The organism is Arcobacter sp. L (genome assembly GCF_000284235.1).
In the GTDB taxonomy this organism is placed as follows: Bacteria; Campylobacterota; Campylobacteria; order Campylobacterales; family Arcobacteraceae; genus Aliarcobacter; species Aliarcobacter defluvii.
This window is the reverse complement of sequence record NC_017192.1, coordinates 2,768,229-2,825,899: the sequence shown is the minus strand read 5'-3', so window position 1 is coordinate 2,825,899 and position 57,671 is coordinate 2,768,229. Positions and strand designations below refer to the sequence as shown.

58 protein-coding genes (2 of these 58 cut by a window edge) are annotated in these 57,671 nt (G+C 27.4%); 38 read left to right on the top strand and 20 right to left on the bottom strand.

What is annotated here, in order from left to right; genetic code table 11:
- The 6 genes in view from ABLL_RS13965 to ABLL_RS13940 are tightly spaced (at most 51 nt apart) and all read right to left on the bottom strand, a layout consistent with a single transcriptional unit that may run on beyond the window.
- On the bottom strand, positions 1-605 hold the 5' portion of the coding sequence (locus tag ABLL_RS13965) for a rod shape-determining protein (RefSeq protein WP_014475434.1). It extends 427 nt beyond the left edge of the window; the window shows 605 of its 1,032 coding nt (coding positions 1-605); it begins with the start codon at positions 603-605; the stop codon falls past the left edge of the window.
- 13 nt (positions 606-618) lie between these two features.
- The gene (clpX, locus tag ABLL_RS13960; protein WP_014475433.1) at positions 619-1,836 is read right to left on the bottom strand and encodes an ATP-dependent Clp protease ATP-binding subunit ClpX; all 1,218 of its coding nucleotides are present in this window, start codon (positions 1,834-1,836) and stop codon (positions 619-621) included.
- Between the two features lie 11 nt (positions 1,837-1,847).
- Entirely contained in the window at positions 1,848-2,630 is a 783-nt protein-coding gene (gene lpxA / locus ABLL_RS13955) for an acyl-ACP--UDP-N-acetylglucosamine O-acyltransferase (RefSeq protein ID WP_014475432.1), read from the bottom strand.
- Between the two features lie 15 nt (positions 2,631-2,645).
- Complete coding sequence (gene fabZ, locus ABLL_RS13950; protein ID WP_014475431.1) at positions 2,646-3,089, bottom strand: 3-hydroxyacyl-ACP dehydratase FabZ; 444 nt, start codon at positions 3,087-3,089, stop codon at positions 2,646-2,648.
- 51 nt (positions 3,090-3,140) lie between these two features.
- Complete coding sequence (gene lpxB / locus ABLL_RS13945; protein ID WP_014475430.1) at positions 3,141-4,184, bottom strand: lipid-A-disaccharide synthase; 1,044 nt, start codon at positions 4,182-4,184, stop codon at positions 3,141-3,143.
- Positions 4,181-5,254, bottom strand: a complete 1,074-nt coding sequence (locus tag ABLL_RS13940; protein WP_014475429.1) for an epoxyqueuosine reductase QueH — start codon at positions 5,252-5,254, stop codon at positions 4,181-4,183. Before ABLL_RS13940 ends, lpxB begins: the two co-directional genes overlap by 4 nt.
- A gap of 83 nt (positions 5,255-5,337) precedes the next feature.
- Between ABLL_RS13940 and ABLL_RS13935 the strand changes: the two genes are divergently transcribed.
- The gene (locus ABLL_RS13935) at positions 5,338-5,706 is read left to right on the top strand and encodes a hypothetical protein (RefSeq protein WP_014475428.1); all 369 of its coding nucleotides are present in this window, start codon (positions 5,338-5,340) and stop codon (positions 5,704-5,706) included.
- A gap of 18 nt (positions 5,707-5,724) precedes the next feature.
- On the opposite strand, the gene ABLL_RS13930 is transcribed toward ABLL_RS13935, so the two are convergent.
- Together ABLL_RS13930 and ABLL_RS13925 are read right to left on the bottom strand one after the other, a co-directional pair.
- Positions 5,725-7,071, bottom strand: a complete 1,347-nt coding sequence (locus ABLL_RS13930) for a sodium-dependent transporter (RefSeq protein WP_014475427.1) — start codon at positions 7,069-7,071, stop codon at positions 5,725-5,727.
- Positions 7,072-7,260: 189 nt separating this feature from the next.
- Positions 7,261-8,463 carry an NAD(P)/FAD-dependent oxidoreductase gene (locus tag ABLL_RS13925; RefSeq protein ID WP_014475426.1) on the bottom strand — a complete coding sequence of 401 codons (1,203 nt, stop codon included), beginning with the start codon at positions 8,461-8,463 and terminating at the stop codon, positions 7,261-7,263.
- 312 nt (positions 8,464-8,775) lie between these two features.
- Here ABLL_RS13925 and nfo point away from each other — a divergent pair, with 312 nt between their 5' ends.
- Both nfo and ABLL_RS13915 read left to right on the top strand, forming a co-directional pair.
- Positions 8,776-9,621: a deoxyribonuclease IV gene (nfo, locus tag ABLL_RS13920; RefSeq protein ID WP_014475425.1), complete on the top strand. Its 846-nt coding sequence runs from the start codon at positions 8,776-8,778 to the stop codon at positions 9,619-9,621.
- Between the two features lie 48 nt (positions 9,622-9,669).
- Positions 9,670-9,891, top strand: a complete 222-nt coding sequence (locus ABLL_RS13915; RefSeq protein WP_014475424.1) for a hypothetical protein — start codon at positions 9,670-9,672, stop codon at positions 9,889-9,891.
- A 15-nt stretch (positions 9,892-9,906) separates the two neighbouring features.
- Here the strand turns inward: ABLL_RS13915 and dauA are convergent, their stop codons facing one another.
- Entirely contained in the window at positions 9,907-11,538 is a 1,632-nt protein-coding gene (dauA, locus tag ABLL_RS13910) for a C4-dicarboxylic acid transporter DauA (RefSeq protein ID WP_014475423.1), read from the bottom strand.
- Positions 11,535-12,152 (bottom strand): hypothetical protein, encoded by a 618-nt coding sequence (locus ABLL_RS13905; RefSeq protein ID WP_014475422.1) that lies wholly within the window; start codon positions 12,150-12,152, stop codon positions 11,535-11,537. Before ABLL_RS13905 ends, dauA begins: the two co-directional genes overlap by 4 nt.
- A gap of 140 nt (positions 12,153-12,292) precedes the next feature.
- On the opposite strand from ABLL_RS13905, the gene ABLL_RS13900 reads away from it, so the two are divergent.
- Entirely contained in the window at positions 12,293-12,871 is a 579-nt protein-coding gene (locus ABLL_RS13900; protein ID WP_014475421.1) for a TetR/AcrR family transcriptional regulator, read from the top strand.
- A gap of 7 nt (positions 12,872-12,878) precedes the next feature.
- Here the strand turns inward: ABLL_RS13900 and ABLL_RS13895 are convergent, their stop codons facing one another.
- Both ABLL_RS13895 and ABLL_RS13890 read right to left on the bottom strand, forming a co-directional pair.
- The gene (locus ABLL_RS13895) at positions 12,879-13,526 is read right to left on the bottom strand and encodes a tetratricopeptide repeat protein (protein ID WP_014475420.1); all 648 of its coding nucleotides are present in this window, start codon (positions 13,524-13,526) and stop codon (positions 12,879-12,881) included.
- Positions 13,527-14,141, bottom strand: a complete 615-nt coding sequence (locus ABLL_RS13890; protein WP_014475419.1) for a tetratricopeptide repeat protein — start codon at positions 14,139-14,141, stop codon at positions 13,527-13,529.
- 110 nt (positions 14,142-14,251) lie between these two features.
- Here ABLL_RS13890 and ABLL_RS13885 point away from each other — a divergent pair, with 110 nt between their 5' ends.
- The 23 genes from ABLL_RS13885 (at position 14,252) to ABLL_RS13775 (ending at position 37,756) form a co-directional block, all read left to right on the top strand.
- The gene (locus ABLL_RS13885) at positions 14,252-14,602 is read left to right on the top strand and encodes a hypothetical protein (RefSeq protein ID WP_014475418.1); all 351 of its coding nucleotides are present in this window, start codon (positions 14,252-14,254) and stop codon (positions 14,600-14,602) included.
- A gap of 15 nt (positions 14,603-14,617) precedes the next feature.
- Positions 14,618-16,351 (top strand): ATP-binding protein, encoded by a 1,734-nt coding sequence (locus ABLL_RS13880; protein WP_014475417.1) that lies wholly within the window; start codon positions 14,618-14,620, stop codon positions 16,349-16,351.
- A gap of 329 nt (positions 16,352-16,680) precedes the next feature.
- Positions 16,681-17,070 (top strand): NAD(P)H-quinone oxidoreductase subunit 3, encoded by a 390-nt coding sequence (locus ABLL_RS13875; RefSeq protein ID WP_014475416.1) that lies wholly within the window; start codon positions 16,681-16,683, stop codon positions 17,068-17,070.
- Positions 17,052-17,561: an NADH-quinone oxidoreductase subunit B family protein gene (locus ABLL_RS13870; RefSeq protein ID WP_014475415.1), complete on the top strand. Its 510-nt coding sequence runs from the start codon at positions 17,052-17,054 to the stop codon at positions 17,559-17,561. The genes ABLL_RS13875 and ABLL_RS13870 overlap by 19 nt, the downstream gene beginning before the upstream one ends.
- Positions 17,561-18,361 carry an NADH-quinone oxidoreductase subunit C gene (locus ABLL_RS13865; protein WP_014475414.1) on the top strand — a complete coding sequence of 267 codons (801 nt, stop codon included), beginning with the start codon at positions 17,561-17,563 and terminating at the stop codon, positions 18,359-18,361. The genes ABLL_RS13870 and ABLL_RS13865 overlap by 1 nt, the downstream gene beginning before the upstream one ends.
- Positions 18,362-18,367: 6 nt before the next feature.
- Positions 18,368-19,594, top strand: a complete 1,227-nt coding sequence (nuoD, locus tag ABLL_RS13860; protein ID WP_014475413.1) for an NADH dehydrogenase (quinone) subunit D — start codon at positions 18,368-18,370, stop codon at positions 19,592-19,594.
- A complete protein-coding gene (locus tag ABLL_RS13855) occupies positions 19,591-19,869 on the top strand; it encodes an NADH-ubiquinone oxidoreductase subunit E family protein (RefSeq protein ID WP_014475412.1) in 279 nt (92 codons plus the stop codon). Before nuoD ends, ABLL_RS13855 begins: the two co-directional genes overlap by 4 nt.
- Positions 19,862-20,662, top strand: coding sequence for a hypothetical protein (locus ABLL_RS13850; protein ID WP_014475411.1), 801 nt, complete (start codon positions 19,862-19,864; stop codon positions 20,660-20,662). The genes ABLL_RS13855 and ABLL_RS13850 overlap by 8 nt, the downstream gene beginning before the upstream one ends.
- A complete protein-coding gene (locus ABLL_RS13845; RefSeq protein WP_014475410.1) occupies positions 20,662-23,136 on the top strand; it encodes an NADH-quinone oxidoreductase subunit G in 2,475 nt (824 codons plus the stop codon). The genes ABLL_RS13850 and ABLL_RS13845 overlap by 1 nt, the downstream gene beginning before the upstream one ends.
- Position 23,137: 1 nt before the next feature.
- A complete protein-coding gene (gene nuoH, locus ABLL_RS13840) occupies positions 23,138-24,130 on the top strand; it encodes an NADH-quinone oxidoreductase subunit NuoH (RefSeq protein WP_014475409.1) in 993 nt (330 codons plus the stop codon).
- 9 nt (positions 24,131-24,139) lie between these two features.
- Entirely contained in the window at positions 24,140-24,760 is a 621-nt protein-coding gene (gene nuoI, locus ABLL_RS13835) for an NADH-quinone oxidoreductase subunit NuoI (RefSeq protein WP_014475408.1), read from the top strand.
- Between the two features lie 9 nt (positions 24,761-24,769).
- On the top strand, positions 24,770-25,351 hold the full coding sequence (locus tag ABLL_RS13830; RefSeq protein ID WP_014475407.1) for an NADH-quinone oxidoreductase subunit J: 582 nt from the start codon (positions 24,770-24,772) through the stop codon (positions 25,349-25,351).
- Complete coding sequence (gene nuoK, locus ABLL_RS13825; protein WP_014475406.1) at positions 25,348-25,647, top strand: NADH-quinone oxidoreductase subunit NuoK; 300 nt, start codon at positions 25,348-25,350, stop codon at positions 25,645-25,647. Before ABLL_RS13830 ends, nuoK begins: the two co-directional genes overlap by 4 nt.
- Before the next feature lie 2 nt (positions 25,648-25,649).
- Positions 25,650-27,506, top strand: coding sequence for an NADH-quinone oxidoreductase subunit L (gene nuoL, locus ABLL_RS13820; RefSeq protein WP_014475405.1), 1,857 nt, complete (start codon positions 25,650-25,652; stop codon positions 27,504-27,506).
- A gap of 14 nt (positions 27,507-27,520) precedes the next feature.
- Positions 27,521-29,047, top strand: a complete 1,527-nt coding sequence (locus ABLL_RS13815) for an NADH-quinone oxidoreductase subunit M (RefSeq protein ID WP_014475404.1) — start codon at positions 27,521-27,523, stop codon at positions 29,045-29,047.
- The gene (gene nuoN / locus ABLL_RS13810; RefSeq protein WP_014475403.1) at positions 29,047-30,549 is read left to right on the top strand and encodes an NADH-quinone oxidoreductase subunit NuoN; all 1,503 of its coding nucleotides are present in this window, start codon (positions 29,047-29,049) and stop codon (positions 30,547-30,549) included. The genes ABLL_RS13815 and nuoN overlap by 1 nt, the downstream gene beginning before the upstream one ends.
- Positions 30,550-30,605: 56 nt before the next feature.
- Positions 30,606-31,094, top strand: coding sequence for a transglycosylase SLT domain-containing protein (locus ABLL_RS13805; RefSeq protein ID WP_014475402.1), 489 nt, complete (start codon positions 30,606-30,608; stop codon positions 31,092-31,094).
- Positions 31,095-31,144: 50 nt separating this feature from the next.
- Positions 31,145-32,008 carry a menaquinone biosynthesis family protein gene (locus ABLL_RS13800; RefSeq protein WP_014475401.1) on the top strand — a complete coding sequence of 288 codons (864 nt, stop codon included), beginning with the start codon at positions 31,145-31,147 and terminating at the stop codon, positions 32,006-32,008.
- Between the two features lie 3 nt (positions 32,009-32,011).
- Positions 32,012-32,797, top strand: coding sequence for a UDP-N-acetylmuramate dehydrogenase (locus ABLL_RS13795; protein ID WP_014475400.1), 786 nt, complete (start codon positions 32,012-32,014; stop codon positions 32,795-32,797).
- 54 nt (positions 32,798-32,851) lie between these two features.
- Positions 32,852-35,227, top strand: coding sequence for a type I DNA topoisomerase (gene topA, locus ABLL_RS13790; protein ID WP_041654938.1), 2,376 nt, complete (start codon positions 32,852-32,854; stop codon positions 35,225-35,227).
- A 2-nt stretch (positions 35,228-35,229) separates the two neighbouring features.
- Entirely contained in the window at positions 35,230-35,742 is a 513-nt protein-coding gene (locus ABLL_RS13785) for a YfcE family phosphodiesterase (protein ID WP_014475398.1), read from the top strand.
- Positions 35,732-36,583, top strand: a complete 852-nt coding sequence (locus ABLL_RS13780) for a biotin synthase (protein ID WP_014475397.1) — start codon at positions 35,732-35,734, stop codon at positions 36,581-36,583. Before ABLL_RS13785 ends, ABLL_RS13780 begins: the two co-directional genes overlap by 11 nt.
- A 12-nt stretch (positions 36,584-36,595) precedes the next feature.
- Positions 36,596-37,756 carry a cation:proton antiporter gene (locus tag ABLL_RS13775; protein ID WP_014475396.1) on the top strand — a complete coding sequence of 387 codons (1,161 nt, stop codon included), beginning with the start codon at positions 36,596-36,598 and terminating at the stop codon, positions 37,754-37,756.
- On the opposite strand, the gene ABLL_RS13770 is transcribed toward ABLL_RS13775, so the two are convergent.
- The 5 genes from ABLL_RS13770 to ABLL_RS13750 all read right to left on the bottom strand — a co-directional run bounded on the left by ABLL_RS13770 (position 37,730) and on the right by ABLL_RS13750 (position 41,486).
- Positions 37,730-38,476 carry an AMIN domain-containing protein gene (locus tag ABLL_RS13770; RefSeq protein WP_014475395.1) on the bottom strand — a complete coding sequence of 249 codons (747 nt, stop codon included), beginning with the start codon at positions 38,474-38,476 and terminating at the stop codon, positions 37,730-37,732. The two genes, ABLL_RS13775 and ABLL_RS13770, sit on opposite strands and share 27 nt — an antisense overlap.
- Positions 38,473-38,712 carry a septum formation initiator family protein gene (locus ABLL_RS13765; protein ID WP_041654936.1) on the bottom strand — a complete coding sequence of 80 codons (240 nt, stop codon included), beginning with the start codon at positions 38,710-38,712 and terminating at the stop codon, positions 38,473-38,475. The genes ABLL_RS13770 and ABLL_RS13765 overlap by 4 nt, the downstream gene beginning before the upstream one ends.
- A gap of 6 nt (positions 38,713-38,718) precedes the next feature.
- Entirely contained in the window at positions 38,719-39,999 is a 1,281-nt protein-coding gene (gene eno, locus ABLL_RS13760; RefSeq protein ID WP_014475393.1) for a phosphopyruvate hydratase, read from the bottom strand.
- A gap of 127 nt (positions 40,000-40,126) precedes the next feature.
- Positions 40,127-41,176: a recombinase RecA gene (gene recA / locus ABLL_RS13755; protein ID WP_014475392.1), complete on the bottom strand. Its 1,050-nt coding sequence runs from the start codon at positions 41,174-41,176 to the stop codon at positions 40,127-40,129.
- A 97-nt stretch (positions 41,177-41,273) separates the two neighbouring features.
- Positions 41,274-41,486: a hypothetical protein gene (locus tag ABLL_RS13750; protein WP_014475391.1), complete on the bottom strand. Its 213-nt coding sequence runs from the start codon at positions 41,484-41,486 to the stop codon at positions 41,274-41,276.
- 128 nt (positions 41,487-41,614) lie between these two features.
- On the opposite strand from ABLL_RS13750, the gene ABLL_RS14960 reads away from it, so the two are divergent.
- The 6 genes from ABLL_RS14960 (at position 41,615) to ABLL_RS13720 (ending at position 48,037) form a co-directional block, all read left to right on the top strand.
- Positions 41,615-42,364 (top strand): CBS domain-containing protein, encoded by a 750-nt coding sequence (locus ABLL_RS14960; RefSeq protein WP_014475390.1) that lies wholly within the window; start codon positions 41,615-41,617, stop codon positions 42,362-42,364.
- 3 nt (positions 42,365-42,367) lie between these two features.
- The gene (locus ABLL_RS13740) at positions 42,368-43,249 is read left to right on the top strand and encodes an N-acetylneuraminate synthase family protein (RefSeq protein ID WP_014475389.1); all 882 of its coding nucleotides are present in this window, start codon (positions 42,368-42,370) and stop codon (positions 43,247-43,249) included.
- 4 nt (positions 43,250-43,253) lie between these two features.
- Positions 43,254-43,916 carry a TylF/MycF/NovP-related O-methyltransferase gene (locus ABLL_RS13735; protein WP_014475388.1) on the top strand — a complete coding sequence of 221 codons (663 nt, stop codon included), beginning with the start codon at positions 43,254-43,256 and terminating at the stop codon, positions 43,914-43,916.
- A 2-nt stretch (positions 43,917-43,918) separates the two neighbouring features.
- The gene (locus tag ABLL_RS13730; protein ID WP_014475387.1) at positions 43,919-44,770 is read left to right on the top strand and encodes a class I SAM-dependent methyltransferase; all 852 of its coding nucleotides are present in this window, start codon (positions 43,919-43,921) and stop codon (positions 44,768-44,770) included.
- Complete coding sequence (locus ABLL_RS13725) at positions 44,767-45,930, top strand: acylneuraminate cytidylyltransferase (RefSeq protein WP_014475386.1); 1,164 nt, start codon at positions 44,767-44,769, stop codon at positions 45,928-45,930. Before ABLL_RS13730 ends, ABLL_RS13725 begins: the two co-directional genes overlap by 4 nt.
- A gap of 67 nt (positions 45,931-45,997) precedes the next feature.
- Positions 45,998-48,037: a 6-hydroxymethylpterin diphosphokinase MptE-like protein gene (locus ABLL_RS13720; RefSeq protein ID WP_014475385.1), complete on the top strand. Its 2,040-nt coding sequence runs from the start codon at positions 45,998-46,000 to the stop codon at positions 48,035-48,037.
- A gap of 53 nt (positions 48,038-48,090) precedes the next feature.
- Here the strand turns inward: ABLL_RS13720 and ABLL_RS13715 are convergent, their stop codons facing one another.
- From ABLL_RS13715 to trmA, 3 genes are all read right to left on the bottom strand, one after another.
- Positions 48,091-48,939: a flagellin gene (locus ABLL_RS13715; RefSeq protein WP_014475384.1), complete on the bottom strand. Its 849-nt coding sequence runs from the start codon at positions 48,937-48,939 to the stop codon at positions 48,091-48,093.
- Between the two features lie 177 nt (positions 48,940-49,116).
- Positions 49,117-49,965 carry a flagellin gene (locus ABLL_RS13710; protein WP_014475383.1) on the bottom strand — a complete coding sequence of 283 codons (849 nt, stop codon included), beginning with the start codon at positions 49,963-49,965 and terminating at the stop codon, positions 49,117-49,119.
- Between the two features lie 172 nt (positions 49,966-50,137).
- Positions 50,138-51,262 carry a tRNA (uridine(54)-C5)-methyltransferase TrmA gene (gene trmA, locus ABLL_RS13705; RefSeq protein ID WP_014475382.1) on the bottom strand — a complete coding sequence of 375 codons (1,125 nt, stop codon included), beginning with the start codon at positions 51,260-51,262 and terminating at the stop codon, positions 50,138-50,140.
- Between the two features lie 172 nt (positions 51,263-51,434).
- On the opposite strand from trmA, the gene ABLL_RS13700 reads away from it, so the two are divergent.
- From ABLL_RS13700 to ABLL_RS13680, 5 genes are all read left to right on the top strand, one after another.
- Entirely contained in the window at positions 51,435-53,006 is a 1,572-nt protein-coding gene (locus ABLL_RS13700; protein WP_014475381.1) for a helicase-related protein, read from the top strand.
- Positions 53,007-53,067: 61 nt separating this feature from the next.
- Entirely contained in the window at positions 53,068-55,002 is a 1,935-nt protein-coding gene (locus tag ABLL_RS13695; RefSeq protein ID WP_014475380.1) for an ankyrin repeat domain-containing protein, read from the top strand.
- Positions 55,003-55,013: 11 nt separating this feature from the next.
- The gene (gene glmU, locus ABLL_RS13690) at positions 55,014-56,312 is read left to right on the top strand and encodes a bifunctional UDP-N-acetylglucosamine diphosphorylase/glucosamine-1-phosphate N-acetyltransferase GlmU (RefSeq protein ID WP_014475379.1); all 1,299 of its coding nucleotides are present in this window, start codon (positions 55,014-55,016) and stop codon (positions 56,310-56,312) included.
- 3 nt (positions 56,313-56,315) lie between these two features.
- A complete protein-coding gene (coaBC, locus tag ABLL_RS13685; protein WP_014475378.1) occupies positions 56,316-57,587 on the top strand; it encodes a bifunctional phosphopantothenoylcysteine decarboxylase/phosphopantothenate--cysteine ligase CoaBC in 1,272 nt (423 codons plus the stop codon).
- Positions 57,580-57,671: the beginning of a di-trans,poly-cis-decaprenylcistransferase gene (locus ABLL_RS13680; protein WP_014475377.1), read on the top strand. Its footprint extends 595 nt past the window's final position; only the first 92 of its 687 coding nucleotides appear in the window; the start codon lies at positions 57,580-57,582; its stop codon lies beyond the right edge, outside the window. The genes coaBC and ABLL_RS13680 overlap by 8 nt, the downstream gene beginning before the upstream one ends.

The window sequence follows — 57,671 nt, the reverse complement described above, 5'->3', positions numbered from 1 at the left end:
CTTACATGTTCCATAATTGATTTATCAAATTTATCACCTGCAACTTTAATTGATTTACATAAAACTAAACCACCTAAAGATGTTACTCCAATTTCTGTAGTTCCTCCACCTATATCAACCACAACATAACCAGATGGATCTGATACAGGAATTCCAGCACCAATTGCAGCTGCCATTGGTTCTTCAACTAAAAATACTTCTCTTGCTCCTGCACTCATAGCTGACTCTTCAACAGCTTTTTTTTCAACTTGAGTAATACCATATGGGATACAAATAATAATTCTAGGACGAATAAAAGATTTTCTAGAATGAGCCTTTTCAATAAAGTATCTAATCATCCTTTCAGTCATTTCAAAATCTGCAATAACACCATCTTGCATTGGTCGAACAGCTTGAATATTTAAAGGAGTTTTTCCAATCATTTGTTTAGCTTCTTGTCCAACAGCTAAAATTCTATCTTTACCTTGTCTATCACTTTGAACTGCAACAACTGATGGTTCATTGATTATAATTCCTTTACCTCGAACAGAAACGATTGTATTTGCAGTTCCCAAATCAATCGCCATATCATTTGAAAAGAGACCTATTAATTTATCTAAAAACACTTTTATATCCTTTTTATGCTACTTTTGGTTCTTCAGTTTTTTGAACAACTTCTTTTGTTATGGTTACTGTTTTATTTCTATATTTTGGAAGATCAAACATAATATCAAGCATAATATCTTCTAAAATTGATCTTAATCCTCTTGCTCCTGTTTTTCTAGCAATTGCAAGTTTAGCTAACTCTTTTAATGCATCTTTTTCAAATTCTAATTTAACTTCATCCATTTCAAAGAGTTTTATATATTGTTTAATAAGAGCATTTTTAGGTTCTGTTAAAATATGAACCATATCATCTTCAGTTATTTCATTTAAAGTTGCAATCATATGTAATCTTCCAATTAATTCTGGAATTAATCCATATTTTACTAAATCATCAGTTTCAACTTTTGAAATAATTTTATCTTGCTCATTTTTTGTTTTTTTATCTTGATTAAATCCAAGAATATTTGCACCTTCTTTTTTCTTGATAATATCTTCAAGTCCATCAAAGGCACCACCACAAATAAATAAAATATTTGTCGTATCAACTTGAAGTGCATCTTGACCAGGATGTTTTCTTCCACCTTTTGGCGGAACATTTACAACACTTCCTTCAACAATTTTTAATAAAGCTTGTTGAACTCCTTCTCCTGAAACATCTCTAGTGATACTTCTATTTTCACTCATACGTGCAACTTTATCAACTTCATCAATAAAAATAATTCCACGTTCAGCTTTTTTGATATCACCATCTGCTGCTTGAACAAGTCTAGTAACAACATTTTCAACATCATCACCTACATATCCAGCTTCAGTTAAACTTGTTGCATCAGCAATTGCTAAAGGAACATCTAAATATTTAGAAATAGTTTGAGCTAAAAGAGTTTTTCCAGAACCTGTTGGTCCAATTAATAAAACATTTGATTTATTTAATTCTGTATCATCATCTATTTCATGATGTCTAAATATTCTTTTATAGTGGTTATAAACTGCAACTGATAAAACTTTTTTTGCTCTTTCTTGACCAATTACATATTCATCAAGTATTTTTTTTAATTCAGCTGGAGTTTTTATTTTTATTTCTTTTAGTTCACTTGCTTCGATTTTATTATTTTCTTCAATTGGAAGATTACCATTCATTATCTCATGTGCAGCATTTACACAAGCTCTACAAATACAAGCATTGTCACCAGCAATTACTGGATTATCTTTTGTATCTGTTGCACCACAAAAATCACATATTATTTTACTCATATTTTACTCGTTTATTTTCTATTGAAAGGAATACCTCTTTTTGTATTTAATACAAAACTAGCTAATTCTTTTACATATTTATTTTCATTTGTTTCAAATAACTCATGTGCTACTTCTTGCAAAGGTTTTCCTGATTCGAAAAGTTCTTTATACGCAAATTTTATAGCATCAATATCTTCTCTATTATCAAATCTTCTTCTAAGACCTGTTAAGTTTAATCCTCTAAGAACAGCTTTATTACCTTCTGCTAAACAAAATGGAGGGATGTCTTGTGCAACAGCTGATGCTCCACCAACCATAACTTGTGTTCCAATTTTACAAAATTGATGCACTGGAGTTAATCCACCAATTACAACAAAATCTGCACATTCAACATGACCAGCAAGTGTCGCACCATTTGCAAAAATACAATTATCCCCAATAATACAATCATGTGCAACGTGAGTATATCCCATAAATAGGTTGTTACTTCCTATTTTAGTAATTGAACCACCACCAATTGTTCCTGGATTAAATAAAGTGTATTCTCTAATTTTATTGTTATCTCCAATAATTAATTCAACATCTTCACCATTAAATTTTAAATCTTGAGGAATTGTTCCAATTGTTGCATGTGAGAAAATATGATTGTTTTTACCAATTGTAGTTTTTCCTTCAATAACTGTATGTGAATCAATAATTGTTCCATCACCAATTTTTACATCTTTACCAATAATTGTGTATGCTCCAATTGTGATATTGTCTCCTAAAGTAGCTCCATCTTCAATTATTGCTGTTTTGTGAATGTTATTCATTTATTTGCCTATTTGTTATTTATCAACTATCATAGCTTTAAGTTCAGCTTCTGCTGTTAATTTTCCATCAACATAAGCTTTTCCAATAAGAGTCATTAATGAACTTTTCATTCTTACAACTTCTAATTCATAATCTAATCTATCTCCTGGTCTTACAGGATTTCTAAATTTTGCTTTATCAATACTCATAAAATAGATTACTTTATTTTTCATCTCTTCATCTGACATATCAGAACTTTTTAGTGCTAAAACACCACCGCATTGAGCCATTCCTTCTAAAATAAGTACACCTGGATAAATTGGATGACCTGGGAAATGTCCTTGAAACGCAGGTTCTGAAATAGAGATGTTTTTAAAACCTTTAATAGATTTTTTTAATTCCATATCTGTAATTCTGTCCACAAGTAATAATGGGTATCTATGAGGAAGAATTTCTTGAATTTGCATAATGTCTAACATATAATATCCTGATTTTTTTATTAAGTGGCAATTATTATATCTAAAAAAAAATTAGTTTTGAATTATCCGAGCTAGATTTTGTGAACTTCCATTTTTTAGATACTCTCTTAAAATTTTTGAATTTTCAAAAAATAATTTTTTATCAAGATTTTCATAATCATTTAAAAGATTTTCTACGTTTACATCTTCTTGTAAAAATTCACTATGAAGTGGTTTTTTACCCATTTTTTCAAAGAAAATATTTGCAAGTCCAACAAAATTTAGTTTTACAAACATTTTTCCAATAAAAAAATCGAATTTTTTTGCAATATATGAAAGTGTAAATGGTGTTCCAATTAGTGCTGCTTCAAGAGTTGCAGTTCCAGAACAAATAAATGCATATTCACACTCTTTTAAAGTTTGATGAGTATTTCTTGAAATTGTAAAATTTGAAATATCTCCATAAATTTTTTTTATATATGCATCATCAAATTTTGCTGGAATTATCAGAATATACTCTTTATTTGGGATTTTTTTTACTAATTCTTTAAAAATCGGCATTAGATTTGTAATTTCTGTTTTTCTACTTCCTGGCATAAAAGCAATTTTATTTGTTTCTTGAAATTGTGTTTTAAACTCTTTTATTTCATCTAAAAGAGGATGTCCTACGTAAGTGATTTTATTTTTATCATTATAAATTTCACTCTCAAAAGGAATAATTGAACAAAGTTTTGAGCAATAAGCTTCAAGTTTTTTAACTCTTCCTTTTTTCCAGGCCCAAGCTTGCGGTAAAATATAATAAATAATCTCTTTATTTGGATATGTTTCTCTTAATTTTTTAGCAAGAGGAAGATTAAATCCTGAACTATCCATTAGTAAAACTTTGTCACAAGATGACGCAAGCTCTACTAATTCATCTCGAAGGCGGAAAAAAAATCTTAATTTCTTTAAAGCATCAACAAATCCCATGATAGCTAATGAAGTTAAATCATAAAGTGGATTTCCCAACTCTTTATCAAAAACTCCAACAAGTTCAACATCAGAATTTAGGTATTTTTTTAATTCCTTTAAATGAACATTTGATGAAGCTTCCATGGCACAAACTAATAGTTTCATATTATCTCTTCTTTTATATCTTCATAAGTTGTAGCATTTATTTCTATTTCATATTTATCATCAATTATTTCATCAAGAACAATTAATGCACTTAAATCATAAGGATTTTTTATAATAAGATTTCTGATTTCTAATTCTTTATAAAAATCAAGTGGTTTGTACATAAGCTCTTTTACATCTTTATATGAAGTTCCTGCAAATAGATTAAACGTTTGTATATCTATAATTTTTACTTCATCACGATTAAGATAATTTATGCCATCTTTAGTGTATTCTATCCTTCCATTTGTATTATTTCTATTTATAGTTGAATAACACATAATATATGAAGGAACGATTTTTTTTGCAATACTAACTTTCCCACCTAAAAGTCTATAATTTAAAAATCTTTGTTTTATAAGTTTGTATTTTTCTCCTGCATCTTCTAAATCATTTCTTCTTTGATAAAGTTCTAGTCTTTCTTCAATTGATTCAGGCATTATTTGATTTGAAATAGGATTAAACATTTCATCCATAATCTTTTTTTGAATCTCTCTTTGAGCACTTAATCCAAACAAACATCCACAATAATTTTGTCTATATAAAGAGTTTTCTTTTACTCTCTCACCTTGAACTTGTCCACCATTTCCACTTCTATAATCTCTAAATATAAAATTTACACCTGTTTCTTGTGTTAATTTATCTCCAATTTTTTCTAATTTTTCTTGAGATTTTTTTGGTGAAATTAAAAGTGAAGTTGTAAATTTATCATGACCTAGCTCTAAAGCTTTTTGAACTGACACATCAAGTCTATCATCATAACAAACAGTACATCTATCTCCTTTTTCAGGAAGATGTTCCATCCCTTTTACTTTTTTTAGCCATTCTTCAAGGTTATAAGAACCTTCAAGTAATGGAATTCCTAATTTCTTACACGAGTATTCTACATCTAAATATCTAAGTCTATATTCACTATATGGATGAATATTAGGGTCATAAAAGTAACCAACTAATTTTTCATCGGGAAATTCTTCTTGTATTTTTTCTAAAAAATAGTGACTATCAACTGCACAACAAATATGAACTAACAAAAAATTCCTTTAATTATATAATTTGATATAATTATAGTAAAAGTTTTCAAAACAAAGGATTAGCTATTAGAAATTTATTTTTTGTGATTTTTTCACTAATATTATTTACAGGTTGTTTTAGTTCAAATCAACCACAATTAACTTCAAGTGCAACAATTTTAATAAAAACTCCTCAAATGAAATTTTATGATAAAGGTTTTATTTTTAAATATAAAGAGTATACACAAGTTCAAATATTTAATGCAGGAACTGCAATCTTAGATATGAAAATTTATGATGATAAAATTTGTAGAAGCACTTTTAAATGTCAAGATTTAAAGACATTTAATAAAGAGAACTTAGCTTCATCTTATCCTGATAATTTTTTAAAAGAGTTATTTGAAAGAAATCAAAAGGAAGTCTCTTTTAAAGATAAAGAGAATGGAGTTTTCATAAAAATAATAAGAGATTAGAAAAATCTAATCTTTTATTTAAAATTTAACAATTCCTATTTCATTTAACATTAAAATAAAAATAGAAATAGGTGCTACAAATCTCATAATAAATAACCAAATTTTATAATAAGTCTCTCCCATAAAAGGAACAAGTGCATTTTTAGAAAGTTTTTTATCCATTATATATCCAATAAATATTGCTAATAGTATTCCTCCAATTGGCATTAAAATAGCAGAACTTATAAAATCAAACCAATCAAATAAATTTTTTGAACCTAAAGTCAAATTTGTTGAAAAAGAGTCAGTATTTGATAATAAAGCAAGAAGACCTAAGGCATAAGCTATAAAAGCAACACTATATGTAGCATTTTTTCTTGGCATATTTTTTCTTTCTACCAAATACATAACTGTTGGTTCAAGAATTGAAATAGCAGAAGTAATTGCAGCAAATGCTAAGGCAATAAAAAACAAAATAGCTAAATAAATACCAATTGTTCCCATTTGATAAAAGATTGCTGGAAGAGTTATAAATACTAAACCTGCACCTTTACTAGGTTCTTGAGAAGCTGTAAAAATTATAGAAAATATTATAATCCCTGCCACAATAGCAATAAGCGTATCCATAATAACAACAGTTATTGAAGCTTTTACTATATTTACATTTTTATCTAATGAAGCCGAATAAGTTATAATTGTTGCCATCCCAATAGATAGAGTAAAAAAAGCATGTCCTACTGCAACTATAATTGAACTTGAATTAAATTTTTCAAAATTTGGATAAAACATAAATTCTATTGCTTTAGAAAAACCATCAAGTTGAACAGTGTAAATAAGTAGAATTGCTAGAATAATTATCAAAGATGGCATTAATACATTATTTAATTTTTCAATACCTTTTTTTACTCCTTTTGAAATTGTATAAGCAATAACAATAAAAGCTAAAGTATAATAAAAGATTTGGGTAAAAATATCATTTTTTAGAAAAGTCATAAAAAGCGTTTCAGATTCTTTAAAATTTGAAGGTAAAGAGTTAATTGATAAAACAATATAATTAAAAATCCAACCAATTACAACAGGATAAAAAGTTAATATAAAAATACCAGTTAAAAAAGTAAATCCTGTATATTTCCAATACTTTTTATTTGTAGGGGCAAGATTCTCAATTGTACTAACAGCATCTTTATTTTGAAGACTACCTATTAAAACTTCCCCAATAAATATTGACATTCCTATGAAAAAAACAGTTGCTAAATAAACAAGAACAAAAATTCCTCCTCCATTTTCACCTGTAATATAAGGAAATTTCCAAATATTCCCAAGTCCAACCGCACTTCCCGCAGCTGCAAGAATAAATCCAATTCTTGTAAATCTATTTTTATGCATAATTACCTTTCTTTAAAAACTATATAATATAGATTTTATCACTAATTTTTTTAATCTTTGGAATGAAATGTATAATTTTTGTATAATTTATTGAATTTTAGAATGCTTAAGAGAAGTTAGAAGTTTAAAAAAGTGCAAGTATTATCAACTTTATATTGATAATGAACTTTGCCTTTTAAATAAAAAGTTTTACAGTTTTTTTAGTTTTGCATAACCTTTTTTAATTAATTTAATTAAAGGTTTTCTATATGAACTAAATACATATTTTTTGATTTCGTAAGCAAGTCTACCTTTTACAGTTAATAATCCATAAATATCACCTGCTGCATATTGTCCACCAAGAGCAATTAAAATACCATCAAGTTTTGGATCACATTTTTGTAAAGATTTACCATTTATCATATTTAAAACATTTTTACCTGCATTTGCACCACTGATTCTAGCAATTGTAACGTTTGGTGGCATAATTTCACCTTGTTGGTTTTTAACTTCTGCAATGTCTCCAACGGCAAAAATATTTTCATATTTATCTGATTGCATAAATTCATTTACAATAATTTGACCTCTACCATTTTTAGCTACATCTTCAAGCTCTGATGTAATAGTTGAAGCTTCAACTCCTCCTGTAAATACAACAAATGAGTGATTGATTTTTGTTCCATTTGATAAGATGCAGTATCCATCTTCAACTTTTTGAAGTTTTGTATTTGTAATGATATTTATTCCTAAAGCTCTTAATCTTTGTTGAGAAATATTTATAAGATCAGGTTTTAAACCAGGAAGAATTGATGCTGAACTACTAATTAAAGAGATTTTTAAATTGTCACAAGAGAAATTTCCCCTTTGGAAAAATTTATTTGAATAGTAAGCCATTTCAGCTGCAATTTCAACTCCTGAAAGTCCAGCTCCAACTACAACAATATGTGTATCTGCACATTGTTTTGCTTCATCTCTAATTTTTTCAAAAAGTTGTCTTTCAAAACTTTGTTTAAATGTGATTGCTCTATGAAGTTTTTTTATGTCATCTGCATTGTTAAGACCAGGAATACTTGAAGGGAAGAATGTTCTAGTTCCTGCTGCCATGATTAAATAATCAAATTCTACTATTTCTTGTTCTTCTGTATATATTTTTCTTGTATGTTGGTCAATTTTTCTAACTTTTAAATTTTTAAATTCTAAGTGATTATGATTAAAACCTCTACATAAAGTAGTTAAATCAATTGTAACATCTGCAAAAGTAGATTTATTCGCAATTAAATCATAAACTTCGGGTTGCAAATTATGATAAGTGTGTTTATCAATTAATGTAATTTTAATATTTTTATTTTTAACCAACTCTCTTAATGCATATATTCCTGCATATCCACCACCGATAATAACGACTTTCTTCATAAAAACTCACCTTTTAACAATTTTAATTTAGCGCAAAATAGTAACTTTTGCATATTTTATTCCATTATAATAGTATTTTAAACATATTTAGTACGAAATTCTACAAAATATTTATAGCCTTGATATAGCATACAGTAAATTATTGATAATTCTATACTTAGGCTTTTTAGGATAATATAAAAACGCAGTAAAGTTGGATAAATTTATTCATAGATGTTTATAAATGTTACTTTTAAATAAAATCATAAAAACTTATGGATAAATATTCGTAAAAAAATATTACAAAATTATTAAAAAGAAATAGGAAAAATTATGAAATATGTAGGAGCTCATGTAAGTGCAAGTGGTGGAGTTTATAATGCACCAATTAATGCAGTTGAAATTGGGGCAAAAGCTTTTGCTCTTTTTACAAAAAATCAAAGACAATGGACAGCAAAAGAGTTAGATAGTAAAACCATAGACAAATGGTTTAAAGAGCTAGAAAAATCAAAAATCCAACCAAAACATATCTTACCTCATGATAGTTATCTAATAAATTTAGGTCATCCAGAAACTGATGCAAGAGCAAAATCTCTTGATAGTTTTATTCTGGAATTAGAAAGATGTGAAATTTTAGGTTTAGATAGATTAAATTTTCATCCAGGTTCACACTTACGAAAAATATCTGAAGAAGAGTGTTTAAATAATATTGCAGAATCTATGAATAGAGCAATTGACGCTACAAAAGATGTAAAACTTGTGATTGAAAATACAGCAGGGCAAGGAAGTAATCTTGGATATAAGTTTGAACATTTAGCTTACATAATAGATAAAATTGAAGATAAAAGTAGAGTTGGTGTTTGTATTGATACCTGTCATATGTTTACTGCTGGTTATGATATAAGAACAAGAGAAACTTATGATAAAACTTGGGCTCTTTTTGACGAAATTGTAGGTAGAAACTATTTAATGGGAATGCATATAAATGATTCAAAACCAGAACTTGGAAGTAGAGTAGATAGACATGATAGTTTAGGTTGTGGACAAATTGGTTGGGATGCTTTTAAATTTATTATGAATGATGATAGAATGGATGATATACCACTAGTTCTTGAAACAATAAATGAAGAGATTTGGGCACAAGAGATTAAATCTTTATATGATTTAGTGGAAAATTGATTTAGGGAATAGGAAATGTATAGGTTTTTTAAAATTTAAGGTAAATTAATGAAAAAGCCATTTAATCCAAATGATTATTTAGATAGTGTAATTACAGTAAAAGAATTAAGTCAAAAATTCCCAAAGTTATTAACTCAAGATTATAAAAAGATTAGTCTTTTGAATGAGTTGCTAGCTTTAAATTACGAAATAATCTCAAAAGATTATGTCGATTTCTTTTCAAGTAACATTGAAGATTACTTCCATTTTGAAGTTGATGCTGTAATATAAAAGTAAAAAATACTTTTATATTACAGTTTTTGAATAAGTAATAGCTTCATCTATATCAATAAAATTTTTTAAATTATTCTCATCAAATTTAAAATTTGCTTTTGTTAATTTTTTTAATATTCTTGTATTTAAACCTGAAAAAATTAGTTTTTTATCATGATTTTTAAAATTATCAATTATTGATTTTAATGCAACCATAGCTGTGATATCTATCATTGTTACATTTTTCATATTTAAAATTACAATATTTGTATCTTCATTTGTATTTAAAAGAGTTTTTAAAGCATTTTGAGCTGCTCCAAAGAACATTGGTCCATTTATATCATAAATAGAGATATTTTCGGGAATATCAGGATGAACAGTAAGATTTTGAGTATTAACCAATTCAATAGAGTATAAATCAATAGTTCTTTTTATAAATAAAACAGAAGCAAGTCCAATTCCAACAGCAACAGCAACTTGCATATCTATTAAAACTGTTAAAATAAAACAAGTTAATAAAACATAAACATCATTTTTAGGAGCAACTTTTATAATATTTACAAAGTGTTTTACTTCTGACATATTCCAAGCAACCATCAATAATAAAGCTGAAAGAGAAGCCATTGGTAAATATGAAAGATAAGTTGATATGAAAGTTATAGCTACCAAAATAAATAAAGCGTGAATTATCGAAGATATTTTAGAGTTTGCGCCTGATTTAATATTTACAACTGTTCTTGCAATTGCCGCAGTTGCAGGAATCCCACCAAAAAATGGAACAATAATATTAGTAATTCCTTGACCTATTAACTCTTTATTTGGATCAGTTTTATTTCCTGTCATCCCATCAGAAATAACTGCACATAAAAGCGATTCTAATGCCCCTAAAATTGCAATTGCAATTGCATGAGGAAAGAGTTTATATAATAAATCAAGATTTATATCTTGTATATTTAAATTTCCCCAAGGAAGTGAAAATTGTAATGGAATAGGAGGAATACCATTCCCTTCTAAATCTCCGATTTTATAGTGAAAAGTTGATGAGATAGTTGAAATGTCAAGGGTTGGAATATAAATATTTAAAAAAGCTACAATAATTGTTGTAAAAGTAAGTGCAATTAAAGCAGCTGGTATTTTACTTTTTGTTTTTTGCCATAAAATTAGTAGAAGAAGAGTCATTAATCCTATTGTAAATTCAGCAAAATCAATAGTATGAAATGAAGTAGATAACAAATATATTTTATCTAAATAACTTCCTTCAAAATTTGAAATAGTTAATCCAAAAAAATCTTTTATTTGAAAAGTAGCAATAACAACAGCAATTCCTGATGTAAATCCAACAGTTACAGGATATGGAATAAGTTCAATTAATGTACCCAACTTTAAAATACCTATAAAAATTAAGATAATTCCAGAGAGTAATCCACAAAGTAATAATCCAGTTATACCAAACTCTTGTACAATTGGTATGAGAATAACTACAAAAGCTGCAGTTGGTCCAGAAATATTTATTTTACTACTTCCAAAAATAGCAGCAAAAATTCCTGCGATAATTGCAGTATAAAGTCCAAGTTGAGGTGGAACGCCTGTGGCAATTGCTAATGCCATTGATAAAGGAAGAGCTATAATTCCAACAGTTAATCCTGATAAAATATTATTTTTCATTTCATTCTTGCCTTAGATTTCCTAGTATTGTTGATTTTATATTTTGAAGTTTTTAATTTTTTAATCATCGAAGATGAGATTTTGTACATTTTATTTATATTTTCTTTTAATAATTTATTATTTTCATTGTTTCGAGCAATTTCATAATAACTTAATAGTTTTAAATAGTTAAACTCTTTTAAAAAAGGATAAAATTCAGTTGATTTTTCTTCTTCCAAAATCCATTCACTTAAAAGAGATAAAATAATTTGTTCTGGAATCCATAACTCACCTGATAATAATTGAGTTTCTATTTGTTTAACTAAAGAATTATAATAAAAAATTAAAGCTTCATCATTTGGCAAAAGTTTTTGATTTTTATTTTTTACTTGTTGATAAGAAATAAAAGCTTTTAGTTCATAGGCATTTATTATTGTAAGGCTTAATTCTTCGTTTAATTTTCTTATATTTTCTTCTATTTCATTATTAAATTCTTGATATCCTAAGTCAATTTTATAAGTTTCATTTTTTATATTTTCTAAAAGTTCTTCAATGACAGTTTTTATGTAGATTAAAAGGGCATCTGTTTTTATATCCCTTAAAAGTTTGATTTTTATGTGTGGATTTAAATTCATTAGAATCCTAGGTTTTTAAAGTGAAGTGGATTTTAAATCAAATAAACTTAATAATGAATTAAGTTCAAAATATTTGTAATTGTTCATTTCGTGCTTTTAATAATAATTAAATTATAATCATAAGAAAAATCTGGAAAAGAATGAAAAATAGAATAAATGATGAATTAAACAAAGTAAAAAAAGATTTATATTTAAAAGCCGCTGCTAACTATTTTGATAAAAGTGGTTATAAAAATTTTAAAATCTCACATCTCGCAAAAGAGTTGGAAACTTCTGTTGGAACAATTTATAATCTTTTTAATTCTAAAGATGATTTATACTTAGAATATTTGATTTTTAAACTTCAAAAGTTTATGGAAACTTTAAAAGAAAATGAAACTTCAGACCCTAAAAAAAATTTAGAACTTTATTTATCATGTAAATATGAAATATTTATACAAATTGATAATAATCCAGATGAAACTTTGACAAATGATCCTTATTTTTTTCATAAATTAGATATTTCAAATCATCAAATTGTTGATGAAATTTATGATTACTTAATAAGGCAATTTAAAAAGCTTTATCCAAATTCAGATATAAATTATAAACATATATCAACACTATTTAAAAAATTATCAGATGGATTTATAGAGAGTTATTTGATTGAAAAATATGATACAAGAAATATTGTAAAAGATACAATAGAACTTTTTTTCCATGGTTTGGAAAAAAAGTAATACTACTTTAAAGTCTGTAAATCTTGTGATTTACATCTTCAACTTCTTCTTTCAGTTTATTTTGCCAAAATTCTACTTTCTTTTGATCTCTTGGTTGTTCAAATAAACCATTTTTATAAGTATTAACAAGTATTTCTTGAGCTGCAGATACGCCTTTTGATGCTGCAAAATTTAACAATTCTATACCTTTTTCATTATCAATCTTAGTATTTATACCTTGAAGATAAAATCTAGAAAGTTGATAAGCTGCTGTTGGGTCAATATCACTTGATTCTTTTAAAAGCTCAAAAGATTTATTTAAATCTTTTTGAACACCTTCTCCTTTATAGTATAAAAAAGCTAAAGGAAGATTTGCATAAATATTATCATTTTGTTTTGCTTGATTTAAATATTTTAAGGCAGATTTATAATCTTTTTTATTTGCATAATAAGTTCCTAATCTTATTTGTGCAAATGAATTTGTATTTTCTATATTTCTATAACAACTAAGTTTAGAATCTTCATTTTCAACTTTTTGACAATTATCTGCTTCTTGTAAAATATCTGCATATTTATCAGAATCAGAAAAAGAGAACCAATCAAAACTTGGCATTTTAAAAGAACAAGCTGTAAATAAAAAAACAGCACTAATTGAAAGGATAATTGGTTTTAACATCTATATTCCATATATTTTATTTATAAAGTTTTCAGTTCCTTCTTCATATTGAATATGCCAAAAAGAACTTTTTTCAAAGTCTGGTTCAATATATTGACCATTTGAGTAAAGAATACTTAACTGATTTTGTGCATCTTTTACTCCATTTTCAGCTGCATAAGTGAGTAATTTTATAACTTCTGCAAAATCATCTTTTGAAAGATAATAAAAAGATAGTTTATATGCTGCAATAGGATCAACTTCTTTTACATCTTTTAATAAATCAAGCATTTTATTTTCATCTTGTGCAACACCATAACCATTGTTATATAAATCAGCAATTAATGCATTTGCGTAAAAATTACCTTTTTCTTTTGCAAGCACAAATCGATGAAATGCTTCTTGGAAATTTCCTCTATATTGAGCATTTATTCCTAGTCTTAATTGGGCGAAAGTATTTTTATATGAAATTAAATCATAACAATCCATTTCAAATTGTTTATTGTTATTTCTACAATCATCAGCAATAGATAATTCATTGGGCAAAACTTTCATTGCTTCATTATAGTTTGTACAACCATTTAGTAGAAAAAGAAGTAATGACAATTTTGTAAAAGATGCAATTTGCTTAAACATTGTATTCCTTTTTTTGTTTGCTTTTATAATTTCCAAATATTTTAGCATTTTTTTATTCATATGTAGTTAAGAGATATTGCTGTATCATATTAATTTTAAAGGAAGTTTAAATGATTTTTATAGGATTGTTTTTATTAATTGCAATTGTAGTTATATCTTTGAATATTCATAATCACTCTAATTTGCACAAAATTGAAGAATATTTAAAAAATAGTGATTGCAATAATTATGTTTATTCAAGAGGTTCATATAAAGCTTTATGTCAGGATTATTTGATAGATGTAAGTAATAGTTTTATTGTTGATATTGAAAAAAATTCAGAAATAATCAAATATGAAAATATTGAGAAATTAGAAGTTAAAGAGTTAAAAATATTTATTAATAACCATATTTTGGAATTTGCAGATAAAAATGATTTAAATTTATTTTATGAAAAATTAAAAGAAAAATTGAATAAGTAAGATTTTAGGAGAAGAATGAAAGAAGTAATTGATTTTATAAAAGCGCACAATGTTGAAAGTACAAGTTTTTTTGCACAATTAAAATGCACAGTAGAAGAGGCAAAGATTTTACAATTTATGTCAAAAGAGTATGTAAATGGAAGAGATACTTTAGGTGTAATTGATATTTTAGCTGAATTTTATGATATAAAAAATTATAAACATTTAGAAAAATTGGATTTAATAAAATCACTTTTAGAATATGGTTGGTTGATTCAAGTATCTTTTGATCAAGTAAAACTAAGTGAGGTTTCAAAGCTTGAACTTATAAATTCAAGTGTTTCTCTTTCAAGTGCGTATTTAAAAATGTTAGAAAATGGTGCTAATGATTTTGTTCTTCCTGAAATTAAAAATTATAGTGACCATTTAGAATATTTACAAGACCAATTTTTTAGAATTGATTTAGCTCAACAATTAAACGTGGTTAGAAAAAATTTTGATGTAAATAGTCCAAGTTCAAATAGATTAAAATCAAAATTGATTTTACTGGAGAATAGAATAAAAGAGAGAATAAAAGTTACAAATAATTCAATTATGCTTGAAGATTTTTTTAAAGAAAACAATTTGACTGAACAAGAGCAAACACTATTTTTAGCTTTATTAAAAGAAGAATATTCAGGTGGAGATGGAAGTTTAAGAGATATGAACTCTTTGATTGAATTAATCTCAAGTGATGATTATGAAAAAATAAAATATAGAAGTTTACTAGAAGAAAGTTCAACTTTAGTTTCAAAAGCATTGATTGATTATGATGAAGTTTTAACTCCATTTGGTGGGATTAATAGAAATTTTTATATCCCTGATGAAGTTTTATATAAAATATCTCACCCAACTAAAAAAAGTGCAAATGTTGGAAAAATAAAACTTGATACAGTAATCAAAGAACAAGATATGTTTGAACTTATTTCTACAACAAAAACTTTAGATGATGTTATTTTAAATGAAAAAACAAAAGAAACTTTAGATGCACTTTTAAAACAAGTTGATAAAAATGTAATAAATAGATTAAAACAATGGGGAATAAAAGATAAGAAAAAAGGAATTGAAGCTAAAATAATTTTTTATGGAGTTGCAGGAACTGGAAAAACTTTAACAGCACTTGCACTTGCAAAATCTCTTAAAAAAGATGTGTTAAGTTTTGACTGTTCTAAAATTTTATCAATGTATATTGGTGAAAGTGAAAAAAATGTAAGAAATATTTTTGATAAATATTATGAACTAAGAACACAAACAAAATCTGAACCAGTTTTACTTTTAAATGAAGCAGATCAATTTTTAAGCGCAAGGTCTTCAGGTAGTGCAAGTAGTAGTGATAAAATGCATAATCAAATGCAAAATATTTTTTTAGAACAAATTGAAAGATTTGATGGAATATTAATTGCAACTACAAATTTACTTGAAAATTTGGATAAGGCGTTTTCTAGAAGATTTAATTATAAAATAGAATTTATAAAACCAAACAAAGCTCAAAGAATTGAACTTTGGAAAAAATTAATTCCAGCAAATCTTCCTTTAGAAAAAGATTTTGATATAGAAGAACTAGCAAAATATGAGTTAACAGGTGGTCAAATAGAGTTGGTCATTAAAAATACAGCTTACAAAATTGCCGTTAGTGACGAGCCATTATTTAAATTAGAAGACTTTAAAGAGCAAATTACAAAAGAACAAAAAGGTCAATTTGATGGTGAAACTAAAGTAGGATTTTTCTAATAAAATAATTGACTAAATTAAAAAGAGCTTAGAAAAACTAGGTACTCTTTTTATCTTTATTTTATATTTAAAAGATATAATTAGATTTTTATTTTAAACAATATTTAAGCAAGTAAAATTCAAGATAATTATAATTGTGATACTAGTTTAGATTTGGTGTTTCTTTTTGTACCAATTTCCATTTTATCCTTAGATAGACATTAAATTTAAAGCTTATTTTTTATTAGGTTTGAATATTATTTTTAACATTTAGAACAACTATTTTTATTTCAAATATCTGCATAATTTGTGATAAAATAGTACTTTTTAGCTTTTAAAGGAAAAATTAAATGACACATATGGAATTTGCACATCCCTATTTTGGTGCATTTGTAATGTTTCTTGTTACGTTTGGTGCTTTTGGTGCAACAGTATGGCTTGCAAGATATATAAGTAGAAAAATTGCAAGATTAGATACTGAAAAACTAAAAACAACACTTTATGAGTGTGGACCAGAAGTTACTAAACAACCAAATAGAATCTCAGCACAGTTTTATTTAACAGCTTTATTATTCATCTTATTTGATGTTGAAATTATTTTTATGTTTCCATGGGCTATTAATTTTAAATTACTTGGTTGGTTTGGCTTTATAGAAATGATTTTATTTATTACTTTATTAGCAATAGGATTTGTATATGCTTGGAAAAAAGGAGCGCTTGAATGGCACAGCATAAAATAAATTATTTACAAGATAATGGGGCTGCTGTTAAATTAACAACTATAGATAAATTGGTTAATTTTGGTCGTTCAAATTCTCTATGGCCTATGACTTATGGTTTAGCCTGTTGTGCCATTGAGATGATGGCAACCGGCGCATCTCGATACGATTTTGATAGGTTTGGAACAATTTTTAGAGCAAGTCCTAGACAATCAGATGTCTTAATAATTGCAGGTACATTAACGAAAAAACATGCAGAATTTATGCGAAGATTATATGATCAAATGCCTGATCCTAAATGGGTGATCTCAATGGGAAGTTGTGCAAATACAGGTGGAATGTTTAATACTTATGCAACAGTTCAAGGTGCAGATAGAATAATTCCTGTGGATATTTATCTTCCAGGATGTGCTCCAAGACCTGAAACTCTTCAATATGCTCTTATGACATTACAACAAAAAATCAGAAAAGAATCGATTTTTAGAGCTCACAAGAAAAAGAGGTTAGTGTAATGAGAAAATATACACCAAAAGATAATGTTCAAAGACAAGCTTATTTTTCAGATAGATTTTTTGTAAGTCCAAATGTTCCAAGATATGAAATAAATGAAGATGAAATTTTTGCAAAAGATTTTGAAAAAATTTCTAGTGAGTTCACAATTATAGACTCTTATATTGAGCATACTCATTTAGTTTTACATATAAATAAAAATGATATTGTAAAAATAATGACATATTTAAAAAATGAATTGAAATATGAAATGTTGATGGAATTATCAGCAGTTGATTATTTAGCTTCAAAAGATGGTTATGAAATTTTTTATGAAATGTTATCTTTAAGCAAACATAAAAGATTAAGAATTAAATGTTTTGTACAAAAAGATGAAACTATTGAGTCTGTTACTTCACTTTATAAATCAGCAAATTGGTCAGAAAGAGAAATGTATGATATGTTAGGTGTAAAGGTTGTAAATCATCCAAATATGAAAAGAATTATTATGCCTGATGATTGGTATGACCATCCATTGAAAAAAACTTATCCATTACAAGGTGATGAAGTTGCAGCTTGGTATGAAGTTGACAAAATTTTTGGAAAAGAAGCAAGAGATATTATAGGACCTGAGCAAAGAGATCCTGCTGCAATTGATAGATATGATACTACAAGATTTGCAAGACTTGGTCATGAAGTTCCAAATGGAGTTGATATTTCAGAATTTGAACCAGAAACACCAATCTCTTATCAAGAAGAAAATGCTCCATTATTGAAAAAATTAAAACCTGAAGAATCAGTTGTTTTAAAAAGAAGAAGGTAAGAAAATATGCAACAACCAAATAGATTAAAACCTTTTTTTGAAAATATTCATTTTGAACGTGAAGATAATACTATGATGGTGAATTTTGGACCACAACATCCATCAGCTCATGGTCAGTTAAGACTTGTACTTGAACTTCAAGGAGAAGAAGTTGTAAAATCTAGACCAATGATTGGATACCTTCATAGAGGTATGGAAAAAATGGCGGAAAATATGATTTATAACGAATTTTTGCCAACAACAGATAGAATGGATTATATAGCTGCAACTTCAAATAACTATGGATATGCTTTAGCAATTGAGCAACTTTTAGGTATCGAAGCTCCAAGGCGTGCAGAAATTATTAGAACTATGTTACTTGAATTAAATAGAATTACTTCACATCTTTTTTGGCTCGCAACTCATGCTCTTGATGTAGGTGCAATGTCTATGTTTCTTTACTGTTTTAGAGAAAGAGAATATGCAATGGACTTAATAGAAGATTATTGTGGAGCTAGACTTACTCATAGTGCAGTAAGAATTGGAGGTGTTCCTTTAGATTTACCAGCAAATTGGATTGATGATTGTAAATCGTTTTTAGAAGTTTTAGCTAAAGAATTAAAAACTTATGAAGGTCTTCTAACTGAAAATAGAATTTGGAAAATGAGGCTTGAAAATGTGGGAGTTATTACTCCAAAAATGGCAAAAGAGTGGGCTTGTTCTGGTGTCGCTTTAAGAGGTAGTGGAATCAAATGGGATTTAAGAAAAGAGATGCCTTATGGATTATACCCAGAATTAAAATTTGATATTCCTGTATCAAATACTTGTGATGCATATGGAAGATACAAAATTTGTATTGCTGAAATAAAAGAATCAGCAAAAATTTTAGAACAATTATTTTTAATGTATCCAGAATCGGATTCTCAACTTATGGCACATGCTCCAAATTATATTTCAGCTCCAAAAGAGCAAATAATGACACAAAATTACTCTTTAATGCAACACTTTGTACTTGTAACTCAAGGTATGAGACCACCAGTTGGTGAAGTATATGTTGCTACTGAATCACCAAAAGGTGAATTAGGATATTTTGTTGTAAGTGATGGAAGTCCCTATGCTTATAGATTAAAATTAAGAACTCCTAGTTTCCAACATACTGCAATTTTAGAAGAGTTGTTAGTTGGATGTCAATTAGCTGACGTTGTTACAATAATTGGTAATTTAAATATAGTTTTTGGTGAGATTGACAGATGAAAAGATTTGATTTAAGATTTTTAAAAAATGACTTTTATGACAGAATGTTAGAACTACTTGATAAACAAATAGCTGCTGAAGAAACAGCAATTATTATGTTTGAAATTGGAGATTTTTCAAATATTCAAAAATCTGCAGATGTAATTTATGAAGCTGGTTATACTTTGATGAATTCAATCAAATTCAATGAAGTAGATTGGACTTTAGTGGTTAAAAAAGTAAAACCAGAGCCTAAAGTTATAGTTGAATCAGTAGAAAGTGAATCAAATGAATAATACAGAAATGATTTTAAAAAGTGATTTTATATTATCTTTTGGAACTTTCTTTGAAGATAATCAAGAAATAAAAAAATCAGTGTTAACTTCAATTGAAAATAATAGAAGTAAATTTGTTTATATGTTTCCTATTGATAATGTAAGTTTAAAACCTTTTTATACTCAATTTATCAAATATGAAGTAGGTAGTGAAGAAGGAATCTGCGCTTTATTATTAGATACTTTTGTGAAAAACTGTGATGAGAAAACAAAAGAATATATTAATAATTTAGATTTAGGATACATTTCTGCTGAAAGTAGTGCAGGAGAAGAAGAGTTTGCAGAAGCATTTGAAACTTCTAATGATGCTAAATCAAAAATTTTAATAATTGGTAATGATATAAAAAATCACCAAAGAGTTGAAAATATTATAAAATTATTGGCATTAATAAAAAAATATACAGATTTCAATTTAGTTGTATTAGATGACGAGTTATCAAAAAGAATTGATTCATGTTCGGATTTTAATTTAGATGAAATTGAAGAATTAAAATCATTTAATGGAACTTTAGTTTATAAATTAATAGGCGAGAATAGTGATGAATTATTAGCTAGTAAAACATTTTCAAATATAGCAAAAGTCTTAGATGGAGATAAAATATATATAAATTTTAAAGATGAAAAAATTATGAAAATTTTAAAAGTTGATGATTCTTTAACAGGAACAATTGCAATTTTAAAAGTTGAAAATAGTGATGATATTTTAAATGGTTATAGATATAAGCAAGTAAAGATTGAAAAGGTAGAAATATAATGAGTGATATGATTACACTAACAATTGACGGAAAATCTATTGCTGCAAAAGAGGGTGAATCTATATTAAATGTAGCAAGAGCAAATAATGTTTTTGTTCCAGCTGTTTGTTATTTGACTAGATGTTCTCCAACTTTAGCCTGTAGATTATGTCTGGTTGAAGCTGATGGGAAACAAGTTTATGGCTGTAATACTAAAGTAAAAGATGGAATGGATATTTCAACTATTACAGAGAATATTAGTAAAGAAAGAAGAGCTATTATGGAGGTTTATGATGTAAACCATCCATTACAATGTGGTGTTTGTGACCAAAGTGGAGAGTGTGAATTACAAAATTACTCTTTATATATGAAAGTAGATTCTCAAAGTTACAGTATAAAAGATATTCATAGACCAACTCAACATTGGGGAGTTATGAATTATGATCCAGCTTTATGTATTGTTTGTGAAAGATGTGTAACTGTATGTAAAGATATGGTTGGATCAAGTGCTCTTAGTACAGTAAAAAGAGATTCAGATAATATTGATAAAGTATTTAAAGATGAAATGCCAAAAGATGCATATGCTATGTGGAATAAACTTAATAAATCACTTATTGGTTATGATGCTGATGCCTGTACAAACTGTGGTGAGTGTATCTCTGCCTGTCCTGTTGGAGCTTTAGTATCACATGATTTCCAATATACTTCAAATGCTTGGGAACTTAAAAAAATACCTGCTGCTAATCCTCACTCAAGTGATTGTGCTTTTATGTATTATGATATAAAACATGATTCAATTGATAATCATAGAACAAAAAGAATATATAGAGTTAATAGTGAACCTCATTATTCAACTGTAAATGGAGCAGGAAGATTTGCTTATGATTTTGAAAATAAAGTTGAAGAAAAAAATAAATCTGCATTTGATAAAGCTGTAGAAGCATTTAAAGGTGCTAGAAATATTAAATTTAATTCATATATTACAAATGAAGAAGCTTTGATTTTACAAAAAATTTCAGAATTTACAGGGGCAAAACTTGTAAATGAAGATGCAAGAAGATATCAAGAGTTTTTAAATAATTATTCTAAAACATCTGGACAAACTTTATATTCTTCAAAATTATCAGATGTTCACAATTCAAACTTTGTAATTTCTGTTGGAGCTTATTTAAAATCAGATTTACCAAATGCAAGATATGCCTTTAATAATTCAGTTGTTATGAATAAAGGTGCGGGATTATATTTTCATCCAGTAGCTGATCCAGTTATGGAAAAAATTGGAAAAATTGGGAAAACAACAGATTTTATCTATCATGCTCCAATGGCTGAAGAGTCAATTTTATATTTCATCTTATATAAATTTGGAAAAAATTTACCAGCTGAAGTTCAAGCTTATATATATTCTAAAAAAGAGACTAAAACAAAAACTGTAACTGAAGTTGTAAAAGAAAACGTTGTTGAGATGGTTGTTGATGAAGCAACGGGTGAAGAAAAAGAGGTTAAAAAAGTAGTTTCTAAAAATGTATCAACAGAAGTTTCATATGAAATGGTTTCATTTGTTGAAGATTTTGGAAGAGATGAAAAATTCCTTGATTTAGTTGATGAAATGTTAGCTAAAAAAGATGCCTTCTCTTTAATGGTTGGAGAAGATTTAATAACTCATCCAAATAGTGAAAATTTAGCAAAATTATGTGGATTAATTGATGCTTATACAAATTTTAATGTAGTAATTATTCCATCACAAACAAATACTTTAGGTGTTGCACAAATTTGTACACTTTCAAGTGAAGTTGATGGTTTAAGTGTTGGTTATAACATGAAAGCTGATTTTGAACTTTCTGCATTAGGTGATGGTGATTTAGATGTACCAGCTCTTAATCAACAAGAAGGAACTTTTACAAATATAGATAAAAAAGTAATTCCTACAAATGCTGCTTTAGAGTTTAAAGGTTATACTTTAAATGAAGTTGCAAATGAAGTTTTAGGTTGCGATGTAGAATATACTATTGATTATACAGTTAAACTTCCAATAAACAAAGGTTATAAAACTGTTAAGTTTGATGATTTACAAAATCATTTTGGAAATGACCAAGTTGAATACAGAGGATATGAAATTAACTCTTTTGAAGTATTAAAAGAAGAGAGTGTAAAAGAAGCTAATACTGAAAGATTAGTTTTAGAAGAAAATGAAATTGTAATTTATAAAGCGAATCCAATTAATCAATTTAATGAATTTACAGCAATTGCCCATGAATTTAAAGAAAAACTTCAAGATGGAATATTCTTTTCAAAAGAATCTTTTGAGAATTTAGGTTTAGTTGAAGGTGATAAAGTAAAAGTAAATGCAAATAATCAAGAATTGACTTTAAACGCATATGTTGATATTCAAATAAAAGGAAACATTTCTTATGTTTCTACATTTATGAAAAATAGTTCTTCAAATGCTCTATTTAATAGTTATAGATTTAATAAAGCAAAAGTGGCAAAGGTATAATATGGAAACAAGTATTATTATAGAAACTATTGTAAAAGTAGTAGTTGTACTTGCAGTTTTTTCAGCACTTGCTGGATTTACAACTTATATAGAAAGAAAAATTCTAGCTTTTATGCAAAGAAGATTAGGGCCTACAAACGTTGGACCTTATGGATTATTACAAATCGTTGCAGATGGAATTAAATTATTTTGTAAAGAGGATATTATACCTGCAAATGTAAATAAAAAAATATTTATGGTTGCACCATTAATTACAGCATCTACAGCTTTTATAGCTATGAGTGCAGTTCCATTTTTTCCAGAATTTGAGATGTTTGGATATACAGTAAGACCAATTATTAGTGATATTAATGTTGGAGTTTTATTTGTATTGTCTGTTGGAGCAGTTGGACTTTATGGACCACTTTTAGGTGGTATGAGTAGTGCTAATAAATGGGCATTACTTGGAGGTGCAAGAACAGCAATACAACTTTTATCATATGAAGTTGTATCTGGACTTTCTTTATTAGCACCTTTAATGATGGTTGGAAGTTTATCTTTAATTGATATTAATAATTACCAAGCAGGTGGAGTTTCAAATTGGATTATTTGGTCTCAACCTTTAGCTTTTTTATTATTTGTTATGGCAGGTTTTGCTGAAACAAATAGAACTCCTTTTGACTTACTTGAACATGAAGCAGAGTTAGTTGCTGGATATGCAACTGAGTATTCGGGAATGAGATGGGGAATGTTTTTTATTGGAGAGTATGCAAATTTATTTACAATTTCTTTTTTAATTGCATTGATTTTTTTAGGTGGATTTGAGCCATTATGGTTTATACCTGGTGGACTTGCAATAGTTTTAAAAGTTATGTTTTTAATTTTTGTTTTCTTATGGACAAGAGCTTCTTGGCCTCATATTAGACCTGACCAGTTAATGTGGTTATGTTGGAAGATTTTAATGCCACTTGCCATACTAAATGTTTTAGTAACTGGTTTTGTGATGATGTTTTAGGAGTTAGTTATGGAACTAAAAAAGTTTAAAAATAGAAATATTAGTGAAGATTATATTGTAGTTCAAGAGGATAATTACCCAAAAACTAACTGGGATATGTTCAAACAAGTTTTAGCACGTTCAATCAAAGGTGAATTATTTGTTGGAATGAGAATTACTTTTGGAATAATGTATAGAGCATTATTTAAAGGTGAAATGGCAACTGTTCAATATCCAAAAGAAAAACTTCCAATTGGTCCAAGATATAGAGCTGTACATAAACTTCTTAGATTATTAGAATCAGGAGAAGAGAGATGTATTGGTTGTGGACTTTGTGAAAAAATTTGTATTTCAAATTGTATTAGAATGGAAACAAGAATTGATGAAAATTCTAGAAAAGAAGTTATGCAATATACAATTAATATGGGAAGATGTATTTTCTGTGGATACTGTGCTGAGGTTTGCCCAGAACTAGCAATTGTTCATGGTGGAAGATATGAAAATTCAAGTGAGCAAAGAGCACATTTTTCACTTAAAGAAGATATTTTAACTTCTGCAAATGGTTTAGGAACGCAACTTGAATTTGATGGTTATGGCTCAGTATCTCCTGATGCAGATAAAAAAATCAAAAAAACACCATTATCATACTAAGGAGATTGAATGTTTGAAATTATAGCTTTTATAATATTTTCTATTTTAACTATTGGTATGTTTAGTATAGTAGTTTTAACTAATAATTCACTTTATGCTTTAAGTGCATTAGCCTCTGGGATGATTTTTATTTCAGGATTTTTCTTTTTGTTAAATGCTGATTTTTTAGGTGCAGTTCAAATTGTAGTTTATACAGGTGCTGTTATGTCTTTATATGCTTTTGGAATGATGTTTTTTGATTCTTTATCTGAAGTTAAAGAAAAAATTAATAATCCAAGGTTAGTATTTTTACTTTCTGGAGTGATAGCTTTAATAGTTGTAGTTGTTTTAATTGCTCCAATTATTGGAAAAAATATTAAAGCAGAATTTCCTGTTCATCCTGAATATGGGAATACAGTAGATGTAGGTCTTGTATTATTTACAAAATATTTACTTCCTTTTGAACTTGCTGCACTTATGCTTCTAGTTGCAATGGTAGGTGGAATTGTATTGGCAGGAAAAAAAATGAATGAATCATATTCAGAAATGAAAGAAGAAGAGATAGATGAAAAAATCAGACTTGAAGAATCATCTACAAAGGATGTTAAATGACACTTAATGCTTATTTGATACTTTCAACAGTTTTATTTTCAATTGGTTTAATTGGAGTTATTCGAAGAAAGAATGTATTAATGCTTTTTTTCTCAACAGAAATTATGCTAAACGCTGTAAATGTTGGACTTGTAGCAATTTCTAAATTTCATGGAGATTTAACAGGGCAAATGTTTGCATTTTTTATTATTGCTGTTGCTGCAAGTGAAGTTGCAATTGGTTTGGGACTTTTAATTCTTTGGTACAAAAGAACAGGTTCTATCAATTTAGATGATATTGCAGGAATGAAGGGATAAGAATGGAAAAATTTATATATATTGCACTTTTTGCCCCTTTAGTTGGTTCTTTAATAGCTGCGTTGTTTTCAACTCAGTCTAAAATGGTATTCACAGGTTGGTTTACTTCATTTATGTTAGCTGTTTCGATGTATGCTTCTTTAAATCTGTTATATTATGTTTATACAGAAGATATATCTTTACATATAGTTTTATTTGATTGGATAGTAATAGGAAATTTAGATATTCCTTTTGGGTTTGTGGTTGATCATGTAAGTGTAGTAATGATGAGTGTTGTTACTGTTGTTTCAACAATGGTACACATTCATTCAATTGGATATATGGAACACGATAAAGGTTTTAATAGATATTTTTCATATTTATCAGCTTTTGTTTTTTCAATGTTAGTTTTAGTAATGAGTGATAATTTTGCTGTTTTATTTATTGGTTGGGAAGGAGTTGGAGTTTGTTCTTGGTTACTAATTGGATTTTGGTACCACAAAGAATCTGCAACTTGGGCAGCAAATGAAGCTTTTATTATGAATAGAATAGGAGACTTAGGATTATTACTTGGAATGTTTTTAATTTATTGGAATATTGGAAGTTTACAATATGATATTGTATTTGCACAATTTTCAACACTTGAAACTTCAACACTTATTTGGATTGGCGCTTTATTATTCTTAGGAGCTATGGGGAAATCTGCACAGTTTCCTTTACATACTTGGCTTGCAGATGCAATGGAAGGACCAACACCAGTTTCAGCACTTATTCATGCTGCAACAATGGTAACTGCCGGAGTTTATTTAGTAGTTCGTTCAAATGAATTGTATTCTTTAATTCCTGAGGTTGGTTATGCAATTGCTTGTTTAGGAGCATTTGTTGCAATATTTGCAGCTTCAATGGCTTTAGTAAATAATGATATGAAAAGAATTATTGCATATTCAACACTATCTCAATTAGGATATATGTTTGTTGCAGCTGGTCTTGGAGCTTATTGGATAGCATTATTTCACTTAGCAACTCACGCTTTCTTTAAATCAGTATTATTTCTTGGAGCTGGAAATGTTATGCATGCAATGCATGATGAATTAGATATTAGAAAAATGGGTGGACTTCATAAAGAGATGAAGGCTACTTCATATATTATGATTATTGCTTCTTTAGCACTTGCAGGTATTTTCCCCCTTGCAGGATTCTTTTCAAAAGATAAAATTTTAGAAGCTGCATTTTATTCTGATGCGACAGTTTTATGGGCAATATTATGGATAACAGCTGGACTTACGGCGTTTTATTCATTTAGACTTGTAATGAAAATCTTTTTTGGAAAAGCAAATTATAGTGAAGAGTTACATCCTCATGAAGCAAAAAGTTTTGTAATTGCTGCAATGATACCTCTTGCAATTTTAGCTGTTATAGCTGGTTGGTTTGAACATTCATTTGTAGAATTTGTTACAAAAATATTACCAACTTGGGAAACAACGAACTTAGAACACTCAACAGCTTGGAAATTGATTTTAGTTACAAGTGCAATTGCAATTTTTGGTATAGCTATTGCAGTATTTAAATATAAAAGAGATGGATTTAGTAAATCTTGGGAAGATACGTTTATTTATAAATTATTAAGTAATCAATACTATATCCCAAAAATATATGAAGTTTGTATTACAAAACCATATTATGCAATATCAGTTTGGGTATGGAAAGTAATTGAAATTAAATTTATTGATGCATCAATTGATGGTTTAGCACATTTCGTTAATAAAATGGGAGTTAGATTTAGACCAATTCAATCGGGAAATCTATCATCATCATTAAGACTAATGACTTTTGGACTAATCTTAGGATTAGTATTTGCTTTAGTCTTATCGGTACTTTAAGGAAGGTAATGTAAATGGAAAATATTTTATCTATGTTGATATTTTTTCCTGCAGCTGCAGCAGTTGTTGGATTTTTAATTCACAAAGATTCAATGAGACAATTTGGGGTTGTGGTTACAGTAGTTGAGTTTGTATTGTCACTACTTCTATGGTATTACTTTGATTCAAATGTTGCAGGTATGCAATTTGTTCAGAGTTTGCCTTTAATAAGTTCTTATGGTATCAATTATACAGTGGGTGTTGATGGAGTTTCATTGTTTTTAATCGTTATGATTACGTTTATGACAATGGTAGCTTTAATTGGTTTAACAGAAAAAAAAGATGTGAAAAATCTAATCATAACTATGTTATTTTTAGAAATGACAATGGTTGGAGTTTTTGTATCTTTAGATGTAATTATGTTTTATATTTTCTGGGAATTAACACTTATTCCAATGTTTTATGTTATTGGTTTTTGGGGAGCAGAAAAAAGATTTTATGCGGCAATTAAATTCTTTTTATATACATTCATAGGTTCACTTGTGATGTTAGTTGGTATGCTTTATTTTGGGTATGTATATCATGAAACAACAGGAGTTTGGAGCTTTAGTTTAATGGATTGGAATAGTGTAGTATTGCCATTTGATTTACAACTTTGGTTATTTATAGCTTTCTTCTTTGGATTTGCAGTAAAAGTTCCAATGTTTCCTTTTCATACTTGGTTACCATTAGCTCATGGACAAGCACCCACAATTGGTTCAATAATGCTTGCAGCTGTATTATTAAAAATGGAAACTTATGGATTTATTAGATTCTCTTTACCATTATTCCCTGATGCAAGTGTATATTTTGTTGGATTTATGGCAACTTTAGGATTAATTGCAATTATTTATACAGCGATGTTAGCTTATGCTCAAGAAGATATGAAGCAGATGATAGCATATTCATCAATTTCACATATGGGAGTTATTACTCTTGGAGTATTTGCTTTAAATGTTGAAGGTATTTCAGGTGCTGTTTATTTAATGATTGGTCATGGTATTGTTTCAGGAGCTCTATTTATGAGTGTTGGAGTTTTATATGATAGAAGACATACTAAAATGATAAAAGAGTTTGGTGGATTAGCCCATAATATGCCAGTTTTTGCAACTGTTTATGCAATTGTATTAATGGCATCTATTGGATTACCTTTAACTATTGGATTTATTGGTGAATTTTTATCTTTACTAGGATTCTTTAAATTCTCTCCTATTTTAACATTTATAGGTGCATTGACAATTATTTTAAGTGCAGTATATATGTTAGCTATGTATAAAAGAACATTTTTTGGGAAATTAGTAAAACCTGAAAATAAAGTATTAAAAGATATTTTTGGTAGAGAATTAGTAGCACTTGGTTTATTGGTAGTTTTAATTATATCATTAGGAATCTATCCAAAATTAATTTTAGACCCATTAAATACATCTGTTTCACAACTTACAAAAGTAATGGAAATAAAAGCAGTTAATGAAGATACAAAAGAAAAATTAAGAGCTTTAAACTCTATTGGGGAGGTTAAATAATGCTTGAACCTATTAAAATAAGTTTAGAATCTCTAAACCTAGGGACAATAGCACCAATGTCAATAGCAATTATTGGTGCGTTAGGTATTTTATTAACTGATGTATTTAATAAAAATAAACACAAATCTTTATATGTAATTTTAGTTGTGTTATTTTTAATTTTTGATTTATTTACTCTTTTAGCTTTTAATGGTGATGAAAGAGGAATGTTTGATGTTATGTTATTAGATGGAATATCAGTTCTATCTCAATGTATAATAATTTGTGGTTCAATATTATTTGTTTTATTAGGATTATCAAAATTAAGATTCCAAGAATTTAGATATGCTGAATATTTTGCTTTATATTTATTAGTTGTTGCTGGATTCCAATTTATGGTAAGTTCCGATTCATTAATATTGATTTTTGTAGGTCTTGAAACTTCTTCTTTAGCTTTATATACAATGATAGCAATGCATAATAGAATGGTTTCTATTGAAGCTGCTGTAAAATACTTTACAATGGGAGCTTTAGCAGCTGCATTTTTCGTATTTGGGTCAATGATTTTTTATGCAACAACAGGAACTTTAGAATTAGCACAAATGGCACAAGTATTATCTCAAGAAGGATATTTAAGTACATTAAATTATTCTAACTATGTATTGATTTTAGTTGGATTTGTATTTATGTTTGCTGCACTTGGATTTAAGTTGTCTTTATTCCCTTATCATATTTGGGTTCCAGATGTTTATCAAGGATCAACATCTGCAATGGCAGGATTTTTATCTGTAATTCCTAAAATGGCAGGATTTGTCGTAGCACTAAGATTTTTTGAAATGTTCATTCATTTACAAGATCCAATTATTCAAACTTTACTTTATGTGACTGTAGTTTTAACAATGACAATTCCAAATTTAATTGCTTTACAACAAAAAGATATAAAAAGAATGCTAGCTTATTCATCAATATCAAATGCAGGTATGGCAATGGCTGCAATAGTTATAGGTACACATCAAGCAACAGTTGCATTATTTTTGTATTGGATTCTATTCACAATAACAAATTTTGGTGCTTTTGGAATGTTATGGTTAAATAGAGGGAAAGAGTATGCAGATTATAACTCTCCTTATACATTTAAAAAATTCTCAGGATTAGTTCAGATTTCACCATTTACAGCATCAATTTTAGGAATGTTCTTTTTCGCACTAACTGGTCTTCCTCCTTTTGCCTTGTTCTGGGGGAAAATGTATCTTATTGGAAGTGCTGTAAATGCAGGACATATTGCTTTAGCTATTATTATTGTTTTAAACTCAGTTATAGCAGCATACTATTATTTAAGACCTGTTTCTTATATGTTCTTAAGAAATCCAGAAGAGGGAATGAATACTAAATTTATGCAAAATGCTTCAACTCCTATGAAATCAGTTGTTGGTTTTGTTGTATTTTTGACAATTATTTCAATTTTATTAATAGAACCTCTATTAAATATAATAGAATTATACGTATCTAATTCAGGATTTTAATCTCAAATAATTCTAGTCGTTTTGAAAAATGATTAGAATTATTGTAAACTTCATTTATGAAAAAAATCTTATTTCTATTTTTACTCATTCATACATTTTGTTTTTCTAACTCTTTAGGATTAACAAATGTAGATTTAATTATTCTGAAAAAAATTAAATCTCTAACTGATAATACAATGATGAAATATACTTTAATGGCTATTGCAATTAAAGAATCTTCAATTGGAAAAAAACAAATCAATGATTTTAGTAATGATTATGGGCTTTTTCAGTCCAATATAAAAAGTGTAATGAAAAGACAAAGAGTAGAAGATAATTATTATAATAGAAAATATTTTGCTAATAAACTTTTAAAAGATGTGGCTTTTTCAACTGCAAATGCAATAGTTGAAATTGATTATTGGAGAAAAGTACATAAAGAAAATTGGGTTAGAGTTTGGGCAAGTTATAACGCAGGTTGGAGATATTCAAGTACAACGGGAGTTCTTTATGCTGATTCAATATTTGATATTATAAAAAAACTAAGGTTTGAATATAACTTATAACTTTAAACCATAACTTGTTAAAATCCTCTAGCAAAAATAAAGGAATGAATTTGAAAAATATTAGTGTAGGACATTCACCTGATGCAGATGATATATTTATGTATTATGCAATTAAATTTGGTTGGGTGACTCCAGATGATGCAAAATTTGAAAATATAGCTTTAGATATTGAAACATTAAATCAAGCTTGTTTAAAAGGGGTATATGATATTTGTGCAATCTCTTTTGCTTTATATCCTTTTGTTAAAGATGACTATGCACTTTTAAAAACAGCAGTATCTTTTGGTGAAGGTTATGGACCAAAACTTATAAAGAAAAAAGAAACGGTTTTAAAGAAAAATTTTAAAGTAGCTCTTAGTGGAGAATTTACAACAAATGCACTTTTATTTAGAATTGCTTATCCTAATGCAAGAATTATATATATGAATTTTTTAGATATTGAAAAAGCAGTTCTTGAGGGAACAGTAGATGCAGGTGTATTAATTCATGAATCAATATTAACTTATGATGAAAAATTAGAAGTTGAACGTGAAATGTGGGATGTTTGGTTGGAATTAAGTGGTGGAGGATTACCTTTACCACTTGGAGGAATGTGCTTACGTCGTTCAATTCCTCTTCATAGTGCGATTAATTATGAGAATACACTTATAAAAGCTGTTGAAGTTGCTAATAAAAATAGAAAAGTTTTAGCACCAATGCTTTTAGAAAAGGGATTAATTAGAGTTGATGCACCAACATTAGATAAATATTTAGATTTATATGCAAACGATAACTCGGTTAAAATGAGTGAAATTCAATATAAAGCATTAGATAAATTATTTGAACTTGGATATAAACATGGCTTTTATCAAAATTTGATAAAAGCAGAAGATTTTTTAATTCCAAGTGAATATGAAGAATTAAGAGCAAAATAATTTATGCAAAATAGTATTAGAACAATTGATTTTAAAAGATATTCTTCAATTAATATAGGTCCAACACTGGATGTATTAGTAATAAATGAAATAGGTGATTATAGTGATTATCAAATAATTGGACGAGCTAATAATTTACTTATTTCACCTAATACGAATAAAAAATTTGCTATTTTAGGTGAAGAGTTTGATTATATAAGACAAGAAGGGAATTTATTATATGTAGGATGTGCTACAACCTCAGGAAAACTTTTAACTTACACAAAAAAACATGATATAGGAAATTTAGAATTTTTAGCAAAATTACCAGGAAATTTAGGTGGTTTAGTAAAAATGAATGCAGGATTAAAATCTTGGGAAGTTTTTAATTATATTAATAGTATAAAAACAAAAGATGGCTATATAAAAAAAGAGAATGTATCTTTTTCATATAGACATACAAAAATAGATACTGTTGTTTATGAAGTTGTATTTAATATAGAGTATGGATTCTCAAAAGAGCGATTGAAAGAGTTTACAAAAATGAGAGATAATCAACCTCATATTGCAAGTGCAGGAAGTTGTTTTAAAAATCCAAAAGGTGAGTTTGCTGGAAGATTAATAGAAGCTGTTGGTTTAAAAGGAATGAAAAAAGGTGATATGAGCTTTTCTGAACAACATGCAAATTTTTTAGTAAATTATGATAAAGGAACATTTGAAGATGCAGTTTATTTAATAAAACTTGCAAAAGAAAAAATAAAAAAAGAGTTTGATATAGATATAGAAGAAGAGATAATTATTTATAAGTAATATTAATTAATTTATGTTAGAATGCAAACTCCAAAAAAATGTAAGGTACTTTTAGTGAAGAATTTAGTAATAGTGGAGTCCCCAGCAAAAGCAAAAACAATATCGAAATTTCTAGGTAGTGACTATACCGTAATGGCTTCAATGGGGCATGTAAGAGATTTACCAAAGTCTAGTTTAGGGTTTGACCCAAGTGATAATTTTAAACCAAAATATATGGTTACTGCAGATAAGAAAAAAGTTATAAGTGATTTGAAAAAACACATTTCTAAAGATACCACAATTTACCTAGCAGCCGATGAAGATAGAGAGGGAGAGGCCATTGCATGGCATTTGATTCCTGCACTTAAAATAGAAAAAAATCCTATAAAAAGAATTGTTTTTCATGAAATTACAAAAGATGCAATTTTAAAAGCATTGGAAAATCCAAGAGATGTTGATCAACATTTAGTTGATGCTCAACAAGCAAGACGTATTTTAGATAGAGCAGTTGGTTATGAACTTTCTCCTTTATTATGGAAAAAAGTTAGATATGGATTAAGTGCTGGACGTGTTCAAAGTGTTGCTGTTAGAATTATAGTTGATAGAGAAAATGAAATAAGAGCATTTGTTCCTGAAGAATATTGGAAAGTAAAAGCTGATTTTATAAATCCCGAATTAAAAGCTGAACTTGCAAAAATTTCTGCAAAAACAGCAAAAGTTGATAATGAAGAACAAGCCTTAAATATAGAATCTTCACTTAATCAAGGAATTTATAAATTAGCAAGTATTGAAGAAAAAGAGAGTATAAGAAATCCAGCAGCTCCTTTTACAACATCTACCCTCCAACAAGAAGCAAGTAGAAAACTTGGTCTTTCAGTAAAACAAACAATGGTTATTGCACAACAACTTTATGAAGGAAATGTAGGAAATATTCCAAATCATACAGGTGGTTTAATCACATATATGAGAACAGACTCTTTAAATCTTTCAACAGTTGCAACAAGTGCAGCTAAAGCTGTAATTGAAGAAGAGTATGGAAAAGAGTATTCATTAAGTAAACCAAGAGTTTATAAATCAACTGCTAAAGGTGCACAAGAAGCGCATGAAGCGATTCGTCCAGTTAATCTTGCATTAAAACCAAGTATGATTAAAGAGTTTGTTGAACCAGCACAATATAAATTATATAGTTTGATTTGGAAAAGAACCCTTGCTACTCAAATGGCACAAGCAAAAATTGCAAATACAACGTATAAAATCGAAGCTGGACGTGATAAAGAGTTTGAATTTCAATCTAAAGGGCAAAGAATCATTTTTGCTGGATTTATGAAAGCTTATACAGAAGGTAGTGATAATCCAGAAGCTGCACTTGATAGTACTGAAAAAATTCTGCCAAATATCAAAGTTGGAACAGTTTTAGAATTAGAAAAATTAGAAAGTGAACAAAATTTTACAAAACCACCTGCTCGTTATACAGAAGCTTCTTTAGTTAAAAAACTAGAGAGTGAAGGAATAGGAAGACCATCAACTTATGCACCAACAATTTCAACTATTCAAGCAAGAGAGTATGTAACAAAAACTGAAGATAAAAAGTTAATTCCTACTCAAACAGGTGAAATTGTAAATAGCTTTTTAGTTGATCACTTTTCAGATATTGTAGATTTAGGTTTTACAGCTAAAATTGAAGAAGAGTTTGATGAAATAGCTCTTGGAAAGATTGCTTGGGAACAAGTAATGAAAGATTTTTATGGAAATTTTAAAAAAACAATTGATGAAAAAGAAGAGAGTGTTCACAAAGAAGATTATTTACAATCTAGAGAAATAGGAATTGATCCAAAATCGGGAAAACCAGTAAGTGCTAGAGTTGGGAGATTTGGACCATTTATTCAAATTGGAACAAAAGATGATGAAGAAAAACCAAAATTTGTTGCAATTCCTGATAATTTGAATATGGATACAATTACATTAGATGAAGCACTGTTTTTATTTACACTTCCAAGAGTTGTAGGACTTGATAATAGTGGAGATGAAATAAAAGCTAATATTGGAAGATTTGGTCCATATTTACAAGTTAAAACAAAATTTTATTCATTGAAAACTGATGATCCTTATACAGTTGATTTAAATAGAGCTTTAGAAATTATCAAAGAAACAGATGAAGCAAAAGAAAAATCTACTATTAAAACTTTTGATAAAGAAAAAATTCAAATCCTAATTGGTCAATATGGTCCATATATAAAACAAGGAAGAAAAAATTTCAAAATACCAAAAAGTGTTGAAGCAAAAGATTTAACTTTAGAGCAATGTCTTGAAATAATTGCAAAAGATTCTAAAACAAAAACAAGTTCGACAAAAAAAGCAAGTACAGAAAAAAAAGCAAGTACAGAAAAAAAAGAGACAAAAAAGAAAACAACTACAGCAAAAAAAACTACTAAAAAGAGTGCTGACAAATAGTTATGAAAATAGGCATTTTGTCCGATAGTCACTTAAAAAGTGACTATACAAAAGAGGTGATAGATTTTTTCAAAAATGAAAATTGTGAATATTTAATTCATGCAGGTGATTTATGTATTGAAAAAAATCTTGAACTTTTAGAAAATTCTGGGCTTAAATATGTAGCAATTTTTGGAAATAATGATAGAAATTTGTTCTCTCTTGCTTCAAAATATAATATTAAATCAGAACCATATTATTTTAAAATAAAAGATATAAAGTTTAAACTTATGCACCTTCCTTATTATTTAACACCTGATTGTGATGTGGTGATTTTTGGACACACTCACATCTTTGAATCAGATTATAAAAATAAAACACTTTTTATAAATCCAGGAGAAGTGTGTGCAAGAGAAAAACCTTTAATAGAGTGCGTACAACTAGGGATTAATGAAAATGAGTATATAATCACACGTTGTTTTAAAAAGATTAATGAAAAAAATTTTAAAAAAGAAGAGATAATTTATGAAAAATAATGACGAAATTTTTTTATGCGCCATTTGTAATATTGAAAGTGGAACATGTAATGAAGACTGTAAATTCTGTACACAAAGTGTAAAATATAAAGCAGATATTCAAAGATATAAACAAAAAGAGATTACTCAAATTGTCGAAGAAGCAAAAAGAGCAAGAGCAAATAATGCAAATGGATTTTGTTTAGTAACTGCTGGAAAAGGACTAACTCCAAAAAGATTAGAGTATGTATGTGAAGCAGCACGTGCAATTAAAAAAGAGAATTTAGGTTTAATTTTAATTGCTTGTAATGGTATTGCAACAGTTGAAGATCTTCAAACTTTAAAAGATGCAGGAGTTGATGCATATAATCACAACTTAGAAACTGCAAGAGATTTTTATGATGAAATCTGTACAACTCATCCTTGGGATGATAGATATCAAACTTGTAAAAATGTAAAAGAAGTTGGTTTAAGACTTGTATGTGGTGGAATTTTTGGAATGGGAGAGACTCAAGAACAAAGAATTTCAATGCTTGAATCAATTGCATCTTTAGAGCCTATGAATGTACCTTTAAACTTTTTCCATCCAAATGAAGCATTACCAATTGTAAAAAATACAATTACAAGAGAAGAAGCTTTTGAGTTAATCACACTTGCTAGAAAGATGATTCCAAATGCAATGAAAATAATGGTTGCTGGTGGACGTGAAGTAATGTTTGGTGATGAGCAGTATAAAATCTTTGAAAAAGGTGCTAATGCATTTGTTATTGGTGATTATTTAACAACTGCTGGAAAAACTCCTGCTGATGATATTGCTGAGCTTGAAAAACATGGTTATAAAATAAAAAGAGAAAGAGATTAATAAGGTAAACGAATGAGTGAAGAAATATTAATAATTATCTCAATATCTTTAATAATATTTACTTCACCATTAGTATCGAAATTATTAAAACTACCTACAATTCCAGTAGAAATTATGTTAGGTGCAATAGCTGCATATTTTGCATTTATTGTAGATCATCCAATTTTTCATTTAGTTGCTGAATTGGGTTTTTTATATCTAATGTTTTTAGCTGGAATAGAAATAGATTTAAAAAAACTTTTATCTATTTCACCAACAATGCTAAAAAAATCACTTTTATATAATGTCATACTATTTTCAAGTTCAATTCTAATAACTTTATATTTTGATTTAGGGAAAATATTTATTGTAATTCTGCCTCTTATTTCTATTGGAGTTTTAGCTGCTCTTAAAAAAGAGTATGGAGATACAGAATGGATAAGAATAGCTTTTATTGTTGGATTAATAGGTGAAATAGTTTCAATTTTTGCATTAACAACAGTATCTGCTGTGTTAGAGTATGGAATTGGATTTGATTTTTATAAAATTATGGCATTGTTTGTTTTATTCTTAATAGCAATGATAATTGTGTATAAACTTTTTCACAATCTTATTTGGTGGTTTCCAGAAATAAAAAATTATTTAATGCCTGAGAAAGATCATCAAGAACAAGATATAAGAATTTCAATGGCAATATTCTTTTTAATGATAACTGTAATGATGTATCTACATTTAGAGATTGCTTTTGGAGCTTTTATTGCAGGTATTTTTATTACAACATTCTTTGAAGAACATAATAAACAATTACCTCATAAATTAGAACATTTTGGTTTTGGTTGGTTAGTTCCAATTTTCTTTATTTCTGTTGGTGCTTCTCTTGAAATAAATGCATTATTAAATTGGGATTTGATTATAAAAGCTCTATTAATTACAGTTGCAATGATTGCTATTAGATTATTAGCTTCTTTATTATTTGTAAAAGAGATGGGGTGGAATAAATTTTTTATGCTTGGGCTATCTCATTCAATGCCATTAACACTTTTAATTGCAGTTACAACTATTGCATACAATAATCACTCTATTACACAAGAATTTTATTATGCTTTAATATTAGCAGCTATATTAGAAGTATTAATTGTAATGGTTATAATTAGGATAATTACTTCTCTAATTAAGTTTAGAGATAGTAATTAAATCATCTTTATATGATACATTGTAATTAGAAGGTTTATCGATCAATTCAAGTGCAACTCTAAAATATCCTTCTGATTTGTGATTTCCCACAGTAATTCTTTTAAAGTTTTTTGAATCTAAATCATCTTTTTTTGTATTGAAGTTTACTTTTGCTTTATAATCAATAATTAGTTTATTTTCTTTTATAATTGAGAATTTTTTAGAAACTTTGTAATCTGTATGAATAATTAGTTTATTATCACTAAATTCAATTTTTAGGAACGGTAAAAGGGTTTTAGCAACTAAAGTATCATCATCAGTTATGTCAGGTCTAGGTTTTACATAAACAATTTGTTCTGGTTCTGCAGGTTTAGTATTTGCAAGTTCTTTTTTTACAATTTCTTTTGTTTTTTGTTCAGTTTGTTTTTTTGTTTTTTGAAGTAATGAATCCACTTCTTGTTTAGAATAAGTTTTTTGTACAGGTTTATTTTCTTTTATAGTTGGAACAATTTTATTTACAGCATCATTAACTTTATTTTTATTTACATCTGACATTTTTTGTTGCATTTCTCTTATATATTGAGCTTCTTGCATATCTTCAGGTGTAACTGGATTTTCATTCATCTCAATCATCTTCCCTGTTTCTTCTTCAAAAGTATTCATCATTTCAAATGGATTTTCTCTTGCATTTAAACCTATTGCTAAAATGACAGTTAATGTAAATAAAGATAAAGTTTTCATTCTTCTGGCTCCAAATTTTTAAGTTCAAAATACTCTTTTTGTAAATAAGCATTTTCTCTTTGTAATCTTAATATTTCACTTTCTAGATACTCTTTTTTATATTTTAGTGAATTATAAACTTGCAAAGAGTTATCTCCAAAAAGAATTATAACTGCATTATAAGATAAAAAGATAGTAGCAATCAAAGATATGATTACTACTAACATAAATTTCTTATAAGCGCTAAATTTTTTCATATACCACTATTTTTTAGAGAAAGGTTGTTTCCCTAAATATTCAGAATAGGCAATTTCAGCTCCAATTTCAAGAAGTCTGTTGTATTTTGCAATTCTGTCACTTCTTGCTGTTGAACCAGTTTTTATTTGTCCACAATTTAATGCCACCGCAAAATCTGCAATAAATGCATCTTCACTTTCACCTGATCTATGAGACATGATACAATTGTAGTTATTTCTTTGAGCAAGTCTGATTGTTTGCATTGTTTCAGAAACTGATCCAATTTGATTTGGTTTAATTAATACAGCATTTGCTATACCTTTTTTAATTCCTTCAGCAACAATTGATGCATTTGTAACAAATAAATCATCTCCAACTAATTGAACTTTTGAACCTAATTTTTCAGTTAAAATTTTCCATCCATCCCAATCATCTTCACTTAATCCATCTTCAATAGAAACGATAGGATATTTAGAACATAAATCAGCATAGTATTCAACTAATTCAGCTGATGTTAATTCTCTATTCTCACCTTTTAGAACATATTTTTTTGTATTTTCATCAATTAATTCAGAAGCAGCAACGTCTAATGCAATAGAGATTTGTTCACCAGCTTTATATCCAGCTTTTTCAATAGCTGTCATGATAACTTGAATTGGTTCTTCGTTTGATTTTAAGTTTGGAGCAAATCCACCTTCATCACCAACTGCTGTACTTTCACCCATTGCATCAATAACTTTTTTTAAGTTTTGATAGATTTCTGCAACAGCTCTTAATCCATCATTGAAATTTTCAAATCCTGTTGGCATAATCATATATTCTTGGAAATCAACAGAGTTATTTGCATGCTCTCCACCATTAATAATATTAAACATAGGTACAGGCATTGTCATAGCATTTGCTCCACCTAAATATCTATATAATGGAATTTGTAAAGAGTTAGCAGCAGCTCTAGCCACTGCCATAGATACACCAAGAACAGCATTTGCTCCTAAATTTGAGTAATTTTGTGTTCCATCAATATCTTTCATTGTTGCATCAACTTCAGCTTGATTATAAGGGCTTAATCCGATTAATTCATTTGCAATTGTAGTGTTTACATTCTCAACTGCATTTAAAACACCTTTCCCTAAAAATCTATTATCACCATCTCTTAATTCTAAAGCTTCTCTTTTTCCTGTACTTGCACCACTTGGTACTATTGCACTACCTTTTGTACCATCACTTAATATAACTGTAGCTCTTACAGTTGGGTTTCCTCTTGAATCTAATACTTCATCAGCGTAAATATTATCAATAAATACCACTTAGATCTCCTATATTTCATAATTTAGATGATTATAGCTAAAAAAGATTTGTTATTTGCTTTTGTATTTTTTTAAAGAGAGTAATTTTTGTATTTTGTTTATCAAAGGAAAAGTTTCCTTTGATTTTTTAGTCGTCTAAATCAGCTGTATCATCTAAATCATCTGAACTACTACTAATGATTGAATCATTAACTCCCATAGATTCAAGGATTTTATTTTCAATTTCACGTGCTATTTCAGGGTTATCTTTTAAGAATACTTTTGAGTTTTCTCTTCCTTGTCCAATTTTTGAATCACCATAACTAAACCAAGCACCAGCTTTATCTACGATATCAAGTTTTACCCCATAATCAACTAATTCACCAGTTTTTGAGATACCTTCTCCAAACATAATATCAAATTCTGCTTGTTTAAAAGGAGCTGCCACTTTATTTTTAACAACTTTTACTTTTACTCTATTCCCAATAGAATTTTCACCTTGTTTAAGTGTAGCAATTCTTCTAATATCAAGTCTTACTGAAGAGTAGAATTTAAGAGCATTCCCTCCAGTTGTTGTTTCAGGACTCCCATATCCAGTCATTCCAATTTTCATTCTTATTTGGTTGATAAAAATAACTGTACAATTCATTTTATTTAATAAACCAGTTACTTTTCTTAAAGCTTTACTCATAAGTCTTGCTTGAACACCAACTTGTTGATCATCCATATCTCCATCAATTTCTACTTTTGGAGTAAGTGCTGCAACAGAGTCAATAACAACTAAATCAACTGCACCACTTCTTATTACGGTTTCAAGTATTTCTAAAGCTTGTTCTCCAAAATCTGGTTGAGATACAAGTAAGTTATCTGTATCAACACCAATATCTTTTGCATATTTAACATCAAGAGCATGTTCAGCATCAATAAATGCACAAACACCTCCTGCTTTTTGTGCTTCAGCAATTGCATGTAATGTTAGTGTTGTTTTTCCTGAACTTTCTGGCCCATAAATTTCAATAACTCTTCCTTTTGGAAGTCCACCAACACCAAGTGCTAAATCAAGTCCTAAAGAACCTGTGCTGATTGTTTCAGTTGGAACAACAACTTTATCACCAAGTCTAATAAGTGTACCTTTTCCAAATGTTTTATCAATTTGTTTGATAGCTAATTCTAATGATTTTTTTTGATTCTCATCCATAATATTTCCTATGTTGGTTTGATTTGTTATATTTTATGTTGGGATTTTAGCAGATTTTTTTTAAAGTCTTAATTTTTATTACAAATTGTAATATTTTTTATTTTAAAATATCTTCAATCCCTTCTTGCTCAATTTTTTCAATAGTTTCAATAGTTTTTATATGAGCATTAACTCTTTTTTTCATTGTATATGATTTTATATGTTTTGCTAAAATTTTTGTATATTTTTTGTAGTTTCTTGAATCTTTTTCAAAAGTTGTAAGTTTTTTCTGTATTTTAATAATATCTTGTGGAATAGTATTGTTTTGCATATTTACCTCTAATAAATTTGTTAATTTTAACAGAAAATATTTAAAATGATATTATTTAAATATTTTCTTTGCTATTATTGAAAATAATTTATTTAATAAAAATTATCAAAGTATAAGTAGGAGATATTTTGCAGAATAATTTAAAAAATTTTATAGTAAAAGAAAATACGACTATATTAGAAGCACTAAAACTTATTGATAAAAATAAAAAAAACTTTTTAATCGTTATAAATGATATGAATACTCTTATAGGTATAATTACTGAAGGGGAAATTAGAAGACTCTTAATAAATGGATTTAAACTAAAAAATAATATTATTTATAACAGTAACTTTTCTAGTATAAATCAGAATGATTCTTTTCTTAATCTTTTTGAATATTTTAAATCAGAAAAAATAAACTTTATTCCTATTGTAGATGATAATAACAAATTGATAAATATAATATCTAAAAAACAATTTCATGTAATGTTGCTTAAAGATATTGAATATGATTTGAAAAAATTACCTCAAATTGATGAACATGAATTAGATTATGAAATATTTCCAAAGCCATGGGGATTTTACAAAAGTACATTATTAGCAGAACATGTCCAATCTAAAATAATAACGGTATTCCCTAATGGAGAACTTAGTTTGCAAAAACATAAAAGAAGAGAAGAACATTGGATAGTGATTAAAGGTGAGGGAAAAATTGTCTTAGAAGAGACTATCTTAAATATAGAACAAGGAAGATATATTTATATTCCAAAAGGATGTAAGCATAAGATTATAAATTCTTCAAAAATTGATAATTTAATATTTGCAGAAGTTCAATTAGGTGATTATTTTGGTGAAGATGATATAATAAGATATGAAGACAAATATGGGAGAGTGTAAATTATGAGTTTTAATTTTGATTATCAAGTACCAAAAGTAATTGCAGAGATTGGTTGTAATCATATGGGACAATTTGAAATTGCAAAAGAATTAATTGATTTAGCAAAACAAAATGGTGCAAAGTATGTAAAATTTCAAAAAAGAAATAATAAAGAACTTCTTACAGTTGAACAGTATAATGCTCCTCATCCTGTACCTGTAAATTCTTATGGTGATACATACGGAGCTCATAGAGAATTTTTAGAATTTACAAAAGAACAACACAAAGAGCTAAAAGTATATTGTGACAGCATAGGAATTAGTTATAGTACGTCAGTTTGGGATGTTACAAGTGCAAAGGAAATGATTTCTTTTAAACCAGAATTTTTAAAAGTACCTTCTGCTTGTAATAATAATTTTGATATGTTAAAAGTTTTAAGAGATGAATATAAAGGTCAAGTTCAATTGTCTATTGGTATGACTTCTAAAGAAGAAGTAGAAGAAATAGTAAAATTTTTTGAAGAATCAAACCAAGCAAAATCAAGACTTTTAATTTATTCATGTACATCAGGTTATCCAGTACCAGCAAAAGACGTAGCTCTTTTAGAAATAAATTGGCTTTATGAAAAATATAATAATAGAGTAAATGAAATAGGTTTCTCAGGGCACCATTTAGGTACAAATCTTGATATAGCTGCATATACATTGGGTGCAAGATGGATTGAACGACATTTTACAAAAGATAAAACTTGGAAAGGAACGGATCACGGTGCTTCTCTTGAACCAAATGAATTAAAAAATTTAGTTGATGGTTTAAATGAAACTTTTGAGGCATTACATTATAAAAAAGAAGAAATCCTTCCAATAGAACAAGTACAACGAGATAAATTAAAAAATAGAAAGTAAGAAAATGATATTAAATAATTTTGATACAACAAAAATGTTTGAATATGAAAATGGTTTTTATGCTACTTCAACTGAAGCAAGATTTGGGAAGTTATTATCACATTATGAATTGTATAAAAAAATTATAAATTTACCAGGAGATGTTGTTGAATGTGGTTTATTTAAAGGTAATTCATTTTTTAGATTTGCACATTTTAGAGATTTATTAGAATCAAAAAATTCAAGAAAAATTATAGGTTTTGATATTTTTGGTAAATTCCCAAAAACAGAATATGAAAATGATAAAAAATATTTAGATAATTTTATTTCTGGTGCTGGAGAAAGTAGTATAGAGTTAGATGAAATAGAAAAGATTATGAAATATAAGAATATTGAAAATTATGAATTTGTAAAAGGTGATATTAATATAACTTTACCAAAATACTGTACTGAAAATCAGCATCAAAAGATTTCATTATTACATATTGATACTGATATTTATGAACCAGCTGTTACTATATTAGAGAATATGTATGAAAGAGTTGTTTCAGGTGGAATTATTATTTTTGATGATTATGGTACTTTCCCTGGTGAAACAAAAGCTGTTGATGATTTTTTTAAAAATAAAAAAGAAAAAATCCAAAAACTTTCTTTAGGACTAACTCCTTCATTCATTGTAAAGGAATAAAATTGTTTTGTAATCTTTGTAAAAGTAAAGACTTCAAAAAACGAAATGGAACAGTTAGAGATAATAAAAATTTAGAAATTTTCGAGTGTACTGATTGTGGTTTAGTTTTCTTATCAGAAAACAATCATATAGATGAAAATTTCTATGAAAATTCTAATATGCACCAGTCATTTGATTTTTATAAATGGAGAAATGAAACTCTTGTAGATGATACAAGAAGATTTGAATTTTTGAAAAGTTCTCTGATAAATAAAAAAGTTTTAGATTTTGGAAGTGGAAATGGTGGTTTTTTAAAACTTACAAAAAATATATCAAAAGAAGTCTTAGGTGTAGAACTTGAAAAAGCAATAATCCCTTTTTATAAAGAAGAAGATATTCCTTTTGAAAATAATCTTGATAATATAAGTGATAAATTTGATATTATTACTTCTTTTCATGTTATTGAACATATAAAAGAACCTTTGAAAATATTAGATAAATTAAAAGATTTATTAAAAGATAATGGTAGATTGATTATTGAAGTACCAAATGCAAATGATGCACTTCTTACAATTTATGAAAATGAAGCATTTTCTAATTTTACTTATTGGAGTTGCCATTTATATTTATATACTCACCACACATTAAATCTTTTGGCAAAACAAGCTGGTTTTGAAGTAGAATTTATAAAGCATATTCAAAGATATCCGCTGTCAAATCATTTATATTGGTTAAGTAAAAATAAACCTGGTGGTCATGAAAAGTGGGGTAATTTTTTTGATTCTAAAGAATTAAATAGTGCATATGAAAATCAACTTGCAAGTTTAGGTGCAACTGATACTATAATAGCTTCTTTAAAAAAAGGAATAAAATGAATATAGCTTTTATCCCTGTTCGTTGTGGGAGTAAATCAATTCCTTTTAAAAATATAAAAGAGTTTTGTGAAAAGCCTTTAGTTTATTGGAATCTTGAAGCTTTAGAAAATTCTCAAAATATAGATAAAATTTTTGTAGCAACAGATTGTGAAGAAATAAAAAATGTGGTAAACAGTTTTAATTTTCTCAAAGTTGAAGTTTATGATAGGGATAAAGAAAATGCTACAGATTCTGCAAGTACAGAATCTGTAATGTTGGAGTTTATAAATAAGCAAGATTTCAAAGATAGTGATCTATTTTTTTTAGTTCAAGCAACTTCTCCTCTTACTCAAACAAAAGATTTTGATGAAGCATTAGAAAGATTAAAAAATGAAGATGCTGACTCATTACTTACTTGTATAAGGACAAAAAGGTTTTTTTGGGATAAAGATGCAAATCCTATAAATTATGATTTTCACAATCGTCCAAGAAGACAAGATTTTGATGGACTTTTTATGGAAAATGGTGCTTTTTATATAAATACTGTTTTTAATATTAAGAAAGATAAAAATCGTTTAAGTGGAAAAATTTCAATTCATGAAATGCAAGAATTTACAGCTGTTGAAATAGATGAAGAAGATGATTGGTTAATTGCTGAAAAAATGATGTACAAATATATACTTTCGAAAAGAAAAACAAATATCAAAATAAAACTTTTTTTATCAGATGTGGATGGAACTTTAACTGATGCAGGTATGTATTATGGTGAAAATGGTGAAGAGTTTAAAAAGTTTAATACTCATGATGGAAAAGGGTTTGAACTTTTACGAAAAGCTGGTATAAAAACAGGAATTATAACAAGTGAAAATACAAGAATAGTAGCAAATCGTGCAAAAAAACTAAAAGTTGATTTTTTATATCAAGGATTAGAATATAAAGGGAAGCTTGATATAGCAAAAGAAATTTGTAAAAAACTAAAAATATCTTTAGATGAAGTTGCTTATATAGGTGACGATATAAATTGTAAAGAATTACTTTCTCATGTTGGAATTGCAGCATGTCCTGCAAATGCTTTAGATGAGATAAAAAATATATCAAATATTATTAAACTCTCTAAAAGTGGAGGTGAAGGTGCTGTTAGAGAGTTTGTAGAGTTTATTTTGGGTAACATTATCAAATAATGTATACTTCTTGTGGAATTTTATTAAGTTTATATTATTATTACTCAAAATTTAAAGGTTGACTTTTATGATAGAAGCACAAATACAACTTCAAAATGCATTAATAACTACTTTTTTAGCAAATCTTGCTTTTCTGAGTGAATATGATAACGAGCTTTATCATAGAGTAGATGAACTTTCTCGTATGATAGAAAATGGTACATATCAAGAAAAATATGCATTAGAATTTATTATGGAAAATGGTGATTTTGATATATATGATATTGTAAATGATAAATATTTATATAATAAAAAACCTAAAAAAATAAATGATGATTTAGTTAGAAAAATAGAATTTGATGAAAAATTCTCAATATTTAATATTGAAGATTATTTTACAATAAAAACAGATTTTCCAATTGACGCAGAAAATAGATTTAATTTTGAAAAAATTATTGAATTTACGGCACTAACACAAAAGAATATGTTTGAATATTCAAATTCTTTAAAAGATTTTTTAGGAAACAAAAAAAAGAAACTAAAAAAAATTAAGAAATTTATATTTTTAGGAACATTATTAGGTCGACATATTCCAAGAATTGCAGAAAAAATAGATGCTGATATGTATTTGATTCTTGAAAAAAATATAGAAATATTTAGATTATCATTGTTTACAATTGATTATACTATTTTGGGAAATAAAGGTGCAATATTTTCTATAATGGACGATGATATTGATGAAGATAGAAAAATAAGAAAATTTATTGATATAAGTTTTTTAGATAATTATTTATTGAAATTTTCTACTACTAATATCAATATTGAAACGTATATAGATAAAATTCTTAGTTTGTTAGTTTCAAAAAAGCCAAATATATATGATTATAATAGAGAATTATATTCTTATGTAAATCGAGTAACTAAAGTTTTAAATAGTGAATATAGAACATTAATTATAAATCAGGTACAAGAAAAGTGTAATTTATTTGATGAAGTACCAGTGTTATATTTAGCCGCAGGACCATCCTTAGATGAAAATATTGAATGGATAAAAGAACATCAAAATAAATTTTTTATTGTAACAATAGGTGCTGCATATAAGAAGTTACTTTCAAATAATATTAGAATTGATATGATAACTACACTTGATGAAAATGTAGTTTTAAATGATATTCAATTTGATGATTTTAGTGTTTCAAAATTAAATAAAGAAACAATAATTTTAGCAAATAGTGCGACTAATTCAAAACTTTTAAAAAAATTAAAACCTTTTAATCTCTTTTTATATGAATCTCAAATTTGTTTTCATAAAGATAATATTTCATTAAGTGGGTTTAGTGTTGGAGAGGTTACATTAAATATATTATTAAAAATGAATATAAAAAATATTTATTTATTAGGATTGGATTTAGCCTTAAATCAAAAAACAGGTTTAACACATTCAGAAAATAGTGATTCGGGAATGAAGGTATATTATGATTTAGATGAAAAACAAAGTAGAGATACCTTTGGATTAAGAGATGGACTTATAAAAATAAAAGGAAATTTATTAGATGAAGTTAATACTACTTCTTTATTTTATATGTCAATAAGATATTTAAAAGATGTATTATCTACAAAAAATGAAAATATAAATATATATAATTTATCTTCTCATGGAGCATATTTTAATAATACTTCCCCTAAAAAAGTATCAGATATAAATATGAAAGAATTTAGTAGTATTGATAATCTTGAAAAAAGTCATTTTGTTGATTTTTTAGTAAATAATTCATTAACAAAATTAACTGAAGAATCTACTAACGAAATAAAATGTGATATAGATTTTTTAAAGCATTTTATGGAAAATAGAATCTATAATTTTAAGAATAGTGAATTTAAAAATTATGAAGAATTATTAAAAGAAGTTTTAGAAATTTTAAATCAAATAGAGAAATATAAATATAGTTTTATAAATTTAATTATGAAAAACTACTATCGTATATTATTCCCTTATTTATCATATCATTTTAATGATATAAAAGTAAAAGATGAAGAAAAAAAAATAAAAAAAATAAAAAAAATATTTGAAGAACAGATAGAAAATATTTTAAATGATTATATTTTATGCTTAGAAAGAATTTTATAAGATAAGAAAAGAGATTTTATATCTCTTTTCTTTTTTATGTAATAGGTTAAAACTTATTGTAAAAGTCTTAAAACATTTTGTTGAACAGAATTTGCTTGACTGATTGCATAAGAACCAGCTTGAGAAATAATGTTTTGTTTGTTGAAATTTGCAGATTCTTGTGCATAATCAACATCTCTGATGATAGACTCAGCAGCAGTAACGTTAGTAGCTTGAGTCATTAAGTTTCTAACCGCAGATTCAACTTGGTTTTGAGTAGAACCGATGTCTCCTCTATATCCATTTAGAGTAGTAATAGCATCATCAATTGTAGCTTGATATTGAGAAGCTAGTCCTCTTGTTAATGAATTAGTTGTTGTTAACGCTGCTAATCCAGATAAACCTAATCCAGTTACATTAGAACGAATAGCAACATTAGAGATAATATTATCAGCTTTTTCACCAATTTGGAATTTTAAACCTGCTGAAGAAGTTGAAGTTCCAGCTCCAGCTTGTAATAAAGTTGTTCCATTATAGTTTGTTTGTTTAGCAATATTATCTAATTGAGTTAAAAGTTTACTAATATCTTTTCTAATAGATTCTCTACCATCTTCTGATGTAGTATCAGTATTTGCTTGAATTAATTTAGCTTTAATAGTATCAAGAATATTTGATTGCTCAGCCATTGATTTATCAGCAATTTGAAGTAAAGAAACAGCAGAATTACCATTTGCAATACCTTGATTGATAGAAGTAGCTTGAGTTCTTAATTTATCAGCAATAGCTAAACCAGAAGCATCGTCAGAAGCTTTGTTAATTCTAAGACCAGTAGAAAGTTTTTCTAAAGAACTAGTAATTTTTTTAGTAGTATTTTGCGCAGCTTCTTGAGCTGTTAAAGATGAAACGTTAGTATTAATTCTCATAATAAATCCTTTTTATTTATGACACATTGCGATTTTACTCACAGCCTAAAACATTCTTGTATCACCAAGCATAAAGATGAAAGATTTTCACCTTTTCGGACTCCATTGAACCCTATGTAATATACAAAATTTTAAGTGATAACTTTTAAGTTATCACTTCTTATGATAATTAAAAACTTATTGTAAAAGTCTTAAAACATTTTGTTGAACAGAATTTGCTTGACTGATTGCATAAGAACCAGCTTGAGAAATAATGTTTTGTTTGTTGAAATTTGCAGATTCTTGAGCATAATCAACATCTCTGATGATAGACTCAGCAGCAGTAACGTTAGTAGCTTGAGTCATTAAGTTTCTAACCGCAGATTCAACTTGGTTTTGAGTAGAACCGATGTCTCCTCTATATCCATTTAGAGTAGTAATAGCATCATCAATTGTAGCTTGATATTGAGAAGCTGCTGCTCTTGAAAGAGAACTTGCAGCAGTTAATGCTCCTAATCCACCTAATCCTAAACCACTTACATTAGAACGAATAGCAACGTTAGAGATAACATTATCAGCTTTTTCACCAATTTGGAATTTTAAACCACCAGAACTTGCGTTACTTGTAGCAGAATCTTGTAATAAAGTTGTTCCATTATAATTAGTTTGTTTAGCAATATTATCTAACTGAGTTAAAAGTTTATTAATATCTTTTCTAATAGATTCTCTACCATCATCTGATGTAGTATCAGTATTTGCTTGAATTAATTTAGCTTTAATAGTATCAAGAATATTTGATTGCTCAGCCATTGATTTATCAGCAATTTGAAGTAAAGAAACAGCAGAATTACCATTTGCAATACCTTGATTGATAGAAGTAGCTTGAGTTCTTAATTTATCAGCAATAGCTAAACCAGAAGCATCATCAGAAGCTTTGTTAATTCTAAGACCAGTAGAAAGTTTTTCTAAAGAACTAGTAATTTTTTTAGTAGTATTTTGTGCAGCTTCTTGAGCTGTTAAAGATGAAACGTTAGTATTAATTCTCATAATAAATCCTTTTTATTTATGACACATTGCGATTTTACTCACAGCCTCAAACATTCTTGTCACTTAATAAGTTTCAAGCATAGAGAAGAAAAATTTTCATCTCTTCGGAATCCATTGATCCCTAATCTTTGTATTGAAATTATGACACTACAATTCTTAAAATTAGATTAAATCAATAAATCTTTTTCAAAATTACACCACTTTCTATATGATTTGTAAAAGCAAATTGATCAAATAGTGCAAATCTTACGATTTCATGGGTTTTTGTTAATTCTTCTAAGTCTCTATGTAAAGTTTTAGGGTTACATGAAATATAAATGATATTTTCAAAATCTTTTGCTAATGCTCTTGTTGTATCATCTAAACCTGAACGTGGTGGATCCATAAAAATAGTATCAAAGTTATAATCTTTTAAATTTATATTTTTTAATCTATTAAATGGTCTTACTTCATTTAATGCTTGTACAAACTCTTCTGCACTCATTCTAATAAAACTAATAGTTTCTATATTATTTAGTTCACAATTTTTTAAAGCAGATTTAATAGAAGTTTTTGAAATTTCAGTTGCTAAAACTTTGTGAAATTTTGTAGATAGTGGAATAGTAAAATTACCTCCACCACAATAAAGTTCACATAAATCTTTTGATGAATTTTCAATATTATTTAAAACCCATTCAATCATTTGAATATTTACATTTGTATTTGGTTGAGTAAAACCACCTTCTTGATAGGCAAATTTGAAATCTTTGTTATTTATATGTAATGTTTCATTTATTGACTCAGAACTCAGAACAATTTTTTGTTTTCTACTTCTTCCCATGATTTTGATATTCAGTGCTGACTCAATCTCTTTTGCTTTTTGGTTCCATTCTTCATCTAATTTTTTGTGATAAATTAAAGTTACAAGTAAATCTTTTGTAGTACTTCCTAAAAATTCAACTGCAAAAAGTTTGTAAGAAAGAATTAAATCTTTTTCTAGTTCAAATATCAGTTTTGGCATAATTTCTTGAATATGAGGACTTACCATTTCACATGAATCGATTTTTAAGATATTCTTTTTAAAATCATTCATCGCATAAGATAAAATTTCATTTCCATTTTCATCTTTATCCCACCAAATTCTAAATTCAGCACGATTTCTAAAATTTGACTCACTACTTTTGATAATATCAAATTCCATTGTTGTAAAGTTAGAAAATCTTTCTTTTTCCCTTTGAATTTTGTAGTTTAGTTGTTCTTCATAAGTTTTATCAAAAAGTGTACAAGATGCACAAATACCAAAATATTTACAATTCATTATGTTCCTTAAAATTAGATTCCCTAATTTTAAGGGAACCAATATGGTTTTATCTACTTTTTCACACAAAAATAAATTTTGTTAAAAGTAGCAAAATCCTAAAGAGTGCAACGAGTTGCACTTAAGATCTTTGTTTAATCTGATATTATATTCTATTGTATATAATACGCCTATGAAAGAAAATTGGCAAGAACAACTACAAACCTTATTAAACTGTGATTTAAAAACTTTATATCCATTAGCAAGAAGTCTAAATAGAAAACTAGAGTTTTATGTAGGACCTACAAATAGTGGGAAAACATATAATGCAATGCAAAAATTAAAAGAGGCAAATTCTGGACTTTATTTAGCACCTTTACGACTTTTAGCACTAGAAGGTTATGAAGATTTAAAAGAATCAAAAATAAATGCTTCACTTATTACTGGTGAAGAACAAATGTTAGATGAAGAAGCTGCACATGTTTGTTCAACTATTGAAATGTTAGATTTTGACTTAGATGTTGATGTTGCTGTTATTGATGAAGTTCAAATGCTAGAAGACCCTGATAGAGGTTGGGCTTGGGTAAATGCAATTATTGGATGTCCTGCAAAAAAAATAATTATGACAGGAAGTGTAAATGCTCTTGATGCTATAAAAAGAATTGCAACTTATTTGGGTGAAGAGTTAGAAATCATAAAACATCAAAGAAAAAATGAGTTAAAAGTTTTACCAAAATGGACTTCTTTAGAAAAACTTGAAGATGGAACAGCATTGATTGCCTTTTCAAGAAGTGATGTTTTAAAATTAAAACAAAAATTGCAAAAGAAATATTCTGTTTCTGTTATTTATGGAAATTTATCTCCTGAAGTAAGACGAGATGAAGCAAAAAGATTTAGAGAGAAAAAAACACAAATTCTAATTGCAACAGATGCAATTGCAATGGGATTAAATCTTCCAATTAAAACTATTTTATTTACAACAGATGAAAAATTTGATGGAAAGAGTAGAAGAAAAATAACAGTTAATGAAATAGTACAAATAGCTGGTCGAGCAGGAAGATATGGACATTTTGAAGCTGGATATTTAGGTGCAACGAGAAGAGATGTTTTAGCTTATATAGCTCAAGAGTTTGAATCTCCAATTAGAACTATAAAACCGCCATTTAAAGTAAAAATAAATAACAATCAATTAGAAAGCTTAGCAAGTCATATAAAAACAAACTCTTTAACAAAAGTATTAAAGTTTTTTGCTGATAATATGTATTTTTCAGGACCTTTTAGAGCTGCTAATATTTCATCTATGCTTGAAGCTGCAAAGATAGTTGATACAAGATTTAATTTAAAACTTGAAGATAAATATCTTCTTGCTCAAGCTCCAATTACGACAAAATCAACAATTATTTTACAAGCTTATGAATCATACATTGCAAGCGTGATTAAAAAAAGAGTTTGTCATTATAAACCTTCAATTACACTACCTAAAAAAGCAATCACTCAAAAAGATTTGCTTTTAGTAGAAGATGAGGTTAAAAAAATCTCTTTATATTTATGGCTTTCATATAAAATGCCTGAACTTTTCCCAGACCATGATAAAGCTTATATTTTAAGAAATTCGTTTAATAGTTTTATTGAAAAATCTTTAAAAGGAAATTTGATTGAAGAAGATAATTCTGAAAAATCATATCCTAAAAAAAGATTTACAAAAGAGAAAAAAGAAAATAATATGAAAAAAAATTATAAACCAAGAAGCAGAAAAACAATTTAATAAAAAATTAGCTAAAATGTAAAGTTTAATAAAAGTTGCAAAGATATAAAGGAATATTTTAGTGTTTAATTTTTTTAAGGTAAATGAAGACCTTTTTTATAAAGAGTTATTCTCTGAAAATTTAGATGTTAGCAAAATTCAAAGATACATAAATAGAGGAATTGATTTAAATAAAAAAGATGAAAAAGGGCGTTCTATACTTTTTTCATTAGTTGCTAAGAAAAAATTAGATGCAATTAAAATTTTATTGTTAAATGGTGCAAATATAAATTTAGAAGATACTTATGGAAAAACTGTTTTAGATGAAGCTTGTGAAAGATCTGACGGTATGATGGTTAGATTTTTAATTGAAAATGGTTTCGATATAAATAGAAAAAATAGTTCAGGTAGAACAATTTTACAAGATATTGCTTTACTTGGCAATCAAAAAATGTTCCAAATCTTAATGACATATAATCCTGATTTTGATATAAAAGATAGTTATGGAAAAACCGTTTTATTTGATGCTGTTGAAGGTGAAAATTTAACTATTTTAAAAGATGTTGTAAATAACTTAGATAGTTTAAATACATTGGATGAAAATCATCAAACCGCACTTTTCAGGGCAGTTTTAAAAGATGATATAAATATATCTTCAACTTTGATTTTAAATGGTATCAATGTGAATTTTTTAGATAAAGATGGACAGAATGTTCTTTTTAATGCTATTTTACAAGGGGCTAAAAATATACCTTTAATAGAACTTCTTGCTAAAAAAAATATAAATATGAATATTGTTGATAATCATAATAAAAATATTATCGATGAACTTTTACATATTGTTGATTTACAAAAAAATGGACCAAAAGATTTAGAAGGTAAATATAAATTAATTACTCCTGATAAGGATTATTTACCTTTAGCACTTTTATTTATAGATAACGGTTTAGAAATTGATAAAATTCATGAAGATGGAAAAACAACACTTCAAAGAGAAATAGAAAATAAGAATTTTTCAAATGCAGAATTTTTAGTAAATTGTGGTGCAAATGTAAATGTAAGTGATGAAAATAATAAAAATATCATTTACAAAGAGATTTTAAAAGGTTATTCAAACTACAAAATGATGGATTTTTTAGTATTAAAAGGTGCAAATCTTGATGCTAGAGATTTAGATGAAAAAAGTGTAGTTGATGATATCGTAGAAATTATTGCAATTAATAAAGGTTTTAAAAAACCAAATCCTCAATTAACCCTTTATATAAAAGAAGATGAAAAGTATGATGTTTTACTTAAAAAAGTACTAACCTATCGACCAAATATTGAAACACAGAGATTAGATGGAAAAAATATTTTATTTGATTTAGTTTTATATAATGATTTTGATACATTAAGAACAATTATAAATTATGGTGTAAATTTAAATATTTCAGATAAACATGGTTGTACACCTTTGATGTATATGGTTGAAGAAGGATTGAAACTAAAAGATAAAAAAGATAGAGAAGCTTTTGTTGAAAGATTAGTAAATTTTTTAAAATATAGAATAAACATTGATATTCAAGATAATGATGGAAGAACAGTTATTCATAAAGCTGTAATTGCAAATGATTTAACAGTTGTTGAAAAATTGCTTACAAAAAAAGCAGATTTAACGATTAAGGATATTCATGGAAGAACAGCACTTCATCATACTCAATGGCATGGAAATTATAAAATTGCACGTTGGTTAATTGCCGCTGGTGCAGATATGAATCAACCAGATAATTCAGGTTTTACTTTACTTAATTATGCGGCAATTTTTGGGCATGCAAGATTGGTTGTAGCATTGGTGGCTTCTGGAGTTTTAATGTATAATAGAAATCCAAAAAATAGAAAAGTTGCACAATTTTTCAAAGATAGACAGAAAAATTTAGATAAATTGGTAAGTGCAAATATAAGTGATACAAAAATGAAAAATGCTTTAGAAGAAGTTGTAGAAAATTTAAAAAAAGAGATAAATGAAGCTTTAGTTTAAGAAGGAAAAGAATGTTTAATAAATCAATAATTATACTTGCTGCTGGGCAAGGTACAAGAATGAAATCAGATACTCCAAAGGTATTACATAAGATTTCTGGAAAACCAATGTTATATTATTCAATAAAAGAGGCTTTAAAATTAAGTGATGATATTACAGTGGTTTTATTTCATCACTTTGAAAAGGTAAAAGCAGAGATTGAAAAATATTTTTCAAATATAAATTTTGTAATTCAAGACCATAAAAATTATCCTGGAACTGGTGGAGCAGTTATGGGAATAACTCCAAAATATGAAAAAGTTTTGGTTTTAAATGGTGATATGCCACTTATTCAAGCAAGTGAATTAGAAAAATTTGAAATAAATGCAACTATTGTTATGTCTGTTTTAGAGTTAGATAGCGCAGATGGATATGGAAGAGTTATTATTGAAAATGGAAATGTTAAAAAAATAGTTGAACAAAAAGATGCAACACCTGAAGAGTTAGCAATAACAACTGCAAATGCAGGAATTTATCAATTTGAAACAAAATTTTTACTTGAAAATCTTCCAAAATTAAACAATAACAATGCTCAAAAAGAGTATTACATCACTGATTTAGTGGAAATGGCAATTTCTCAAGGAAAAGTTTTAAAACCACTTGTTGTAAATGAAGAGAATTTTAAAGGTGTAAATTCAAAAGTTGAATTAGCTGATGCTGAAGTGATTCATCAAAATAGAATTAAAAAAGAGTTTATGAAAGCTGGCGTTATAATGAGATTACCCGATACTATTTATATAGAAGAGGGTGTGCAAATTGAGGGTGAATCAATCATTGAAAATGGTGTATCACTTTTAGGAAACTCAAAAATTATAAATTCTCATATTAAAACTAACTCTGTTGTTGAAGACTCAATTGTAAAAGATAGTGATGTTGGACCAATGGGAAGAATCAGACCAGGTAGCCAGCTAAATAAAACTCATATTGGAAACTTTGTAGAGACAAAAAAAGCTATTTTAAATGGCGTAAAAGCAGGGCATTTATCTTATCTTGGAGATTGTTCTATTGATGAGGGAACAAATATAGGATGTGGAACAATTACTTGCAATTATGATGGGGTAAATAAACATCAAACGATTATAGGAAAAAATGTTTTTGTTGGAAGTGACACACAATTTGTTGCACCTGTAAATATTGAAGATGATGTATTAATTGGAGCTGGTTCAACTGTAACAGGAAATGTTAAAAAAGGTGAATTGTATCTTACACGTGCAAAAGCAAAAACTATTGATGGTTATTTTTATAAACATTTTTCAAATAAAAAGAAGTAAAAAATGCTTTTAAAAAACAAAAAGATATTAGTTGGGATTACTGGGTCAATTGCTATTTATAAAACTTTAGAGTTAATTAGACTTTATGTAAAAGCAGGTGCACAAGTTCGAGTTATTATGACTGAGGGTGCAAAGAAGTTTATAAATCCAATCACATTTGAAGCAATTTCACAAAATAAAGTTTTAGATGAAAGTAGTGAATGTTGGGATAAAAGTCAAGATTATAATCATATAGATATTGGAAAGTGGTCAGATATTTTTATAATTGCACCAGCGAGCGCAAATACAATAAATGCTTTAGCAAATGGTTTAGGAACAAATCTTTTATTACAAACTGCGCTTGCATATCCAAGAATGAAACTAATAGCACCAGCAGCAAATACAAATATGCTAAAAAATCCAATTACACAAGCAAGTCTAAAAATGTTAAAGCTTTGTAATTATGAGATTGTCTCATCACAAACAAAAGAGTTAGTTTGTAAAGATGTTGGTGATGGAGCGATGGCTGAGCCAACTGATATTTTTGATGTTACTTGTAAAGAACTTTTAAAAGATGAGTATTGGATAAATAGAAGAGTTGTTTTAAGTGGTGGTGGAACGGTTGAAAAGATAGACGATGTTAGATATATTTCAAATTTTTCATCTGGGAAAATGGCTTCAAGTTTGGCTAAAGCTTTGTATTATAAAGGTGCAGATGTCTGCTTGGTTAGCACACGAGGTTATGAAAATTTACCAAAAGATATTCACCTAATAAAAGTTCAAAGCTCAAATGAAATGTATGAATATTTAGTTGATTCAATAAGAGTTGCTAAAAAAGGAGTTCTTACAAAACTTACTTTGATGGATAATTCAACTCCTACTTTGATTATGAAGCAACCATTTTTATTTATGGTAGCTGCTGTTAGTGATTACTTACCCTCTTATCCACAAGAAGGGAAACTAAAAAAAGAGTTAATAGGAACACTATGGAATTTAGAGTTAAAACAAAATATGGATATTTTAAAATCACTTGATAAAGAAGAGATTGTTTCTATTGGATTTAAAGCAGAGATGGATGAAACTACAGCAATGAATAGTGCTACAAAAATGCTTGAAAATAAAAATCTTGATGGTGTATGTTTAAATATTTTAAATGATGAAAATAGTTTTGGAAGTGATAATAATAATATAGAACTAATTTTAAAAAATAGTTCTTATGAATTTAAAGGTTCAAAATTAGATGTTTCTTTAGAAATTTTAGAGAATTTACAAAGAGAGTTTAGCCAATATGAATGATATAAAAATTCCATCTCATATAGCAATAATTATGGATGGAAATGGAAGATGGGCAACGGAACGAGGATTTAATAGAACAGCAGG

Bases quoted from the DNA above. Each gene is read 5' to 3' on its own strand.
- clpX (WP_014475433.1), bottom strand. From the start codon at position 1,836: ATGAGTAAAATAATATGTGATTTTTGTGGTGCAACAGATACAAAAGAT.
- lpxA (WP_014475432.1), bottom strand. From the start codon at position 2,630: ATGAATAACATTCACAAAACAGCAATAATTGAAGATGGAGCTACTTTA.
- fabZ (WP_014475431.1), bottom strand. From the start codon at position 3,089: ATGTTAGACATTATGCAAATTCAAGAAATTCTTCCTCATAGATACCCA.
- lpxB (WP_014475430.1), bottom strand. From the start codon at position 4,184: ATGAAACTATTAGTTTGTGCCATGGAAGCTTCATCAAATGTTCATTTA.
- ABLL_RS13930 (WP_014475427.1), bottom strand. From the start codon at position 7,071: ATGCATAAAAATAGATTTACAAGAATTGGATTTATTCTTGCAGCTGCG.
- ABLL_RS13925 (WP_014475426.1), bottom strand. From the start codon at position 8,463: ATGAAGAAAGTCGTTATTATCGGTGGTGGATATGCAGGAATATATGCA.
- nfo (WP_014475425.1), top strand. From the start codon at position 8,776: ATGAAATATGTAGGAGCTCATGTAAGTGCAAGTGGTGGAGTTTATAAT.
- ABLL_RS13915 (WP_014475424.1), top strand. From the start codon at position 9,670: ATGAAAAAGCCATTTAATCCAAATGATTATTTAGATAGTGTAATTACA.
- dauA (WP_014475423.1), bottom strand. From the start codon at position 11,538: ATGAAAAATAATATTTTATCAGGATTAACTGTTGGAATTATAGCTCTT.
- ABLL_RS13905 (WP_014475422.1), bottom strand. From the start codon at position 12,152: ATGAATTTAAATCCACACATAAAAATCAAACTTTTAAGGGATATAAAA.
- ABLL_RS13900 (WP_014475421.1), top strand. From the start codon at position 12,293: ATGAAAAATAGAATAAATGATGAATTAAACAAAGTAAAAAAAGATTTA.
- ABLL_RS13895 (WP_014475420.1), bottom strand. From the start codon at position 13,526: ATGTTAAAACCAATTATCCTTTCAATTAGTGCTGTTTTTTTATTTACA.
- ABLL_RS13890 (WP_014475419.1), bottom strand. From the start codon at position 14,141: ATGTTTAAGCAAATTGCATCTTTTACAAAATTGTCATTACTTCTTTTT.
- ABLL_RS13885 (WP_014475418.1), top strand. From the start codon at position 14,252: ATGATTTTTATAGGATTGTTTTTATTAATTGCAATTGTAGTTATATCT.
- ABLL_RS13880 (WP_014475417.1), top strand. From the start codon at position 14,618: ATGAAAGAAGTAATTGATTTTATAAAAGCGCACAATGTTGAAAGTACA.
- ABLL_RS13875 (WP_014475416.1), top strand. From the start codon at position 16,681: ATGACACATATGGAATTTGCACATCCCTATTTTGGTGCATTTGTAATG.
- ABLL_RS13870 (WP_014475415.1), top strand. From the start codon at position 17,052: ATGGCACAGCATAAAATAAATTATTTACAAGATAATGGGGCTGCTGTT.
- ABLL_RS13865 (WP_014475414.1), top strand. From the start codon at position 17,561: ATGAGAAAATATACACCAAAAGATAATGTTCAAAGACAAGCTTATTTT.
- nuoD (WP_014475413.1), top strand. From the start codon at position 18,368: ATGCAACAACCAAATAGATTAAAACCTTTTTTTGAAAATATTCATTTT.
- ABLL_RS13855 (WP_014475412.1), top strand. From the start codon at position 19,591: ATGAAAAGATTTGATTTAAGATTTTTAAAAAATGACTTTTATGACAGA.
- ABLL_RS13850 (WP_014475411.1), top strand. From the start codon at position 19,862: ATGAATAATACAGAAATGATTTTAAAAAGTGATTTTATATTATCTTTT.
- ABLL_RS13845 (WP_014475410.1), top strand. From the start codon at position 20,662: ATGAGTGATATGATTACACTAACAATTGACGGAAAATCTATTGCTGCA.
- nuoH (WP_014475409.1), top strand. From the start codon at position 23,138: ATGGAAACAAGTATTATTATAGAAACTATTGTAAAAGTAGTAGTTGTA.
- nuoI (WP_014475408.1), top strand. From the start codon at position 24,140: ATGGAACTAAAAAAGTTTAAAAATAGAAATATTAGTGAAGATTATATT.
- ABLL_RS13830 (WP_014475407.1), top strand. From the start codon at position 24,770: ATGTTTGAAATTATAGCTTTTATAATATTTTCTATTTTAACTATTGGT.
- nuoK (WP_014475406.1), top strand. From the start codon at position 25,348: ATGACACTTAATGCTTATTTGATACTTTCAACAGTTTTATTTTCAATT.
- nuoL (WP_014475405.1), top strand. From the start codon at position 25,650: ATGGAAAAATTTATATATATTGCACTTTTTGCCCCTTTAGTTGGTTCT.
- ABLL_RS13815 (WP_014475404.1), top strand. From the start codon at position 27,521: ATGGAAAATATTTTATCTATGTTGATATTTTTTCCTGCAGCTGCAGCA.
- nuoN (WP_014475403.1), top strand. From the start codon at position 29,047: ATGCTTGAACCTATTAAAATAAGTTTAGAATCTCTAAACCTAGGGACA.
- ABLL_RS13805 (WP_014475402.1), top strand. From the start codon at position 30,606: ATGAAAAAAATCTTATTTCTATTTTTACTCATTCATACATTTTGTTTT.
- ABLL_RS13795 (WP_014475400.1), top strand. From the start codon at position 32,012: ATGCAAAATAGTATTAGAACAATTGATTTTAAAAGATATTCTTCAATT.
- ABLL_RS13785 (WP_014475398.1), top strand. From the start codon at position 35,230: ATGAAAATAGGCATTTTGTCCGATAGTCACTTAAAAAGTGACTATACA.
- ABLL_RS13780 (WP_014475397.1), top strand. From the start codon at position 35,732: ATGAAAAATAATGACGAAATTTTTTTATGCGCCATTTGTAATATTGAA.
- ABLL_RS13775 (WP_014475396.1), top strand. From the start codon at position 36,596: ATGAGTGAAGAAATATTAATAATTATCTCAATATCTTTAATAATATTT.
- ABLL_RS13770 (WP_014475395.1), bottom strand. From the start codon at position 38,476: ATGAAAACTTTATCTTTATTTACATTAACTGTCATTTTAGCAATAGGT.
- ABLL_RS13765 (WP_041654936.1), bottom strand. From the start codon at position 38,712: ATGAAAAAATTTAGCGCTTATAAGAAATTTATGTTAGTAGTAATCATA.
- recA (WP_014475392.1), bottom strand. From the start codon at position 41,176: ATGGATGAGAATCAAAAAAAATCATTAGAATTAGCTATCAAACAAATT.
- ABLL_RS13750 (WP_014475391.1), bottom strand. From the start codon at position 41,486: ATGCAAAACAATACTATTCCACAAGATATTATTAAAATACAGAAAAAA.
- ABLL_RS13740 (WP_014475389.1), top strand. From the start codon at position 42,368: ATGAGTTTTAATTTTGATTATCAAGTACCAAAAGTAATTGCAGAGATT.
- ABLL_RS13735 (WP_014475388.1), top strand. From the start codon at position 43,254: ATGATATTAAATAATTTTGATACAACAAAAATGTTTGAATATGAAAAT.
- ABLL_RS13725 (WP_014475386.1), top strand. From the start codon at position 44,767: ATGAATATAGCTTTTATCCCTGTTCGTTGTGGGAGTAAATCAATTCCT.
- ABLL_RS13720 (WP_014475385.1), top strand. From the start codon at position 45,998: ATGATAGAAGCACAAATACAACTTCAAAATGCATTAATAACTACTTTT.
- ABLL_RS13715 (WP_014475384.1), bottom strand. From the start codon at position 48,939: ATGAGAATTAATACTAACGTTTCATCTTTAACAGCTCAAGAAGCTGCG.
- ABLL_RS13710 (WP_014475383.1), bottom strand. From the start codon at position 49,965: ATGAGAATTAATACTAACGTTTCATCTTTAACAGCTCAAGAAGCTGCA.
- trmA (WP_014475382.1), bottom strand. From the start codon at position 51,262: ATGAATTGTAAATATTTTGGTATTTGTGCATCTTGTACACTTTTTGAT.
- ABLL_RS13700 (WP_014475381.1), top strand. From the start codon at position 51,435: ATGAAAGAAAATTGGCAAGAACAACTACAAACCTTATTAAACTGTGAT.
- glmU (WP_014475379.1), top strand. From the start codon at position 55,014: ATGTTTAATAAATCAATAATTATACTTGCTGCTGGGCAAGGTACAAGA.
- coaBC (WP_014475378.1), top strand. From the start codon at position 56,316: ATGCTTTTAAAAAACAAAAAGATATTAGTTGGGATTACTGGGTCAATT.